General features: G+C 37.1%; 63 protein-coding genes (2 of these 63 cut by a window edge). 27 read left to right on the top strand and 36 right to left on the bottom strand.

All coding sequences use genetic code 11. The features are described from left to right. The 3 genes from gloB to AC6EIY_RS10945 form a co-directional block, all read left to right on the top strand. Positions 1-597 carry the 3' portion of a hydroxyacylglutathione hydrolase gene (gene gloB / locus AC6EIY_RS10955; RefSeq protein ID WP_498506909.1) on the top strand. The gene continues 159 nt to the left of window position 1, outside the view, so only the last 597 of its 756 coding nucleotides appear in the window; its start codon lies beyond the left edge, outside the window; it ends in the stop codon at positions 595-597. 45 nt (positions 598-642) lie between these two features. Continuing rightward, positions 643-1053: a RidA family protein gene (locus tag AC6EIY_RS10950; protein ID WP_498506908.1), complete on the top strand. Its 411-nt coding sequence runs from the start codon at positions 643-645 to the stop codon at positions 1051-1053. A gap of 86 nt (positions 1054-1139) precedes the next feature. After that, positions 1140-1370 carry a DUF3136 domain-containing protein gene (locus AC6EIY_RS10945; RefSeq protein WP_011294518.1) on the top strand — a complete coding sequence of 77 codons (231 nt, stop codon included), beginning with the start codon at positions 1140-1142 and terminating at the stop codon, positions 1368-1370. Here AC6EIY_RS10945 and AC6EIY_RS10940 read toward each other — a convergent pair. The 9 genes from AC6EIY_RS10940 to csoS1 (AC6EIY_RS10900) all read right to left on the bottom strand — a co-directional run bounded on the left by AC6EIY_RS10940 (position 1367) and on the right by csoS1 (AC6EIY_RS10900) (position 9117). Then, positions 1367-1630 carry a 4a-hydroxytetrahydrobiopterin dehydratase gene (locus AC6EIY_RS10940; RefSeq protein WP_498506907.1) on the bottom strand — a complete coding sequence of 88 codons (264 nt, stop codon included), beginning with the start codon at positions 1628-1630 and terminating at the stop codon, positions 1367-1369. The two genes, AC6EIY_RS10945 and AC6EIY_RS10940, sit on opposite strands and share 4 nt — an antisense overlap. A 75-nt stretch (positions 1631-1705) precedes the next feature. Beyond that, entirely contained in the window at positions 1706-2254 is a 549-nt protein-coding gene (csoS1, locus tag AC6EIY_RS10935) for an alpha-carboxysome major shell protein CsoS1 (RefSeq protein WP_498506906.1), read from the bottom strand. Positions 2255-2297: 43 nt separating this feature from the next. Then, on the bottom strand, positions 2298-2549 hold the full coding sequence (locus tag AC6EIY_RS10930; protein ID WP_498506905.1) for a carboxysome peptide B: 252 nt from the start codon (positions 2547-2549) through the stop codon (positions 2298-2300). Beyond that, positions 2549-2824: an alpha-carboxysome shell vertex protein CsoS4 gene (csoS4, locus tag AC6EIY_RS10925; protein WP_269609931.1), complete on the bottom strand. Its 276-nt coding sequence runs from the start codon at positions 2822-2824 to the stop codon at positions 2549-2551. Before csoS4 ends, AC6EIY_RS10930 begins: the two co-directional genes overlap by 1 nt. Beyond that, positions 2825-4384, bottom strand: a complete 1560-nt coding sequence (locus tag AC6EIY_RS10920; RefSeq protein ID WP_498506904.1) for a carboxysome shell carbonic anhydrase — start codon at positions 4382-4384, stop codon at positions 2825-2827. It abuts the gene before it with no gap. 7 nt (positions 4385-4391) lie between these two features. Further along, the gene (gene csoS2 / locus AC6EIY_RS10915; protein WP_498506903.1) at positions 4392-6779 is read right to left on the bottom strand and encodes an alpha-carboxysome scaffolding protein CsoS2; all 2388 of its coding nucleotides are present in this window, start codon (positions 6777-6779) and stop codon (positions 4392-4394) included. A 98-nt stretch (positions 6780-6877) separates the two neighbouring features. Beyond that, a complete protein-coding gene (locus tag AC6EIY_RS10910; protein WP_036906978.1) occupies positions 6878-7219 on the bottom strand; it encodes a ribulose bisphosphate carboxylase small subunit in 342 nt (113 codons plus the stop codon). Between the two features lie 100 nt (positions 7220-7319). Continuing rightward, positions 7320-8732, bottom strand: a complete 1413-nt coding sequence (locus AC6EIY_RS10905) for a form I ribulose bisphosphate carboxylase large subunit (protein WP_036906976.1) — start codon at positions 8730-8732, stop codon at positions 7320-7322. 73 nt (positions 8733-8805) lie between these two features. Further along, a complete protein-coding gene (gene csoS1 / locus AC6EIY_RS10900; RefSeq protein ID WP_011130577.1) occupies positions 8806-9117 on the bottom strand; it encodes an alpha-carboxysome major shell protein CsoS1 in 312 nt (103 codons plus the stop codon). On the opposite strand from csoS1 (AC6EIY_RS10900), the gene AC6EIY_RS10895 reads away from it, so the two are divergent. Both AC6EIY_RS10895 and AC6EIY_RS10890 read left to right on the top strand, forming a co-directional pair. Further along, entirely contained in the window at positions 9116-9313 is a 198-nt protein-coding gene (locus AC6EIY_RS10895) for a hypothetical protein (protein ID WP_498506902.1), read from the top strand. The genes csoS1 (AC6EIY_RS10900) and AC6EIY_RS10895 overlap by 2 nt on opposite strands. A gap of 161 nt (positions 9314-9474) precedes the next feature. Beyond that, entirely contained in the window at positions 9475-10062 is a 588-nt protein-coding gene (locus tag AC6EIY_RS10890) for a non-canonical purine NTP pyrophosphatase (RefSeq protein WP_498506901.1), read from the top strand. On the opposite strand, the gene AC6EIY_RS10885 is transcribed toward AC6EIY_RS10890, so the two are convergent. After that, positions 10063-10839 carry a BMC domain-containing protein gene (locus AC6EIY_RS10885; protein ID WP_498506900.1) on the bottom strand — a complete coding sequence of 259 codons (777 nt, stop codon included), beginning with the start codon at positions 10837-10839 and terminating at the stop codon, positions 10063-10065. Positions 10840-10940: 101 nt separating this feature from the next. Between AC6EIY_RS10885 and AC6EIY_RS10880 the strand changes: the two genes are divergently transcribed. Beyond that, positions 10941-11306, top strand: coding sequence for a DUF8679 domain-containing protein (locus tag AC6EIY_RS10880; RefSeq protein ID WP_498506899.1), 366 nt, complete (start codon positions 10941-10943; stop codon positions 11304-11306). Between the two features lie 11 nt (positions 11307-11317). Here the strand turns inward: AC6EIY_RS10880 and AC6EIY_RS10875 are convergent, their stop codons facing one another. Continuing rightward, positions 11318-12895 (bottom strand): ferredoxin:protochlorophyllide reductase (ATP-dependent) subunit B, encoded by a 1578-nt coding sequence (locus AC6EIY_RS10875; protein ID WP_498506898.1) that lies wholly within the window; start codon positions 12893-12895, stop codon positions 11318-11320. Between the two features lie 4 nt (positions 12896-12899). Continuing rightward, on the bottom strand, positions 12900-14156 hold the full coding sequence (locus AC6EIY_RS10870; RefSeq protein ID WP_498506897.1) for a ferredoxin:protochlorophyllide reductase (ATP-dependent) subunit N: 1257 nt from the start codon (positions 14154-14156) through the stop codon (positions 12900-12902). Between the two features lie 360 nt (positions 14157-14516). Here AC6EIY_RS10870 and bchL point away from each other — a divergent pair, with 360 nt between their 5' ends. After that, a complete protein-coding gene (bchL, locus tag AC6EIY_RS10865) occupies positions 14517-15407 on the top strand; it encodes a ferredoxin:protochlorophyllide reductase (ATP-dependent) iron-sulfur ATP-binding protein (RefSeq protein WP_498506896.1) in 891 nt (296 codons plus the stop codon). A gap of 16 nt (positions 15408-15423) precedes the next feature. Here the strand turns inward: bchL and AC6EIY_RS10860 are convergent, their stop codons facing one another. Continuing rightward, complete coding sequence (locus AC6EIY_RS10860) at positions 15424-16437, bottom strand: protochlorophyllide reductase (protein ID WP_498506895.1); 1014 nt, start codon at positions 16435-16437, stop codon at positions 15424-15426. A 69-nt stretch (positions 16438-16506) separates the two neighbouring features. Then, the gene (locus AC6EIY_RS10855) at positions 16507-16911 is read right to left on the bottom strand and encodes a hypothetical protein (protein ID WP_498506894.1); all 405 of its coding nucleotides are present in this window, start codon (positions 16909-16911) and stop codon (positions 16507-16509) included. Positions 16912-17181: 270 nt separating this feature from the next. Between AC6EIY_RS10855 and AC6EIY_RS10850 the strand changes: the two genes are divergently transcribed. After that, a complete protein-coding gene (locus AC6EIY_RS10850; RefSeq protein WP_498506893.1) occupies positions 17182-17943 on the top strand; it encodes a lipoate--protein ligase family protein in 762 nt (253 codons plus the stop codon). Here AC6EIY_RS10850 and AC6EIY_RS10845 read toward each other — a convergent pair. Next, the gene (locus tag AC6EIY_RS10845) at positions 17923-19164 is read right to left on the bottom strand and encodes a site-2 protease family protein (protein ID WP_498506892.1); all 1242 of its coding nucleotides are present in this window, start codon (positions 19162-19164) and stop codon (positions 17923-17925) included. The two genes, AC6EIY_RS10850 and AC6EIY_RS10845, sit on opposite strands and share 21 nt — an antisense overlap. Before the next feature lie 61 nt (positions 19165-19225). On the opposite strand from AC6EIY_RS10845, the gene AC6EIY_RS10840 reads away from it, so the two are divergent. Continuing rightward, positions 19226-19906 (top strand): phosphoribosylanthranilate isomerase, encoded by a 681-nt coding sequence (locus tag AC6EIY_RS10840; RefSeq protein ID WP_498506891.1) that lies wholly within the window; start codon positions 19226-19228, stop codon positions 19904-19906. A 22-nt stretch (positions 19907-19928) separates the two neighbouring features. Here AC6EIY_RS10840 and AC6EIY_RS10835 read toward each other — a convergent pair whose 3' ends face one another. The 5 genes from AC6EIY_RS10835 to AC6EIY_RS10815 form a co-directional block, all read right to left on the bottom strand. Beyond that, positions 19929-20636 carry an SDR family oxidoreductase gene (locus AC6EIY_RS10835; protein WP_498506890.1) on the bottom strand — a complete coding sequence of 236 codons (708 nt, stop codon included), beginning with the start codon at positions 20634-20636 and terminating at the stop codon, positions 19929-19931. Positions 20637-20662: 26 nt separating this feature from the next. Further along, positions 20663-21652, bottom strand: a complete 990-nt coding sequence (locus AC6EIY_RS10830; RefSeq protein WP_498506889.1) for an acetyl-CoA carboxylase carboxyltransferase subunit alpha — start codon at positions 21650-21652, stop codon at positions 20663-20665. A gap of 26 nt (positions 21653-21678) precedes the next feature. Further along, positions 21679-22719 carry a long-chain acyl-[acyl-carrier-protein] reductase gene (locus AC6EIY_RS10825; protein WP_498506888.1) on the bottom strand — a complete coding sequence of 347 codons (1041 nt, stop codon included), beginning with the start codon at positions 22717-22719 and terminating at the stop codon, positions 21679-21681. 146 nt (positions 22720-22865) lie between these two features. After that, entirely contained in the window at positions 22866-23591 is a 726-nt protein-coding gene (locus AC6EIY_RS10820) for an aldehyde oxygenase (deformylating) (protein ID WP_498506887.1), read from the bottom strand. A gap of 74 nt (positions 23592-23665) precedes the next feature. Further along, the gene (locus AC6EIY_RS10815) at positions 23666-24463 is read right to left on the bottom strand and encodes a creatininase family protein (protein ID WP_498506886.1); all 798 of its coding nucleotides are present in this window, start codon (positions 24461-24463) and stop codon (positions 23666-23668) included. Positions 24464-24565: 102 nt separating this feature from the next. On the opposite strand from AC6EIY_RS10815, the gene AC6EIY_RS10810 reads away from it, so the two are divergent. The 3 genes from AC6EIY_RS10810 (at position 24566) to pgeF (ending at position 27593) form a co-directional block, all read left to right on the top strand. Further along, the gene (locus AC6EIY_RS10810; protein WP_498508225.1) at positions 24566-25852 is read left to right on the top strand and encodes a S1 RNA-binding domain-containing protein; all 1287 of its coding nucleotides are present in this window, start codon (positions 24566-24568) and stop codon (positions 25850-25852) included. A gap of 32 nt (positions 25853-25884) precedes the next feature. Beyond that, positions 25885-26772, top strand: a complete 888-nt coding sequence (locus AC6EIY_RS10805) for a Tab2 family RNA-binding protein (RefSeq protein WP_498506885.1) — start codon at positions 25885-25887, stop codon at positions 26770-26772. Between the two features lie 62 nt (positions 26773-26834). Further along, the gene (gene pgeF / locus AC6EIY_RS10800) at positions 26835-27593 is read left to right on the top strand and encodes a peptidoglycan editing factor PgeF (RefSeq protein ID WP_498506884.1); all 759 of its coding nucleotides are present in this window, start codon (positions 26835-26837) and stop codon (positions 27591-27593) included. A gap of 29 nt (positions 27594-27622) precedes the next feature. On the opposite strand, the gene AC6EIY_RS10795 is transcribed toward pgeF, so the two are convergent. The 3 genes from AC6EIY_RS10795 to hemH all read right to left on the bottom strand — a co-directional run bounded on the left by AC6EIY_RS10795 (position 27623) and on the right by hemH (position 31071). Then, positions 27623-27970: a nuclease gene (locus AC6EIY_RS10795; RefSeq protein ID WP_498506883.1), complete on the bottom strand. Its 348-nt coding sequence runs from the start codon at positions 27968-27970 to the stop codon at positions 27623-27625. Between the two features lie 15 nt (positions 27971-27985). Beyond that, positions 27986-29749, bottom strand: coding sequence for a biosynthetic-type acetolactate synthase large subunit (ilvB, locus tag AC6EIY_RS10790; RefSeq protein ID WP_498506882.1), 1764 nt, complete (start codon positions 29747-29749; stop codon positions 27986-27988). A 146-nt stretch (positions 29750-29895) separates the two neighbouring features. Further along, entirely contained in the window at positions 29896-31071 is a 1176-nt protein-coding gene (gene hemH, locus AC6EIY_RS10785) for a ferrochelatase (protein ID WP_498506881.1), read from the bottom strand. 71 nt (positions 31072-31142) lie between these two features. On the opposite strand from hemH, the gene AC6EIY_RS10780 reads away from it, so the two are divergent. The 5 genes from AC6EIY_RS10780 to AC6EIY_RS10760 all read left to right on the top strand — a co-directional run bounded on the left by AC6EIY_RS10780 (position 31143) and on the right by AC6EIY_RS10760 (position 35629). After that, a complete protein-coding gene (locus AC6EIY_RS10780) occupies positions 31143-32303 on the top strand; it encodes a site-specific integrase (protein ID WP_498506880.1) in 1161 nt (386 codons plus the stop codon). An 80-nt stretch (positions 32304-32383) separates the two neighbouring features. Continuing rightward, on the top strand, positions 32384-33076 hold the full coding sequence (gene cobO / locus AC6EIY_RS10775; RefSeq protein WP_498506879.1) for a cob(I)yrinic acid a,c-diamide adenosyltransferase: 693 nt from the start codon (positions 32384-32386) through the stop codon (positions 33074-33076). Between the two features lie 97 nt (positions 33077-33173). Beyond that, the gene (pyrH, locus tag AC6EIY_RS10770; RefSeq protein WP_498506878.1) at positions 33174-33887 is read left to right on the top strand and encodes a UMP kinase; all 714 of its coding nucleotides are present in this window, start codon (positions 33174-33176) and stop codon (positions 33885-33887) included. 51 nt (positions 33888-33938) lie between these two features. Continuing rightward, a complete protein-coding gene (gene frr, locus AC6EIY_RS10765) occupies positions 33939-34487 on the top strand; it encodes a ribosome recycling factor (RefSeq protein WP_498506877.1) in 549 nt (182 codons plus the stop codon). Beyond that, the gene (locus tag AC6EIY_RS10760; protein WP_498506876.1) at positions 34484-35629 is read left to right on the top strand and encodes an NAD(P)/FAD-dependent oxidoreductase; all 1146 of its coding nucleotides are present in this window, start codon (positions 34484-34486) and stop codon (positions 35627-35629) included. Before frr ends, AC6EIY_RS10760 begins: the two co-directional genes overlap by 4 nt. On the opposite strand, the gene AC6EIY_RS10755 is transcribed toward AC6EIY_RS10760, so the two are convergent. The 4 genes from AC6EIY_RS10755 to AC6EIY_RS10740 all read right to left on the bottom strand — a co-directional run bounded on the left by AC6EIY_RS10755 (position 35618) and on the right by AC6EIY_RS10740 (position 40409). Further along, a complete protein-coding gene (locus AC6EIY_RS10755; RefSeq protein ID WP_498506875.1) occupies positions 35618-36616 on the bottom strand; it encodes a transaldolase in 999 nt (332 codons plus the stop codon). The two genes, AC6EIY_RS10760 and AC6EIY_RS10755, sit on opposite strands and share 12 nt — an antisense overlap. A gap of 92 nt (positions 36617-36708) precedes the next feature. Beyond that, positions 36709-38505, bottom strand: a complete 1797-nt coding sequence (locus AC6EIY_RS10750) for a peptidoglycan D,D-transpeptidase FtsI family protein (RefSeq protein WP_498506874.1) — start codon at positions 38503-38505, stop codon at positions 36709-36711. Between the two features lie 8 nt (positions 38506-38513). Then, positions 38514-38978, bottom strand: a complete 465-nt coding sequence (locus tag AC6EIY_RS10745; protein ID WP_498506873.1) for a hypothetical protein — start codon at positions 38976-38978, stop codon at positions 38514-38516. An 84-nt stretch (positions 38979-39062) separates the two neighbouring features. Further along, entirely contained in the window at positions 39063-40409 is a 1347-nt protein-coding gene (locus AC6EIY_RS10740) for a CPBP family intramembrane glutamic endopeptidase (RefSeq protein WP_498506872.1), read from the bottom strand. Between the two features lie 109 nt (positions 40410-40518). On the opposite strand from AC6EIY_RS10740, the gene AC6EIY_RS10735 reads away from it, so the two are divergent. Together AC6EIY_RS10735 and AC6EIY_RS10730 are read left to right on the top strand one after the other, a co-directional pair. Then, positions 40519-41847 (top strand): histidine phosphatase family protein, encoded by a 1329-nt coding sequence (locus AC6EIY_RS10735; protein ID WP_498506871.1) that lies wholly within the window; start codon positions 40519-40521, stop codon positions 41845-41847. Between the two features lie 3 nt (positions 41848-41850). Next, positions 41851-43125, top strand: a complete 1275-nt coding sequence (locus tag AC6EIY_RS10730; RefSeq protein WP_498506869.1) for an amidohydrolase family protein — start codon at positions 41851-41853, stop codon at positions 43123-43125. Here AC6EIY_RS10730 and lepB read toward each other — a convergent pair. From lepB to AC6EIY_RS10705, 5 genes are all read right to left on the bottom strand, one after another. Further along, entirely contained in the window at positions 43100-43792 is a 693-nt protein-coding gene (lepB, locus tag AC6EIY_RS10725; RefSeq protein ID WP_498506867.1) for a signal peptidase I, read from the bottom strand. The two genes, AC6EIY_RS10730 and lepB, sit on opposite strands and share 26 nt — an antisense overlap. An 82-nt stretch (positions 43793-43874) precedes the next feature. Continuing rightward, positions 43875-44222, bottom strand: a complete 348-nt coding sequence (locus AC6EIY_RS10720; RefSeq protein ID WP_498506866.1) for a Spx/MgsR family RNA polymerase-binding regulatory protein — start codon at positions 44220-44222, stop codon at positions 43875-43877. Between the two features lie 52 nt (positions 44223-44274). Further along, on the bottom strand, positions 44275-44802 hold the full coding sequence (locus AC6EIY_RS10715) for an inorganic diphosphatase (protein WP_498506865.1): 528 nt from the start codon (positions 44800-44802) through the stop codon (positions 44275-44277). Continuing rightward, positions 44789-45037, bottom strand: coding sequence for a hypothetical protein (locus tag AC6EIY_RS10710; RefSeq protein WP_498506864.1), 249 nt, complete (start codon positions 45035-45037; stop codon positions 44789-44791). Before AC6EIY_RS10710 ends, AC6EIY_RS10715 begins: the two co-directional genes overlap by 14 nt. A gap of 102 nt (positions 45038-45139) precedes the next feature. Next, positions 45140-45601, bottom strand: coding sequence for a DUF8631 domain-containing protein (locus AC6EIY_RS10705; RefSeq protein ID WP_498506863.1), 462 nt, complete (start codon positions 45599-45601; stop codon positions 45140-45142). A gap of 172 nt (positions 45602-45773) precedes the next feature. On the opposite strand from AC6EIY_RS10705, the gene AC6EIY_RS10700 reads away from it, so the two are divergent. The 4 genes from AC6EIY_RS10700 (at position 45774) to AC6EIY_RS10685 (ending at position 50503) form a co-directional block, all read left to right on the top strand. After that, positions 45774-47564 (top strand): proline--tRNA ligase, encoded by a 1791-nt coding sequence (locus AC6EIY_RS10700; RefSeq protein WP_498506862.1) that lies wholly within the window; start codon positions 45774-45776, stop codon positions 47562-47564. A gap of 46 nt (positions 47565-47610) precedes the next feature. Then, positions 47611-48045: a photosystem II protein Psb27 gene (psb27, locus tag AC6EIY_RS10695; protein ID WP_498506861.1), complete on the top strand. Its 435-nt coding sequence runs from the start codon at positions 47611-47613 to the stop codon at positions 48043-48045. A 95-nt stretch (positions 48046-48140) separates the two neighbouring features. After that, entirely contained in the window at positions 48141-49454 is a 1314-nt protein-coding gene (locus AC6EIY_RS10690) for an adenylosuccinate synthase (RefSeq protein ID WP_498506860.1), read from the top strand. A 41-nt stretch (positions 49455-49495) separates the two neighbouring features. Then, on the top strand, positions 49496-50503 hold the full coding sequence (locus tag AC6EIY_RS10685; RefSeq protein ID WP_498506859.1) for an adenosine kinase: 1008 nt from the start codon (positions 49496-49498) through the stop codon (positions 50501-50503). Positions 50504-50514: 11 nt separating this feature from the next. Here the strand turns inward: AC6EIY_RS10685 and cutA are convergent, their stop codons facing one another. After that, positions 50515-50838, bottom strand: a complete 324-nt coding sequence (gene cutA / locus AC6EIY_RS10680) for a divalent-cation tolerance protein CutA (protein ID WP_498506858.1) — start codon at positions 50836-50838, stop codon at positions 50515-50517. Between the two features lie 16 nt (positions 50839-50854). Next, the gene (locus AC6EIY_RS10675) at positions 50855-51667 is read right to left on the bottom strand and encodes a precorrin-6A/cobalt-precorrin-6A reductase (protein WP_498506857.1); all 813 of its coding nucleotides are present in this window, start codon (positions 51665-51667) and stop codon (positions 50855-50857) included. A 29-nt stretch (positions 51668-51696) separates the two neighbouring features. On the opposite strand from AC6EIY_RS10675, the gene AC6EIY_RS10670 reads away from it, so the two are divergent. Then, a complete protein-coding gene (locus AC6EIY_RS10670; RefSeq protein WP_498506856.1) occupies positions 51697-52131 on the top strand; it encodes a single-stranded DNA-binding protein in 435 nt (144 codons plus the stop codon). 4 nt (positions 52132-52135) lie between these two features. Here the strand turns inward: AC6EIY_RS10670 and AC6EIY_RS10665 are convergent, their stop codons facing one another. Then, on the bottom strand, positions 52136-52327 hold the full coding sequence (locus AC6EIY_RS10665; RefSeq protein WP_498506855.1) for a DUF8666 family protein: 192 nt from the start codon (positions 52325-52327) through the stop codon (positions 52136-52138). A 53-nt stretch (positions 52328-52380) separates the two neighbouring features. On the opposite strand from AC6EIY_RS10665, the gene AC6EIY_RS10660 reads away from it, so the two are divergent. Genes AC6EIY_RS10660 through AC6EIY_RS10650 form a run of 3 tightly spaced genes read left to right on the top strand, consistent with a single transcriptional unit; the run spans position 52381 to position 54943 of the window. Then, positions 52381-52944, top strand: coding sequence for a DUF2854 domain-containing protein (locus AC6EIY_RS10660; protein WP_498462344.1), 564 nt, complete (start codon positions 52381-52383; stop codon positions 52942-52944). Further along, positions 52937-53851, top strand: coding sequence for an acetylglutamate kinase (gene argB, locus AC6EIY_RS10655; protein WP_498506854.1), 915 nt, complete (start codon positions 52937-52939; stop codon positions 53849-53851). Before AC6EIY_RS10660 ends, argB begins: the two co-directional genes overlap by 8 nt. After that, entirely contained in the window at positions 53852-54943 is a 1092-nt protein-coding gene (locus AC6EIY_RS10650; protein ID WP_498506853.1) for a DUF3153 domain-containing protein, read from the top strand. 14 nt (positions 54944-54957) lie between these two features. Here AC6EIY_RS10650 and priA read toward each other — a convergent pair whose 3' ends face one another. After that, positions 54958-56069 carry the 3' end of a replication restart helicase PriA gene (gene priA, locus AC6EIY_RS10645; protein WP_498506852.1) on the bottom strand. Its footprint extends 1132 nt past the window's final position, so only the last 1112 of its 2244 coding nucleotides appear in the window; its start codon lies beyond the right edge, outside the window — the gene reads right to left on this strand; its stop codon occupies positions 54958-54960.

Below are 56069 nucleotides of genomic sequence, written 5' to 3'. Positions count from 1 at the left end.
GCTATCCTTCAAACGCATCATCACGATGACCATATAGGTGGAACACAAAAGCTAATCAAAAGATGGCCGAATGCAAAGGTAATTGCATCAAAAAAAGAACTTACAAGAATACCTTTTCAAACATTTTCAGTAGATGATAATGATATTTTTAATTTAATGGATGGTGAAATTCAAATCATAGAAGTGCATGGTCATACGAACAACCATATTGCTTTTTATGTATCAAAAGAAAATGCTAAATATAATATATTATTCCCTGGAGACACCATTTTTGGTGGTGGTTGTGGTCGCCTTCTAGAAGGAACGCCGTCTCAAATGTTTGAAAGTTTATATAAACTTAATTCTTTACCAGAAAACACAAAAATATACTCAGCTCATGAATATACAGAAAACAACTTAAAATGGGCATTAGCCTTAGATTCAAAAAATATTTCTATTAAAGAAAGATTAGAGCTTGTTCAGAATAAGCTTCGAAATGGAATACCTAGTCTCCCATCAACAATCTCAGAAGAAAGAAAAACAAATTTATTCTTAAGAGCGCAAAATGTCGAAGAATTTACAAAACTCAGAATGCACAAAGATAGTTGGAAATGTTAAATTCTAATTTAACTATCAAATCTCTTAACAAAAGCCTATACATTTATGAAAAGTTCAGATATGGAGGCAATCGAAACAGATTTCGCACCTAAACCAGTTGGCCCCTATAACCAAGCTGTATTAGTAGAAAACTGGTTGTATTGCTCAGGACAAATTGCTTTAGACCCCTCAACTGGGGCAATGCTAGGCAATGGGAACATAGAGGAGGAAACAAGGCAAGTTTTAAAAAATTTAATGGCAGTAGTTGAAGCTGCTGGTGGAAAAAATTCAAATGTAATAAGAACAACCATTTATTTAACTGATATAAACGACTTCGCAAAAGTAAATGCGATTTATGCAGAAACCTTTGGGGGAGCAGCGACGAGCCCAGCGAGAGCATGCGTGGAAGTATCAAATCTTCCAAAGGGAGGAAAAATTGAAATAGATTGCGTTGCCTGGCTAGGAAACAAGAAATAAAAACTACTTTGTGACTTAACAGAACATTGCCACTTTGCTAAGTGGCCCCATGATTGTCTAAATTAATAATTGATTCGCAATAGACAATGTCCACTGCCAAGTTGACTATTGGCGAACTAGAAGCAGGATACCCTTTGTACTGCAAAGCACTTAGGAGGCTCTTGCAACAAGGACGTACCGCTGATCAAATTCAAAGAACAGTTTGCTGGAGCCATCTAGAGACTCTCAATCGCTGTTTACCAGGGAGATATAAAACTCCCTCTTATCTAATGGCATTGATCAAAAGAGACCTAGAACAACCAAAAGAAGAAGATTAATTTTTTTGCTGTTTATTTAAAAAATCTATTTTTCGTGCGAAATCATAATCATCTTTTGAAATTTCTTCTTTCTCATTATTTTCTACAGGCCTGATAGTGATGTTTGCATAAGTCTTCCCGAAACTTATGTCAGGAAAGCGATTTACCTTCTCGCAAAAATCACCTAGCTCATCGAGAAAATCTCTGTTTTTTTCATAAGATTGGAATTCAAACCTTTTTTCTAGACACTCTGGTCTTTTCTTTTTCCTCCACCCTTCCATAAAAAAAACATTTCTTTTATAAAAACTACTACATCCTGAATTGATTGAAGAAATAATTCATAAACAAAAAATTACTTAACTTCTTCTTTTAGCACCGCTCCCTTTCAAAGCCGGCTCAACTTCGACATGTGGACGGGCAATGATATGTGCTGCAACCAAGCCATCCCCAACACGCTCACATGCATCAGCACCTGCTCTCACGGAAGCATTCACAGCACCAGTTTCACCACGAACCATTACTGTTACATATCCTCCACCTACGAGTTCCTTAACGATCAAATTAACTTCGGCAGCCTTAGTCATTGCATCTGCTGCTTCTATTGCGGGTACAAGTCCACGAGTCTCTATCATTCCTAATGCAATCCCTGATTTTGAATAACTTTTAAAACCTTTATTTTTTCCACTTGGAGTTTTAGTTGAACCAGAACCTCCAGAGCCATTAAATCTATTTTTAGCTATAGGAATACTTTTAGTATTAGATACTTTTTCAGTCGAAGAGGACTTTATATTGGAAGTAGTTTTTAATTTAGTGCTTGAATTCAAGGGAGTAATATCTACAACCTGAACTTTAGGTTTAATGCTTTTATTACCACTTTTTGGTCGTCGATTTGAAGAGTTAGTCATAATTTAGGAATTTTTAAAATTAAGCTTTATTGAATAGTGAAAACTAATCATCAGGCGACCAATTATCAATAATCCCACCAATAGTTAAATCAGTTTGAACATTTGGATCTGGGCATCCCCACCTTGCTGCGGTTCCTGTTGCGGTAAAGACCCAATTACCTTCTCGCGCACCGACAGGGTCAACAGCCACAAGTCTTTTACCCTTGTTATTAGACAATACTCTTAAATGCATATGTCCTAAACCTTCCACTCTCTGTGTACATACCAACCGTCCCATAACTTGCATGATCTCCATTATTTTGCTCCTCCTGGAATCTGTTGTTGTGTCTCTGGATCCCAATGATCAATAATCCCAACAATAGTTAAATCACTTGGATAAGACTTACTTCCAGCAGCTTCGCGAGCGGCAGAACTTCCTACACATATAACCCAATCATCTGGTTTACATCCAACAGCATCAACAGCAACTTTTTTTGAGCTGCCGTCCAATACAACCTGTAAATGCTTATGTTCAAAGCCTGGAATGCGATTGGTTGAGACAAGTGGTTTGAGAACTTTACAAATGAGCATTTAGTGAGCCTCCTGAGTGACTGGATCGAGGGAAGAACCTACAACTTCTGCAGGAGCCTTTTTGTCTCGATCTCGAATAGTAAGAAATGTGTGAAGTGATCCATCATCTATTAAATCTCGATAACGAGACTTAATAGCCTCATTAATTCTATGACAATCAGATAACGCCCTATTTCTTGCATGAGGGACACTACCTGAGTAATCAAAGCGAATGACAATAGGGATTGGTAAACTCCTCGAGATATTGAGACCTGTAAAAATTTTCACTCCGACATCTAAGTCAGGAGCTCCTTGCTCAACAGTCTCCAAATGAGCAAAATAAGTAAGGTTTCTTAAATGAACTTCTTTAAAACCAATACCTACACCAATAAACCTCTCAGCATGACCAGCATCTTTATAACTTCCATCATGAAAGTTTTTTACATAATCAATTTGAGAAATATTATTTGAAATGAGTTTAGTGATAAACATAACCATATTTGGATCAGTTTCTCCAGGACAAACACTTTTGATATTTTCTTGAATTTTTATAAGAGCATCCTCAGCATTAAGAAATTGAGTCTCTTTGTAGATTTCATTTGCACAAACCCATGATTTCAAATCAACTTCATTAGTTGTTGAAGGAGTATGAACTCTTATCGCATCTGTATCTGTGTCAATACCAATTAAAAGCAAATCAACAGATGCACCACAGCAAAAACTATTTTCGACTGCTTCCCTAAAATCTAATAATCTCTGTAAGCCTTCTGATGCCGCCAACTCATCATTACTACCATGAGCAGCACATCCTTGGTGCGTAGGATCAACAGAACTAAAATGATAGATTACTGACTTTAAATATCTTGTTGGCTCAGTTGCAGAGTTAGGAGTTGACTCTCTATATCTACTATGTTCAGTTTTAATCCAACGATTAACTGTTTTTTCAATATCGAATAGTGCACCGGCATGAGAACGCCTCCTAACAGAGCTAAAAGGTATACGTAAAGCGTAAGAAATAGCATGAGCTAATCGGCCATCGGCACAAGGAGTTATATCTAAAAGATGAAAGCCACATTGATAAAGAAAAGATTGAAAAGATTTGGCATATTTACTATCTTCAGATCCCTCTATTGGATCTGAATTGAAAAATTCATTACTAGTTAATTGATGTGATTGAAAAACACACCATGCAAACAAGGCACTTATGTCAACACTTCCAACCCACGCCTTCTCAAGTATGTGCAGTGGTAGTTCATAACCTAATTCAGAACGACATAAATTTTGAGCTCTTTCTACAAAATTTAAATCATTTTGAAGACTAGAGACTTTTTTTAAAAAGGGAACAATATTGTCAAATCGACCTTTAACCTTTTTTTCGTATTGATTTAACTTCTGATTTTCTTGAGAATTAGTTAATGGATGATCAGTGGAAAAAGAGCTAATTGTTTTTATTTCATCAGAGAAAGAATTAGTAGTCTTAATTACTTTAGAATTAAAGCTCTGATTCTCTAGGTCGACAAATCTCTTCATAGGAGCTGTAGGCCCACGAAGAGATTTCTTGGCCAAATGACGATAGGCCATCGACTATTTAACCTCTTGCTCCACCAGAGAAAGTAACCAGTTGGCCTTCTCTTGTATTCCCACTAGAGCCAGTGATTAGGAAATCTGGTTCAGGAACCTCTTGGTTTCTCTTTAATTCAGATGCTTTCATTGCACTCATTGGTCCTGGACGTGAAGGATTTCTACGCTTAGCAGAGGCACCCTCCGTTCCAGTGACATGTTCTCCTCTGGCCCAATCATCACCAGTTATATTCAATCCTGCAGATTGTCCTTCTCCTGTTATTTGAGAGGTTGGGCGTTGCTTAGCTTCCTCATTAACTATTTTGTCAACTTTATTTCTTTGAGAATTTGATGGTTTTCTATCAAAGCGAAATTGTTCAGTTCCTGTCACTTTATTTGCAGCCATATCAAATGGACCAGTGATTCTTGAGCTGTCTTCGTAGCTCGTACCTGTCACACCTGAATTAATTTCATTTTGAATATGAGCCTGTCTAGCTGGAGATTTCACGCTGAAACTTGTCCATGCAGCTGCTTTCTCAGGTTTTTCTTCATGAGCATAACCTTCAGGAATATTTGAAACACCACAATTATCTCTTAATTGATCTCCTCCTACATAAGGAGTTCCAGTTAAAGGTTCACAAGCACCCTTATGAGCTCCTGTCATCTTGCCACCTATGCCAGGTTGCTGGCCAGTCAATCTTGCAGCAGGAGTGCCAAGTTTCCTAGGGGTTCTAGCCTCAATCTCAGATGACGAGGTATTATCACACCATTGATTTGCTTGATCTAATCCTGCATAAGGGGTACCTGTTACGGCTTTACAAGTACCAGGTTCATCTCCTGTTACGAGTGGTGATCTGCCAGTCATAGTTCCACTAACTGATTGAGTTTTATTAGTAATACTCAATCCAACTTTTGCTGGATCAGGAGCGGGCTTGGTTCCACAAAAAGCATTAAATTGTCCAGCACCTACATACTCATCTCCTGTCACGTTCTTGCAACTACCAGCCTCATTACCAGTAACATTCTCTCTTCTAGATACGTCAGTACCAGTTACACCATTCCCACGAATTGTTGTTAGTGACCCAACCTTTTCTGCTGGTCTACCTGAAGGGAGTGGATCAGCACCTAAATACTGGTCACCAGTTAGATCTTTATTTGATCCAGCCTCATTCCCTGTAACCAAAGCGGATCTACCAGTCATAGTTCCACTTACTTTTTTACCCTCCAAAGTTTGGCTATAACCAATCTTTGAAGGAGAAGGATTAACACCTCCGCAATAGGCATTTGATTGATCAGCTGAAATATATTCAGTGCCAGTTAGGTTCTTACAAGTACCAGGCTCATCTCCAGTAACTTTTTCTGATCTGCCCACCTCATTACCAGTAACTAAATTTCCATGAGTAGTACTTGTAACGCCTACTTTTGCTGGCTGACTTATGGAAGTATTTGAACCATTGCAGAAAGAATCAATAACTTCTGAACCCAAGTACTGAGTACCTGTTATTGAACGACAGGTACTTGCTTCATTTCCTGTAGTTTTTAGAGATCTATTTGCTTGAGTTCCGGTAACAAGTTGGCCAGTAGACGTTTCACTCATTCCCACTTTCCAATGAGCATCAGGTGCACTAGCATTTTGCTTGGCACCATTTTTATTTGGACCACAAGGACGTGTTACTGATGTACGAGTTTTTCCAGTAGCTCCTGTTTTACTTTTTAATTCTCTAACACGTTGAGCTATTTCTTTAGTGGTCAAATCTGGATTACCTTGACGAGCTACTGAAGCAGCTGTAGTTGGCTGCTTTCCAGCAGATTTACCGTGTTTTGATAATGCTTCTCTTCGAGCTAGCACATAAGCTCTACTTGAATTTGTTATTGCTTTTCTTTTAACAGTTGAGCGATGATCAGACTTTCTTTTATTTAATGTCAAACTGATTTCAGGCTTTGACGTTGTATTACTAGTCTCCTCTAAAGCTTTTTGCTCACATTCTGGGCAACAATGTTCAGCCTTTTTTGCGTCATTAGAAGGAGCATTTAGAACCTTTTTTCTCTCAACATCAACTCGGGTAATATCTTTTGTATGATCAGCAGACTTGCCTCTACGAGATAATGCCTCTCGTCTAGCAATAACAAGTTTTCGACTAGACTGAGCTACTGAACTTTTATATGACCTTGCAACTGTTGAACTTCCAGAAGCACCTGATTGATAACTACTAGTGCTTAACTGAGAAAAGGAATTATTTGAATTAGTCAAAGTTTTTTTAGGCTTAACAAAAGCCGCATCAGTTCTTGTAGCCCTCGCATCGCTTGAGGAACGAACTCTATTAGGTGTTGAGCCTTTAATAGAGGCATTTTTACCACCTTGACTTAATGCCTGTCGGCGATCAAGAACCAATTGTCTACTTGTTTGTTTTGCCATATCAATCCAATGGAGAGATCGTAAAAAATAATTTTTAATTCTCTGAGGAATTATTAGCCCCGAAAGCTTTCAGGGCTAAATTTATCAAAGCCTTAAATCTAGCGGCCTTGGAAAACTACAAAGCAAGTACCTTGGCTTTGTGTGTATGCGTCATATCCAACGATACGAACATGGTGGTCAGGATATGCTCTATGACAAGCTTCTAACTCACTTACTACAAGATTCAAATCCTTTTCACCGAAGAAAGGTAATTTCCAATAAGACCAATAGGTCTGCATTGAACCACTTGGATGAACATGCTCAATAACTGGGCTCCAACCCTGAGCAATGATATAAGCGATTTGATCGTAAATTTCGTCCTGGGTCATCGGCGGTAAGAAGCCGAATGTTTCCAGGGTGGCGACTGTCTGATAGTCACCTACTGTGCTCTGGAAAGGCATGGTGAACTTAGGTTAGTGAATGAATGAAAGTCGACTGAGTCATCGACTAGTGAATTTAAGAAAATTAGAGGTGACTTTTAAAAACCACCTCTATATCTTTTTACTGAACGTCGAGTTTATCGACTGTATCGAATTCGAACTTAATCTCCTTCCATGTCTCAAGAGCAATTGCTAGCTCAGGGCTATGCTTCGCAGCTTCAAGAAGGATATCGCGACTTTCTTTTTCGATTTCTCTACCTGCATTACGTGCTTTAACACATGCTTCTAGAGCTACACGGTTCGCAGCCGCACCAGCAGCTGATCCCCATGGGTGACCATGAGTACCACCACCAAACTGGAGACATGAGTCATCTCCAAAGATTGCAAGCAATGCTGGCATATGCCAAACATGGATACCACCAGATGCCACAGCAAATACACCAGGCATAGAACCCCAATCTTGATCGAAGAAGTTACCGCGAGAACGGTCTTCAGGGACAAAGGATTCACGAAGGTTATCGATATAACCAAGAGTTGTTTGACGATCTCCTTCTAGTTTTCCAACAACTGTTCCTGTATGGAGTTGGTCTCCGCCTGATAGGCGTAAACACTTGGCAAGAACTCTAAAGTGAATACCGTGTTGAGGATGACGGTCAATAACCGCATGCATAGCACGGTGGATATGAAGAAGCATGCCGTTCTTACGACACCAGTTAGCTAGACCTGTATTAGCGGTAAAACCACCAGTAATGTAGTCATGCATGATGATGGGCATATCGAGTTCTTTAGCAAACTCAGCCCGCTCATACATCTCCTCAGGAGTAGTCGCAGTACAGTTAAGGTAATGACCTTTAACTTCACCTGTTTCCTGTTGGGCTAGCTTTACTGCTTCAGCCACAAATTCAAAACGCTCTCTCCAACGCTGGAATGGCTGAGAATTAATATTCTCATCATCTTTAGTTAGATCAAGACCGCCTCTAAGACATTCGTATACAACGCGACCGTAGTTTTTACCCGAAAGACCAAGCTTAGGCTTAATAGTACAACCAAGTAATGGACGACCGTACTTATTAAGACGATCACGTTCAACTACGATTCCACTAGGAGGTCCGCCACAGGTTTTGATAAATGCCATCGGGAAGCGGATATCTTCAAGACGAAGATGTCGCAAGGCTTTAAAACCAAAGACGTTTCCAACAAGTGATGTTAAAACGTTAGTTATAGATCCTTCTTCAAAGAGATCTAACGGATAAGCAATAAATGCATAGAAGGCATCCTTGTCTCCAGGGACATCTTCGATGCGGTAACAGCGGCCTTTGTAGAACTCAAGATCTACTAATAATTCAGACCAAACTGTTGACCATGTACCTGTGGATGATTCAGCCGCAACAGCTGCTGCAACCTCTTCCTTTGGTACACCTTCCTGACCTGTGCATTTAAAACATGCAAGTAGATCAGTATCTAGGGGGACGTAGTCAGGAGTGAAGTAAGTATCTCTATACTCCTTAACTCCAGCATCATACTTTTTAGCCATTGATAGCTCCTGTTAATTAGTTTAGAAGGTTGAAAATTTGAAAAGTCCTCTCCTCTTCGGACTTAGTCAAAAATCAGTCCTTCTGACCCAAGAAGTTACCGTTACCCAGAGCTGGCTCAACTTCACGATGAGGACGAGCAATGATGTGTGCTGCAACTAGTCCGTCACCTACACGCTCACAAGCGTCTGCGCCTGCACGAACTGCAGCGTTCACAGCACCAGTTTCACCACGAACTAAAACTGTTACGTAACCACCACCAACAAACTCACGACCAATCAAGCGCACTTCTGCTGCCTTGGTCATCGCGTCAGCAGCTTCAATAGCTGGTACTAATCCGCGTGTCTCGATCATGCCGAGAGCAATACCCATTGTTTCGCTAGCCATGTCCTATTTCAGTAAAGGGATGGAATGTTCAGGAGGGACAATGGCCCGCCAAAGAGCAATTAGTCAAGGGGATTTTCTAATAGCTCTGATTACAGTTTCTAGTTTCAAGTATAAGCTGAGCTTATCACCCTTGCTACGACAGTTGAGTATCGCTGTTCGATCAATGGTTAGGACATTCTCATATTGCATTGCGTAAACTTGTCCATGTAGTTATTTTTACCCACGAGACAGCTTCCTGGCTATGTCAGGGTTGGAATGTTCGCCCAAAAACTGTCTCAAAATCATCTAAAAAATCCAACTACTATTGTTTTTAACTTCTTCCTGTAAGACTATATAGATCTAGTTAAATTATTCGATTTGGAAAAGCCACTAATAACAATAGCTAGTGGTAATCCAAAGAAGGTTGCCGAGATTGAGGCAATGCTTGGGCCACTCCCAATTGAAGTCAAAAAGCAACCTAGCTCTCTAAATGTTGAAGAGACAGGAAAAACATACCTGGACAATGCAATATTGAAAGCAAAAGCAGCGGCAGAATTAACTAACAGTTGGACCATTGCGGATGATTCTGGACTTGAAATTGATTCTCTGGGTAATGCTCCCGGTATTTTTTCTGCGCGACTTGCAGAAACAAATGAAAAAAAGATAGAGAAGATTCTTTCTGCTCTTGGTGACAGTCCTTACAGAAGTGCAAAAGTATGCAGCGTAATGGTGCTTTGCACAAACACTGGAGAAATTATCAAAAATACGATAGGGATTTGTTGGGGTGAAATTTTAAAAAAGCCTGCTTATCCAAATGGTGAATTTGAATCATTATTTTGGGTCCGTGAAACTAATTGCACTTATGGAGAATTAAATAATGCCCAATTATCAAAACATGGAAGTAGAGGTAAAGCAGCTAGAGAATTAGCTCCTTACCTTTTGAAAGCCATGGGAATTAAAAGATAATTAATTTCTATTTATGTAATCAATAGCTCTCATCGCCGCAGCAGCAGCCTCTTCAACATCGCCTTCTTTTCCCGCCAAAGTCAGCCTTCCAAAAGCACCAACTCCTTTCACGTCAACGATTGTGATGTTTGATGACTTCTCTGCCTCGTTTGCAGCCATCAAAACATATCCCGCTGGTTCAGTCTCAAGGATGAACATACTCATGCCAGATTGAATCATTGAGCCACGTCTATTTTGGCGATTGATCAAAACAGCATGATCAGGAGTAATAGATCGAATAACTTCAGTCCAAGTAACTTGAGGATTAGTTCTCCTATCAATTGTGCTTCCTATGGCATCTAAAACGACATCGCCAGAATGCAGTACTGTACTTTGATCTCGGTGATAAAGGGCAAGAGATCCAAAGGCCCTCTCAACGATCATTTGGCCTAATCGCACGTTGCTGGCTTTTAGTGCGATATCTGTAACCCTGTGCACAGCCATTCCAGGAGAAACCTCCATCCAAAGGCAAGCATCACCAGGTATGGGTAAGAATCCTGAACTTGCAGTTCCCATATAAGCCGCAAGTTGAGGTTGCAAAGAATCTAGGAAAACATATGTTCTTAATTCAATTTGTTTTACATGACTTGCTTGTCTAGCAACTAACGATTTTTCCGAATCAGTTGTTATTACTCGCTTTGGATCGTCAGAAAGATATTCATTTACTTCTGCACCAGTAACTCTCTGGCTGCCACCTAGTCGCCTTTCATTATTTTCAAATGTGGCGAATCTTGTCATGGGCGGGATATTACCTCAAAGATTGCCTTTTTAGCTAGCAATTTAGACTTGCATGCTGAATTTAAGCCGATAAATTCAATATATATAGATCTGATTGAAGCATGACTGCACCTCAGCCAAACGATTCAAAAAATAATAACTCAAATACTGAAATCAATCCAGAGCAAGCACTTGGCTTAGTCTCATTGGGTCTTATGCAAAAATTGTCTGATAAAGGTATTGACAACTTGAATTGGTTAAAAGAAGACGAAAAATGTGATACCTATGAACTGCGTCAAAGACTTGAACTAACTTCTTTAGCTATAGAGACAGGAGCTCCACTTAGCACGACAGAAGTATCAAAACTTTTAGGCGTTAGGCCAGGCTCCTCAAGAGTTGAGAGAGGTGGTCTCATTGCTAAAAAGATATCAAGAAATGTTTGGAGATTAATTAAATCAAGCCAAGAAAGTTCTCATTGGCGTAATTAGAAGTGCCAAATTTAGGCTTTATAATGAGCCTTAGCGTCGTAAAGAGTTTCTTCATTGATTTCTCTGCATCCTGCTTGGCGGGCATAATTTTCAGTATTTCTTCTTACTTTACCTCTTACAAAAAATGGTATTTTAGAAAGCTCCCTTTCACCTTCATGAGTCCATATAGGATCTGAACTTGTATTTGTTGAATCATTCGAAATTGTAGTTTTAACTCCTTGATTAATATTTTCAGTTCCTTTTCCACCTAAATGACCTAAATGACTTTGATGACCGTCTACGAATTCAAAGTCATGCTTAAACATTCCAATTAAATGTTCTTCAAGTCCCATCATTAGAGGATGGACCCAGTCGTCAAAAATGACATTAGCTCCCTCCCATCCCATTTGAGGACTATATCTGGCAGGTACATCCTGAACATGCATCGGTGTGCTAATTACTGCACATGGTATGCCAAGTCTTTTTGCACTGTGTCTCTCCATTTGTGTACCAAGAACCAATTCCGGAGACGTTTCTTTTATCGCCTCTTCTACTTCTAAATAGTCATTTGTTATTAATGCCTCTAAGCCAAGAGCCTTAGCAGCCGGACGAACTTTCCTAGCCATCTCACGGCTATAAGTTCCTAGACCAACAACTTTAAAACCAAGCTCCTCATTAGCAATTCTTGCTGCAGCAAGAGCATGAGTTCCGTCTCCAAAAATAAAAACTCTTTTCCCTGTTAAGTAATTAGAATCCACTGAATTCGAATACCAAGTTAGTTTCGAATTATTAGCTTCGTTTACTGATTCTGGGATTTCCATTCCTAAAATTTCGTGTAATTCTCTAAGAAAATCCTGAGTAGCCCCAACGCCAAGAGGGACTGTTGTGGTAAAAGGCATATTTAAATTTCTTTCAAGCCAAATACAAGTTGATTCCGCTATCTCTGGATAAAGGCAAACATTCACATCTGCATCTGGTATTCGAATTATATCTGCAGGTGAAGCTCCCAATGGCGCCACAACATTGACATCTATACCGTGCTGACCAAGAAGTTTTTGTATTTCCAAAATGTCATCACGACATCTAAAGCCAAGTAAAGTTGGACCAAGAAGATTTACTCTCGGTCTTCTTTTTTCCTCCTGCCAAGCTTTTTTTGATTCTTCCGATTTGTCTTTGAGTAAATTTCTTACTATTTGATAAAAAGTCTCAGAGCCACCCCAGTTTTCCTTTTTGCTATAGGCAGGCAACTCTAGGCTGACAATTGGGATGTCAAACCCCATACCTTTAGCAAGTGAACCAGGCTGATCTTGAATTAACTCAGCTGTACAGCTTTCTCCAACTAAAAGAGCCTCTGGATTAAACCTATCGACAGCTTCTTTTATATGTCCTTTTACAAGTTCAGCTGTATCACCTCCTAAATCTCTAGCTTGAAAAGTTGTATATGTGACAGGTGGCCTACTACCACGACGTTCAATCATCGTGAACAGAAGATCAGCGTAGGTATCTCCTTGAGGAGCGTGTAAAACATAATGTAATTTTTTCATCGACGTGGCAATTCTCATCGCACCAATATGAGGAGGGCCTTCGTATGTCCAGAGAGTTAATTCCATTAAATTAATTTGATGTAAGTGTTTTAGGATTTAAAATGTCATGCCTGCGAAGTGGCCTTGAGAACAATTCTGCTAGATCAGAAGCTTGATCAATCCCGTGAATTGGACTAAAAACCATTTCAATTGACCATTTAGTTGATATCCCTTCTGCTTCGAGTGGATTAGCAAGCCCCATTCCACAAACAACTAGATCTGGCGAACTATCTCTTACTCTGTCTAATTGCCTCTCAACATGCTGTCCCTCAACAATACGACAATCGGGTGGTAGCAATTCTATTTCTGATTTCATTAAATCTCTATTTAAGTAAGGCGTTCCTATTTCAACAATCTCCATTCCACACTCGTTACTTAGAAATCTGGCGAGAGGTATTTCTAACTGAGATTCGGGCAAAAGGAACAGTTTCTTTCCAGAAAGTTTCTCTACATGGGGGATCAACGCTTGCTTTGCCCTAGATATCAATGGATTTAATATTGCATCAACTAGAGATTTCTCTATTCCAAATGAATTCGCAGCCGCCTGAATCCATAACGTACTTCCCGTGACACCTAATGGAAAGGGAGCTTCAATTATTTCAGCACCTTTATTTTTTAACTCTCTTGCCGTATCAGTTAAATATGGCTGCGTAAGAAGAACTTTAGTCTCCGGGCCAATTGAAGGCAATTCAGTTGACTGTCTGGGTGGAAAACTTCCTACATTATCTATACCAAGTCGATTAAAAATACTTGTAAGCCGATCCTCTACAGCATTCGCAAGAGTACCTACTAAAAGCAATTTCTTTTGATTACTCTTCGGCATTAATGGGATTAATGCTTTTAAAGCTCCATCTTCGCCTTGAGTGAAAGTTGTTTCAATTCCACTACCCGAATAATTCAATACTGTTACTTGACCCTTAAATTCAATATTCAGGTTTTCGGCAACTCGTGAAAGATCTATTTTTATTACTTCGCTTGGGCATGAACCAACCAGAAAAAGAGTTTTTATTTCCGGTCGTCTTGCTAAAAGATTTTTAACTACTCTGTTCAACTCGTCATGAGCATCAGCTAATCCTGCCAAATCTCTTTCTTCCAAAATGGCTGTGCCAAAACGCGGCTCAGCAAAAATCATCACACCAGCTGCACTTTGAATCAAATGGGCACAGGTTCTAGAACCCACAACCAGAAAGAAAGCATCAGGCATTCTCCTGTGGAGCCAAACAATAGATGTTAGGCCGCAAAAAACCTCTCTTGGACCAGATTCCTTAAGGAGCGTTGCACCGCTCATAGAAATAAATTTAATACATGTATATATTCAAATTGCATCCAAAAAGGGTAAACCGTCAACAAACACTTAATCTCTTTCGCATTTAGTTACTTTTTAGTTACCTAATGTCTGGCTACGGTGACTTTTGTGCTCCCAACAGTTAGCAGTCCTCAGTATCCACAACACATTTGAAAGGCAATTACTTATCCAAAACGCAAGCCAAAGGCATGAGTAGAAATACGCATACATACTGTCCAATATGTATATGTTTTCATTTGAAGATATATATTTAATGCCAAATGTATCGAATTCGCTAAACATTTCCTAAAGAGATATTTGACTGCGAGAATATAAACAAGGACTTTCGAAAGAAAAAGATTAATGACTTCGACAATAGCTCGTAAGGAGGACGGTGAAGGTAGCGTTCAGGTAAAACAAGATCCAAAAGCGCAAATCCAAGAAGGAGCTCTTGTTATTGCTGTATATGGCAAAGGAGGTATTGGCAAATCAACTACTTCTTCGAATTTATCAGCTGCATTTTCAAAACTTGGAAAGAAAGTACTTCAAATCGGTTGTGATCCAAAGCATGACAGTACTTTTACCCTTACGCACAAGATGGTGCCTACCGTCATAGATATTCTTGAAGAAGTAGATTTTCATAGTGAAGAGCTTAGACCTGAAGACTTTATGTTTAAAGGTTTCAATGGTGTCATGTGCGTTGAGAGTGGTGGGCCTCCAGCCGGAACAGGCTGTGGTGGCTATGTCACTGGTCAAACAGTCAAACTTCTAAAAGAGCACCATCTTTTAGAAGATACTGATGTGGTTATATTCGATGTTCTTGGCGACGTTGTATGTGGTGGTTTCGCTGCTCCATTACAACATGCAAATTATTGTCTAATTGTTACCGCAAATGATTTTGATTCAATTTTCGCAATGAATCGCATCGTCGCAGCAATAAATGCCAAAGCCAAAAATTACAAAGTTCGCTTAGGAGGTGTAATAGCCAACCGTTCTGCTGAATTAGATCAGATAGAAAAATTCAATGAAAAAACAGGCCTTAAGACCATGGCTCATTTTCGTAACGTAGACGCGATACGCAGATCAAGACTTAAAAAGTGCACAATTTTTGAGATGGATCCAGAAGAGGATGGCGTAGTGGAAGTACAAAATGAATATCTTTCGTTAGCCCAGAAAATGATAGATAACGTTGAGCCATTAGAGGCAGAACCTTTAAAGGACCGTGAAATATTTGATCTACTTGGATTTGACTAAATAAATAGTTAAAGGGCTATTTCAGACCAACTAAATGCATAGACAATTCCCAAACTTTTCTAGAGGTCACTGGATCTGTCACTCTATCGGACAACTCTTGTGAAAATTGTTGTCTGTCCTTACGTTGTCTATTGCCCCAGCTCCAATGGACACCTGAAATAGCAAATTGAGGGTCTGCAACGACTTGAGCTACTCTGTCACCAGCAAGCGCTTCACTGACATAACCTCCAGTTATTAATTTCTGAAACCATGGGAACAACCACTGAAACAGTTTAGGAGTGTTTCTAAATAATCTTGTATTAGCGACACATCCTGGATATAGAGAACTAAAAAGAATTGGAGAAGAGTTAAATCGCCTATGTAATTCTTGAGTCGTAATCATATTGCATAACTTACTGTCTTTGTAGGCTTTCCCTGGTTTAAAACGTTTACCACTAGCCATTGATATTGGTTCGCAAAAACCCTCTTCAAAACCAGATAGATTTCCTAAATCAGCAGGAGCTGGTATTGGTATTTTCCCGCCTAACTCTTTATTGTTAGCAGTTACTGTCCCTAAAATAACTACTCTAGATGATTCCACACCCCAAGATCTTCCCTTCCAGACCGGTCTTGACGACTTACTAAGATTTTCCAAAAGTAACTGAATCAATAAAAAATGCCCAAAATGATTTGTTGCCATTGATATTTCATATCCCTGTGGTGATCTCAATGGTTTTTTTAAACGAGGCAGATACACCGCAGCATTACAAACCAAAGCATCCAATGGTTTGTCCAAATCCTCTAGAAGACTTTTAGCCCCATTGCGAACGCTATCCAAGTCACCAAGATCAATTTGTATATGTTTCAGTTGTCTTGGACTATTAATAGGTAAACCAATAGCTGAGGCTGAAGCTTCAGCTCTCAAAGAAGATCTATTTGCAGTAACAACTCTCCACCCCCTCTCTACCAAAGACTTTGTTGCATACAAACCAACACCTGAGGTTGTACCAGTAATTAAGACAGTTCCTGGTGCCGCTTGTACTTGAGCCATCTTCTTTAGTAAAAACTATTTTTAATCAATTTTCAAATACAAATCTAAACCTAAGAGTCGCAAAGTTAATCATCGCCAGATAACTCTGACACTATTTGGAGTAATCCACTGATCTTGCTCCTTTAAAAAACTTTGTTCTCCACCATTTATAAACATTTCATCAAAACGTAGTCTTAACTTTTGAAGTTTTTTTGATTCTCTTTCTAATAGATATGACAACTCCAAATTCCTATTTACACGTTGATGAGATGCAAGTCCTAAGTTCACGAGACTTGTTGAAAATACAATCAATAGACCAAGCTTCAAAATTAATCCCACATAGCTATATAAAAGCTCTCGCCTAATTTCTTCTTTCTGAAATTCAGCAACTTGAGTAAGAGCATCGATTTTTTTATTTACAGAAGGATTCCTCTTAATAATTTTCTTTGATCGCTTACTTCTGAATGTTTCTTCAATACGTTGAGGTTGTCCCAAAATTAAACGAAAGTCTCACATGTTTTCATGGTAACTTAATTATTAATAGAATCAATTCTTTTACTACTTTCAATGCTTTATAAATTCAAAAAAAAATAAATAAATAAAGGAGAGTATAAAGAAACTAATATTTTTAAGAAATGAAATAAATCTTTAACATCATACTTTGACTAAAAATATAATCAAATAGCTTTTAATATCCTAAGATTAAGTTTATAATGTTTTAGCTTCTACTTGAAAAGTTTTCATAACAAATAACTAAAAAGCCAAATGAATAATCGAGAAGAAGTTCTTTATTTAAGTCCTCTTGAATTAAGTGGACCAGAACAAATGGCAATTGATCTCTTCTTATTAGAGAAATCATTTACTGACCAAAAATTCAATATGGCAATTCGTTTTTACACCTGGGATGGGGACTGGTTGTCGATTGGTAAAAATCAAAAGGAACTACCACAAGGTTGGCTTAAACTTATAAAAAATGAAGAGTTGAAAATCGTAAGAAGGCCTAGCGGAGGGAATGCTGTTCTTCATAGCAGAGGGCTGACTTATGCACTCATATGGAAATATCCACCAAGGAACAAAAAAGAATCATACCTAAAGATAACTCAATGGTTAAAATGTGGTCTAAAAAAAGCTGGAGTGGATCTATCTTTAGGGACTGATCCTGTGCATATATCTAATAGTAATTGTTTTTCAACTTCAACATTAGCTGACTTGATTGATAAAGATAAAAACAAGCATATTGGAAGTGCACAATACTGGAGAAAGGGACACTTGCTTCAACATGGAGAAATATTAATGGAACCGTCAAAACAATTATGGAAGAAAGTTTTCAATACTGATCCACCAAAGATAAAAAATGAAATCAAAGACAAAAGCAAGGTTATAAATATTTTAAAAAAGTCATTCAGCAAAATATGGCCTGGTTTAGAAATGTCTAATTACAAATTAGATAAAAAAGACAAAGAAATAATAAAACGTTTATCTATAAAAAAAATTCAACAAGATCAATCATTTTTGACTATCCTCTAGATCACTCGAAGCCATTGAATTTGCTATTTGAGAAAGATTCAATCCTATTGGATAAATATTTTCTTGTCTTGCGACTTTAATTAATTGATCTGGAAGATTTAATCCAATTTTTTTTAGTACTGCTTTACCTATATCTACTCTATCAAGTGTTCCTAAAGGGAGGCCAGCACTTGAAAGAACAAGTAATCTTGCGTCTGTTGTTTTTTCAATTTTTATTATTGCTTGCCATAAAGATTCATTTTCACTAATCGATGGCAATTCATCTATTGGCAATGAAAACTCATAAAGAAACTTTTTATCCCAATTTTGCACAACAATATCTTTCAAGATTTTTTCATGCACATAACCAACCCATCTACCTTCTCTGCACAAAAGAATCCAATCTTGATTAGAGCCATTATTTTTATTGAATGAATTAGATTCAGATAAAATTTTAACTGACAAATTATCCTCTAGGACCCTGTATGAGCGACTGCATACTTGATTGACATTCAATTCAGATAATATCTTTTGTATTTTTATAATTTGGCTCTGTGACTTGGCTGAAGTAAAGATAAATAAACCAATAATAAAAAAGCAAAATGCAACATAAAAGCTACCACTAAGCAAACTAAAAATGCCTACAAAGATAGCAAGAAAAGAAATCAATCTTGCAGAGGCTATTGCAACTTTAATACCTTTTCTTTTACTCCCAGTAAAATACCAAATTAAAGATTTTAATATTACACCACCATCAAGAGGGATTATAGGAAGCAAGTTAAACATCCCTATTAAAAGGTTAAGATTCCCAACCTGCTTAAATAAGTTCGAAAAAACAAGATTGGATACTGATAAATTATTACTTAATAAAATCATTAAAAAGGCTAAAAAAAGACTAACTATTGGTCCTGAAATTGCAATTTTCAAACTTCCTTTCGAAGTTTTACATTCTTTTTCTAGGTTTGCCATTCCCCCAAGAAAAAAAAGTGTTATGTCTCTAACTTTTAGACCTTCTCCAATTGCCACAAAAGAATGAGCCAATTCATGCAATAAAACAGATATGAACAAAAGAATCGACGTAAAAACACCTATCAGCCAGCCATCAAAAATAGATGCTTGACCATCCAACATTGTCTCAAACTGCTCTCTTGCTGACAAAGTAAAATATAAGAATACCAAGAACCAACTAGGATGGATCCTTAAGGGGATGCCCTTGATTTTCATAACTTCCCAACTATCCAAGCTTAAATTCCTCCAAATCTCAATAAATCTATTTCAATCAATCCTAATAAATGTTCTGAAAATGATCAGAAAATCTCCTTCGATAAAATCAACAGCAATAAAAATTTGTGGGATAACAAATACTAGGCAAGCTAAATCCATAGCTCAACTCAAAATAAATGCTATTGGGGTTATTGGCGTAAAAAATTCCCCTCGTTTTGTAGCAGAAGAAGAATGTATAAAAATTTTTAATGAAGTAGAAAAGGTTTCTTCAGAAATTGAGAAAGTATTAGTTATCGCAAATGAAAATTTAGAAACAATAACACGTATAATTAACAGATCAATTCCACCATCAGTTATCCAACTACATGGGGAAGAATCAGTTGATTATTGTCGTGAATTAAAGAATAAATTTTCAACAATTAAATTATGGAAAGCCTTCAGATTAAAATCTATTAATGATTTAAATACTATAAGTGAATACGAGAAAAATGTTGATGCTATCCTCTTAGATGCATGGGATGAAAAGTCACTTGGCGGAACGGGTAATAGAGTCCCAATAGATTTACTGGTTAACAAAACTTTTAAAGCTCCTTGGATATTAGCTGGTGGGATATCAGCCGAGATAATTCCTGAAATTTTTTCTAAACTTAGGCCTGATGGGGTTGACGCCTCAAGTCGATTAGAAATATCTCCAGGAATTAAAGACCTGCATAAAGTTGAATCTCTTGTTCGTGAAATAAGAGAACAAAACAATAAATGAGTTTTACTTTGATTTGACTAATTTAGAATGCTCCTGCGGAGGGCATAAGTGTTATGTCCTCAATAATTTGATTAATTGGCTGATTAGCAAGATGCAAAAGCTGAGATGCCACTTGATCAACTGAGAGCATAGAATCTCTATCAAATTGCATCCCGACGCCATCAGCATCCCAAAGAGATGAATTTACTGATCCAAGTGTGAGTGTGCATGCTCGTATTAAATTACTACGTTCTTCTTCTGCTAAGCATTTAGTAAAACTTGCTAATGCTGCTTTGGAAACACAATATGCTCCCCATTGCGGGAAAACATTTCTAGCAGCATGGCTACTAACGTTGATAACTAATCCTCCTTTCTTTCTCATTAAAGGAACCACTTCAGAGCAAACCTGAAAGATACTGGTTAGGTTCATTTGCATGATCCATTCCCATTTCTCAAGTGGCATAGATAAAAGATCTCCAGTCCAAGCAACTCCTGCATTATTAATTAATACTGAGGGAATCAATCCACTATTCATCAATTCAGATATCCCATTAGAGATATTTTTGGAATTACTAAGATCTATTGATTTGTAGAAAACCTTGATTTTTTTATTATCAATTTCTGCAACAAGTTTTTCGAGATCATCTTTTGATCTGGCTAAAAGTAGTAAATCCCATCCAGAATTAGCAAAAGCTTTAGCTGTTGCTCTTCCAATTCCTCTAGAAGCGCCGGTAATTAATACTGTTGACAAGAAAGTTAGAAGCAAACATTAAAACTTTAAACTGAAATTTCACTTTCTATGGACTGAGATTCCAAATATTTTCCCATTTTCCTAAATTTGGAATATCTATTGTCTCTCAATTCATCAGGGGATAAAGCTAATAATTCAGATAAATGCTTCTCAAGTGCATTTTTTAAGGTTTCTCCAGCCTGAAGCGGTGCCCAATTATTCCCACCAGAAGGCTCTTTTAGAACCTCATCAACAATTCCTAACTTCATAAGATCAGGACCAGTAATTTTTAATGCTGATGCTGCTTCAGGAGCCTTACCCGCATCTCTCCATAAAATCGAAGCACAAGCTTCGGGGCTTGCAACTGTATAAACACTATGTTCAAACATAAGCAACCTGTCTGCAACACCAATACCAAGAGCCCCACCAGAGCCACCTTCTCCAATAACAGTTGCAATTATAGGAACTTTAAGTCTAAACATTTCTCGCAGATTTACTGCGATTGCCTCTCCCTGGCCTTGTTCTTCTGCGATGAGTCCTGCATAAGCTCCAGGAGTATCTATAAAACAGATTATTGGCAGATTAAATCGATCCGCATGATCCATAAGCCTTAAAGCCTTTCTATAGCCTCCAGGCTTTGCCATGCCAAAGTTTCTTGCAACATTCTCTTTTGTATCTCTACCTTTTTGTTGTCCAATGAGAAGAACAGACTTTTCACCGATTCGAGCCAAGCCTCCTATGAGAGCTTGATCATCAGTTCCGTTTCGGTCTCCATGTAATTCAACCCAGTCCTCGCAAAACATCTGGATGTAATCAAGTGTGCTAGGCCTTTGAGGATGCCTAGCAACTTGAATCTTTTGAGCTGGTGTGAGTGCATTAAATATTTCATCTCTCCTTCTTGCAGCAAGAGTCTCTAATTGCAGAAGTTGTTGGCTTACATCAACCTCTGAATCCCTTGCTAATTCTCTGATTTGATCAATTTGATTCTCTAATTCAACAAGAGGTTTTTCAAATTCGAGAAGAAAACGTCTAGCCATAAAAACATAACCAGCTATTCAAATATTCAGACGGTTAAAGTCTGAATATTTTTTTTCAATCCAACAGCAGAAAATCCGTGCCTCTCAGAAGCTTGACCAATAAAATCCATCTTTTCAAGAGTGATATTGTTCCTACCCCAACTGAAATTTGTATGACAATTCTCAAATTCAAGAATCATTGCTTCAGCAAAACAAGCAAACATTTCCCTTTTAGGATTTTCCATCTCAGCCAATTCCATCATACTCCAACCAATATCTTTAAAGAATTGAACTATTCCGCCTTTTAAAACGTGTATACCAGGTCCTGAAAACTTCTCACCTAAATTTTTAGGGTATCCTCCATCAATCATCAAGCAGGGTCGTTTGATTTTGGATGGGTCGATTTCTAAGGTTTTGGGCATACTTGCGACCCAAATCACAATATCTGCCTCAGGTAAAGCCTCATCAAGGCTAAGAATCCTCCCTCCACCAAGTTGAGACTGAAGTTCAGTCAAAGGTTTTTGCTGTCTAGCTACTAATAGAAGTTCTGATACACCCGTTCGACTTGTAAGCCACCTACAAACAGCACTCCCAATATCACCAGTAGCTCCAACAACAGCAACTTTAGATTTACTTACATCAATTCCTATTCGAGGTGCATTTTGCTCTAACTGCTTACAAATAATCCAAGCAGTATGAGTATTACCAGTTGTAAATCTTTGCCAATCAAGTTTGGTATTTCTAACTTGTTGATTTTGAAGCAAATTAAAATTCTCAAAAATTATTGATGTAAATCCACCAAGAGCTGTAATACTTATCCCTTTTTTTTGAGCCAACTCCATCGCATTTAAAACTTTTCTTCTTGCAGTTTTGAAGCGACTTAGCATCTCAGGGACAAAGCATGAGTCGATGTAAGCTCCCTCGATTGTCTTGCCGATTGCACTTACAATTTTCACATGCTCAACCAACTGAGGAGGAGCAGTACACCAGACGTCTAAATCCCCTTCAGCAATATGGTCATAGCCTAAATCCAATGCCTTTCTCTTGGCATCTTCAAAACTTGTTGAATGTCCGATTAGCCCAAACATTTGGTAGAAAGCAAGTTCAAAATTTAAACAAAATATTTATCCAAGATTGAAGATTAGACCACGAAGGTCAAAAAAAAAGAATTCCTCAAGAACTTTAAGTTCCTGAGGAAGCAATAGAAGATAAATAAATGTAAATTTTAAATAACCTAAATCACCGCTGCTAGAGCCATTCTAGCAATTTCTCTATTGTCTAAGCCTATTTCCAAAAGGGAATCTTGGTAAGCAATCATAAATTCTTCCATTAACTCCTCTTTATCCATATGAAGCACTTCAGCATCATTTGAAACTTCATCAAGCATTGATTTGATTAGAGGCAAATTTACTTTATTAGCCTTCATTAGATCTTTCTTAACAGAATCAAGATTGGCCTTTAACCACTCTTGGCCATAATTCAAATGTAAATATTCATCTTGAACAACACCTTCTGTGATTCTTTTAGCAAAAGGGTCTGCTACGCCAATGTAAACGTTGTAAGCAGAGATTGCGAAAGATTCAATTAAAATACATTGAATCAAAAGGCACGTTGTAGTGTCACCAGAAGCAAAAGCTTCTAGGAAATTATTATGAAGTCTTGAGAAGAATTTTTTAGCAAAAGGCATATCCGGCTTTACGGAAAGATTCCTTCCACAGGCACAAAAACCGTGCATATGTTTTTTTTCCATCTTTCCAAGTCTTACAAGCTCATCAGCATGCTCTGGAATTAACTTGGCTAAATCACAAAAATTTGCGTAAGCTTCCTCTTCACCCTCAATAACAATTGCATTAATCCTGCTATATGCATCTTTGTATGATTCTGAGGCAAAATCTGGAAGAGCGTCAGAACTCATCTCTTGTTTTTCTACGGTTAGATTGTTGGATGCAAGAGCTTGCATAGATCTATTGGAAATTTATCAATCTGAGTGATCTTACAGAATTAAAAGCAAAATGGTAGTTCAGTTATTACATCTTAACTGCTAGAAACAGGTCTTTCAGACATAACTGGGGGCCATTCACTGTCCAAAAGGCTTATAAACATTGACTTCCAATGATCTATTAGTGCATTTTCCAAAGCGGCACCCAATTCAACATTTGAGGAACTTGCATCACCAATAACACCAGAAGAACTCAAATCTTTTGTAAGCCATGCGCATGGAGAGGCACCTTCAAGGCTCCATCCTTTTGGAGTAGAAATAATCTCTTCACTAGAAATCTTTTTATCTAAATAAGAATCATTTTGAACCAAATCTTTGGCCATATGCAACATAAGACTTGTTTCTGCGGTAGCTGCATGAAGTCCTTCCTCAACCTCTTTATCAGTCAAAAGATTTTCCAACCCAGGAACTCCACTCCACAAAAAGCAAGGCAAAACAGCTAATGAGGGGCATTGAATTCTTAATTGTCTTGAAACAGCTTGTAGTAATCCTATTTGTCCACCATGGGCATTTAAGAAAACTAATCTTTTGAACCCCATATTAGCTATTTGCTGACCTACATCAGTAACCAGTGAAAGCAAGACATTTGCAGATAGGGACAAAGTTCCTGGAAAGTCCTGATGCTCAGGAGAAAAACCAATTGATTGGGATGGCATCATCCAAATCGGCATACTTTTTGGCAACCCTTCAAGTGTCTTAATTAAAATGTTTTCAGCAAAAAAAGTATCAGTAATCAAAGGTAAATGTGGCCCATGTTGTTCACATGCGCCAAAAGGCCAAACCAATGTAGATCCCTTAGCAGAAGCGGCTTTAGAGGCCTCAGGCCAGGTCAAATGTTCAAATCGACGGGTTTGAAAAATGATAGAAATCTCCTAATAATTAAAAAACAACTTAACCTTGGCTGTAAGAATGTTTCACTTATTACCAAGGGTATTATGGCCGGGTCAGATCCTCAGCCTAAAAAAGCTACTCCACCAAGGCCGGCAATAAATGCACCCCGCAAACCATTGCAGGTTGTTCACATCAGTCGAAAGACTGAGGAAGAAATCACTAATAAAGACTCATCTAATCAAGAGATCTCTGAACAATCTAAAGACAAAAGCTTTGATGTAAAAGTTGTAACCGAAAAAGATATTTCTCAGTTAAAGAAAGCTCCTGAACAGAAGAACTTAACTAAGGAAAACTCTAGCGAAATTTCCCAACCGAGGTCAATGGAAGATCTTCTGAGATCGAAAAATAACCCTGACTATAAAAAAAATATTGAAGCTTTTGATGATCAAAATATTTTTGAACAAAAGAGTAGAACGGTTGATGAATTTGATTTTGATGAAGACGAATTTTTAGCAGCCTTAGAAGAAAATCAACCAATCGGCACAACTGGAGAAATTGCAAAAGGTTCAGTTATTGCAATTGAAAGCGATGGTATATACGTAGACATAGGTGGAAAAGCTCCTGGGTTCATGCCTAAAAATGAATGCGGTCTAGGGGTAATTACAAATTTAAAAGAACGTTTCCCAAAAGGGTTACAAGTCGAAGTTCTTGTTACTAGAGAACAAAATGCAGATGGGATGGTAACAGTTAGTTGTAGGGCATTAGAACTAAGAAAAAGCTGGGAAAAAGTTCAAAAACTTGCAAAAGAAGGAAAAGTTGTTCGAGTTAAAATAAATGGTTATAACCGTGGGGGTGTTACATGCGACTTCGAAGGTTTAAGAGGCTTTATTCCAAGATCTCAACTTGAAGACGGAGAGAATCATCAATCTCTAGTTTCAAAGACACTCAACACAGCTTTTTTAGAGGTAAATCCAGAGAGAAGAAAACTTGTTCTCTCCGAGAAGAAAGCTGCAATTGCTTCAAGATTTTCTGAATTAGAAATTGGACAATTAATTGAGGGTAAAATCTTAACCATAAAACCCTATGGTTTTTTTGTTGATTTGAAGGGAGTCAGTGGATTATTGCATCATTCAATGGTAACCAATGGAAGCATGAGAAGCCTTGGAGAAGTTTTTCAAACAGGTGAGACTATCAAAGCTTTAATAACTGATTTAGATCCTTCACGGGGACGAATTGGATTAAACACAGCCCTTTTGGAGGGTCCTCCAGGAGAACTTATTACTGATAAAGCAAAAATAATGGAAGAAGCGGATGAGCGAGCAGTGAAAGCTCGCAATAGCTTAAATAAAGAAAAAGTTGATCCTCAAAAGGAAGAGAAAGGCATCAACTAACCCTCTTAAATTTACATTGAAGAAAAAAAATTGTGATTGCTTCAAAAAAATCTGATTTGAAAAAAGCAGACTGGGAAATAGACTTTTATTCCCGCCCAATAGTTGATGAAAATGGAAAAAAAAGATGGGAATTATTAATCACATCTACAAATAACTTCAAAGCCACGAAAACTTTTAAATGGGAAAAGATATGTCCAGCATCCAATGTTAATTCTATTTGGTTAAAAGATGCTTTAGACGAAGCTATTGATACAGCTTATTCACAAGGTTGGGAGAAACCGTCCGTTATTCGTTGTTGGCGATCCTCTATGAAAACAATGATCAAACGTGCAGCAGATCAAATAGATATTGAACTTATTTCTAGCAGAAGAACATATTCATTATTGGAGTGGCTTATTGACAGAGAAAGGAATTTTTATCCCCAGCAAAAAGGCTATATCGGCGTCAATCTTTCTCCTCCTTCAAAACCAATTGCAAACCAGGCTATTCCTTTACCAGAAGAGGTAAGAGGTGACTCTTGGAGCTTTGCTTCCCTATCTCTAGATACACTTAGAGAAGCCGATGAATGGAAAATAGAGTTTTCCAATTTAATCCCTATAAAAGATTCAATTAATCAAAATATTTCTATTCCAGGTATTAGGCTTTTTAGTTCAAAAAGATCCTTAGCACTTGCAGCTTGGCTTGGGGGACTTGAGCCAGCAAAGCTTTTAATCGAAGGGACTCAAATAATCTTAGAAGCAGGGCAAGCTGATAGATGGTTGGTAACTGATGTAGAAGAAGAAGCAAAAAAGGCTATTGAAAATAATTTTCTAAATACAAAAATAGACGCCGATGGACTTCAATTTATTTCAGTTCAAAAAAGTCCTGAAGAAAATACCCTAGATGGTTTTTGGATGCTAAAAGATATTGGAGAAATTTAACAGCTATATCGAACAAAACTATTAAAATAGATTAGTCGCCCTTAAGAGATAATCATACAAAAATGATTTTATCTAACTATAAGAATGTTGATTTTTTTCAATCTGAACTATTAAGAGAGTATGATTTCATACATGCATTTTTTACTAAAAGACCTAGCAATAATGAGCCAGTGAAATTACAAGAGCAACTAAATATTAATTCTAAGATTAATTATCTGAAGCAAATACATTGTAGCAAAGTGATTCAAGTTAATAATACATTAAATTTAAAAAATAAAGTTGCTGATTGTTTAATAACAAAAGCAAAAAATCAAAGTTTATGGATATATACAGCAGATTGCATACCTATACTTATCGCTGATGTAAAGACAAGGAATATCGCAGCCTGTCATTGCGGATTAAAAGGTCTTGAAAAGAAAATTATCTCAAAAACATTAAAAAGTTTAGAAAAAATAGGATCTCATAAAAACAACTTAATTATTGCACTCGGGCCTTCCATTAACGGGGAAAAGTATCAAGTAAATAAAAAAGATGTTAAAGATTTAATTACTCAAATCGCAGGTGAAAATTTTACGGCGAAAAATTCATGCATAAACGCAATCAAAGGAAAAGAAATGATTCCCTTATTCAAAAAAGACTCTAACCCTAATAAAATACGTTTTGACATAAAAGCTGCTGCTATCTCACAATTATACAATGAAGGTATTAAACAATATCAAATCAATTCAAATAGAATTTGCACATACTCAAATCCAAATCTATTTAATTCTTACAGAAGAGAAAAAACTAATTCAAGACAATGGAGCTGCATATATTCATGATCATAAATATATAGAGTTTTATAATTAACTTAGCATTTATTTGTTGCTAATCCTTCTTTTATATATTTGTCCGCTATGTCAATATTGCTATCAAAAGGAATAACTTTAGCCACCAAGACACCATCGACTGAGCCTTTAGGTTTTAAATTTACTTTTGTATGTCTTGGCAGCTGTTTTTTGAGCCAATTAACTGATTTTTCTTCTAAATCAGGGTTGATTTCCGTGCATGCTAATTTCACAGTATAGGTACGATTATGATCACCGATCAGCAACACATTCGAACTAGTAACTTGCAAAATTTCGGCCGCATCAACTTCCGAATAAAAACAAAAAAATGAAATTAGCAATATTAAAATCTTTGTAAAAAATTTATTCATAAAAAGTTTTTACAATTATTTTTTCATCTCAGGGATACCAACCATTTGAGCATTACTTTTCCCAGGTGGCACCATCGGATAACAATTTTCACCTTTTCGTACATTTACGTTAACAAGAACTGGTCCTTCACTAGCCAAGGCTTCTTGAAGCTTAGGTATTAGCTGGTCTCTCTCAGAAATTACAATCCCCTCAATACCAAAAGCCTTAGATAGAAAAATAAAGTCAGGTTCCCCAACGGACATATTAGATGCTGAATATCGTTCATCATAAAAACTTTCTTGCCATTGCCTAACCATTCCTTGCCAATGATTATTGATAATAATTACTTTTATGTTCAACTTATATTGAGCAATAGTTCCAAGCTCCTGGATGTTCATGAGGATACTTGCATCACCGGCGATACAAATTACTTGCTCCTTAGGTAAAGCAACTTTGACTCCCATTGCAGCGGGCATCCCAAAACCCATTGTCCCAAGTCCAGCACTGCTAATCCATTGTCTTGGTCCATTTAACAAGTATTGAGCTGCCCACATCTGATGTTGTCCAACATCAGTTGTAATGAAAGCATCTTGCGCCAACTCTCTTAAAGCAATTAATACTTCCTGTGGATAAATTTCCCCTTCTTTAGGGGGAATTATCAAAGGAAAATTATTTTTCCAGTTATTAATTTTGTTCAGCCAGTTAGAGGTTCTTGGGTTTATTTTTCTTTGGTTACTGAGATCTAATAATTTAACAAGACTAATTCCTACATCTCCTAATACGGAAACTTCAACTAATCTATTTTTATTTATTTCAGCAGGATCAATCTCAAAGTGAATTACTTTTGCCTTTGGAGCAAACGTATCTAATTTACCTGTAACTCTGTCATCAAATCTTGCTCCAATCGCAATCAACAAATCACATTCAGTCACAGCGAAGTTGGCATAAGCTGTTCCATGCATACCAAGCATCCCAACTGATAAAGACTCACGTTCATCAAACGCGCCTTTCCCCATCAAAGTTGTGGTTACGGGTATTTGAAATCTATTAGCAATAGCAGCGAGAGTTTCATGTGCTCCCGAAGAAATAACACCCCCTCCAACATAAAGGAGTGGTTGCTCAGCATTTTCAATCAAATCCAGGGCTGCACTTATGGCTTTATGTTCTGGGGCGAATGGTAGTTCAAAGCCTGGTGGCTTTATCGAACCTGGCTCAACAGGGAGATAATTAAACATCTCTTGTCCAACATCTTTTGGTATGTCAATCAAAACAGGTCCCGGTCTACCCGATGAGGCAATAAGAAAAGCTTGAGCCACAACTCTTGCGATTTCAGATGGATTTCTTACTACCCAAGAATGTTTAACAATTGGAAGTGTTATCCCAAAAATATCTGTTTCTTGAAAAGCATCAGTACCTATTGCAGGTCTAGGTACTTGTCCTGTTATCACAACAAGAGGTACAGAATCCATCTGAGCGGTGGCTATTCCTGTTACTAGATTTGTGGCTCCAGGACCGGATGTACCAAAACAAACGCCTACTTTGCCAGTTGCCCTAGCAAAACCATCTGCAGCATGAGTTCCACCTTGCTCATGTCGAACAAGAATATGTTTTAACCACCCCTCTTGCTCTGCTTTGAAAACCGCATCATATATTGGAAGTATTGCTCCGCCTGGATAACCAAAAATAGTATCTACTCCATGCCTACGAAGAGAATCCATCAAGGCATCAGCACCTGAGATCTCATTTTGAGTTTGTGATCCTGAATCCCCTATTTGATTGGGCGCAGAAGTCAGGGTCACGGCAAAAGAAAATCTAAACTAACAATAAATCTTAGTGTGAATAATTTCAATTAATCTAAATCAAGCAAAGATTTAATTAAATTCTCTAAGTTGTAATAGGAAGTTTACTTATCAAACAAATCAATACAAATAATTATTTTAATTCTTTAAAGCAAACCTATTTGATGTAAAGGTCCACCACCAATTATTAATTCCACCAAAAAACACAGAAAAACAATCATTGCGACTCTTCCATTCCAGACTTCAGAGCTGTTATTCCAACCCCACTGCCATTTCTCCTGAGGATAAAGTTTTACTCTCTCTGGCAATTTTGATGCTTCCTCTAAACTTATCCCCGCTCCGTTTAAGCAAGAAGAAACCAGGTCAGCCAATCCTTCAATAAACAAAGGATATATATCAAGTGCTGGAACTCTTTTAAAATTAACAATTCCATTCTTCTCAGCAATTTCTTTGTACTCAATATCAATCTCCTGGAGGGTTTCAATATGCTCACTCACAAAACTTATTGGGACCACAACAAGTTCCTTAATTCCAGATTTGCCAAGTTTTTCTAATACTTCTTCAGTATATGGTTTTAGCCACTCTTCTGGCCCAACTCTGCTTTGATAAGCAAGTGAGAATGAATTGCTATGTCCAAGTAAGTTTTCAAGCTTATCAATAATCAAAAGTGAACAGTTTTGTATTTGATCTTGATAGGGATCGCCGGCCTCTTCTACATAGCTTTTTGGGACACCATGTGCAGTAAAAAAAACGTGGGCCCCTTGGGGTAAATCACAAGCCAAGATTTCTTTCTTTATTAATTCAGCCATTGAGGAAACATAGGCTGGATGATCAAACCAGCTACGAATACAACGAATTGATAATTCCGCGAACTCAGAGTCACCATCTTTTAACCTTTTCAATTCTCTAAAACTTGATCCACTTGTACTTATCGAAAAATGTGGATAAAGAGGTAGAACAACAACTTCGCTAACACCATCAGCCTTCATATCCGCTACGGCTGACTCAGTAAATGGATGCCAATACCTCATCGCAACGTATGTTGTAGCGTCTATTCCAATATTTCTAAGATAGCTCTGTAGTTCTCGTGCTTGCTGCTCGGTAATACGACGTAAAGGGGATCCGCCTCCTATCGATCTATAAGCCTCTTGTGATTTACTGCTTCTTAATAAGCTTATAAGCCACGCTAGGGGTTTTTGGAAAGCACGAACTGGTAAACGAATTATCTCTGGATCAGAGAATAAATTATACAAAAATGGTCCAACGTCCTTAATCCTCTCAGGACCTCCAAGATTTAATAAGAGGACACCAACCCGAGCCATTTCAGAAAAAACTCCTTATAAAAGGTTATATAAACCCTTACAAAAGTAAAGCTAGCTAAATTTACAGGATCATGGACGAGAATCAAAAGTTACTAGATATCAACCAAGACCTTGAATCAAAGGGAATCAATCTGAGAATTGAGAAAAGGGGTAAAGTTTTAAACATTCGAGGTTCTTTGCCAGATAAGAAATCTCATAATCTTTCCAAAATACAAAGAATAAGTCTTAAACTTCCACACAACATTAATGGTCTAGAAGAAGCTAGAAAAGCTATCGAGTTGATTGATTTTCAACTCAAAAAAAATCAATTTTCCTGGTCTAATTGGATTAAAGAAAAAAACATCACAACAACAAAGACAAATAAATCTGTGGTAAGCAATGAAATAGAAAACTTTAAAAGGCAATTTTTTTCTGACACATCCAGGAGCAAATCACCAGCTGGAATGATTAGCACCTGGCAGTCTGCTTACAAACCATATTTGAACAGATTAATTGGTGAAAGTAATAAATATACTTTAAAATTAAACGAGGATCTACTCCTGAAAATCCTTTTAAGTTACAAAAAAAACTCAAGGAGCAGACAACAATGTGGAATTGCTTTAGGCGCTTTAGCTAGATATCTTAAATTGGAGCTTCCAGAGAACTGGAAACAACTTCAAAGTGGTTATGGAATACACGAGTCTAATTTCAGAGATTTACCAAGTGACGAAGAAATTATTGATAGTTTTAAATTAATCCCAAATCCAAAATGGAGATTTGTTTTTGGGCTAATGGCAACCTATGGGCTTAGAAATCATGAAGTCTTTTTTAGTGACTTATCTTGTTTAAAAAAAAATGGAGATCAAATACTTCGTGTTTTTCCAAACACAAAAACAGGAGAGCATCAAGTTTGGCCCTTTCATCCTGAATGGGTTGATTTATTTGAGCTAGATAACACAATTGATACTTCAGATTTACTCCCAGATATCCAAACGGATCTCAAGGTGACAACTCTTCAACATATCGGACGTAGAGTATCTGAACAATTTAAAAGATATAAAATATCATTTACCCCCTATGATTTAAGACATGCATGGGCAGTCAGAACAATCTTAATAGGCCTACCAAATACCGTAGCTGCAAAAATGATGGGGCACTCAGTTTCAATACATACAAAAACCTATCATCATTGGATAACAAGAAGAGACCAACAAATTGCTGTTGATAGTGCTCTTTCAAAAGTTAAGTTTTAAAAAGAAGAATAATTAATATTTATAGCCATAGCATTTTTAGAAATTATTCTTTTATTAACTTATATAATTTAAGACAAGGGATGAAAAATAAGATTTCCGAAGAAGATTTAAAACTTAACAGCCTAGACAAGAGTGCAGAAAAAATAGGAATGGGAGGAAATTTAATCCCAAATATGACCGAAGAAAAATATAGAGAAAGGATGCAAAAGAGGAAAGAAATTCAAACACACAGATTACAAGAAAGGAATAAAGAAAAAGGTCTAATAATAATCAATACCGGACAAGGCAAAGGCAAAACTACTGCTGCCCTTGGGATGGGATTAAGAACTATTGGTCATAACCACAAAGTTGCAATCATTCAATTCATCAAGGGTGGGTGGGAACCAGGTGAGACGTTAGCTTTGAAAATATTTGGGGACAAGTTAAAATTTCATGCCCTTGGAGAAGGGTTCACATGGGAAACACAAGATAGAAATAAAGATATAAATTTAGTTAAATCAAGCTGGAAAAAGGCTGTTTCTTATATTAAAGACCCAAATTATAAACTTATAATCTTAGACGAGATTATCGTTGCAATAAAACTTGGATACATAGATGAAGATGAAATTATAAATGGCATAAATTTACGCCCCGAACTTACACATGTAGTCTTGACTGGGAGAGGCGCTTCAGAAAAATTAATCCATTCAGCTGATCTTGTGACAGAAATGAAATTAATCCACCATCCTTTTAGAGAGCAGGGAATAAAAGCACAAGAAGGGATCGAATATTAGTTTATAGTCTTGGAAAAATTTCCATCGCAAGGGATCCAATACAGACATAAAGACGTTCTCCCAAGACTTGCTACTGTCAGTTTGTTATGAACTTTTAATGACATACTCTAGAGCACTTATAAAACTCAGTGGTGAAGCTCTTATGGGAGAAAAACCTTATGGAATTGATCCTGAAATTGTTCAATCTATTGCCAAGGATGTTTCAAAAGTAGTTGAAAATGGAACGCAAATTGCAATTGTGGTTGGCGGTGGAAATATTTTTAGGGGTCTAAAAGGATCCGCTGCAGGGATGGATAGAGCCACTGCTGACTATGTAGGAATGCTTGCAACCGTAATGAATGCAATCACACTTCAAGATGGATTAGAAAGAGCTGGAGTACCCACCAGGGTTCAATCTGCTATTGACATGCAACAGATTGCTGAACCATACATAAGAAGAAGAGCAATAAGACATTTAGAGAAAGGAAGGGTAGTAGTTTTTGGAGGTGGGTGCGGTAATCCATTTTTTACAACTGATACCACTGCTGCTCTCAGGGCCGCTGAAATCAACGCAGAAGTTGTTTTCAAAGCCACGAAAGTTGATGGGGTTTACGATCGAGATCCAAAGAAATTCTCTGATGCTGTCAAATATGACAATCTCACCTTTCAAGATGTATTAACCAACGAAATAGGAGTAATGGATAGCACCGCTATTGCTCTATGCAAAGATAATAAAATCCCAATAGTTGTTTTTAATATTTTTCAACCTGGGAACATTGCTAAGGCTATTTCTGGCGAACAAATTGGATCAAGAATATCTAATTCAAGTTAAAACTAAATTTGTAGACCTTATTCAATAATCAATTCGCAATAAATTATCTAAATGTCAAACCAAGAGCTAAAAACCACAATGAGCAAATCTGTTGAAGCAGCTCAAAGAAATTTCAATACCATCAGGACGGGAAGAGCAAATACATCTTTATTAGATAGAATATCAGTCGAATACTATGGAGCAGATACTCCACTAAAATCACTAGCAACAATAAGTACTCCTGACTCTCAAACGATAGCAATTCAACCGTTCGACTTAGGCTCATTGGCTTCCATTGAAAAAGCCATTGCTACAAGTGATCTAGGTTTTACTCCAAACAATGATGGCAAAATAATTCGTATCAATGTTCCACCTTTAACTGAAGAGCGTAGAAAAGAATTTTGCAAACTCGCATCTAAATATGCAGAGGAAGGAAAAGTCGCACTAAGGAATATACGCCGTGACGCAATAGAGAGAGTCAAAAAATCTGAAAAGGATGGTGATCTTTCCGAAGATCAAAGTAGAGATGAACAAGAAACAATTCAGAAAGAGACTGATAATTTTATTAAAGATATTGAAAAAAAACTTTCAGAAAAAGAAGCTGAGATTTTAAAAGTTTGACACTTTTAGATGTTGCCATTATTGGAGGAGGGGCATCAGGCACTACTACAGCATTTCATCTTGCTAGTAAAGGGAAAAAAGTATGTATTCTTGAAAAAAACAATTCCTCTCCAGAGAGAATCTGTGGGGGTGGAATGTCTGCTGCAGTGCAAAATTGGTTTCCGTTTGAACTTTTACCAATAGTTGATGAAGTCATAACAAATGTAGAGTTTAGTTGGTGTAATACCGACAAAGTGGTCGCTGAACTATCAGGCTCTTCTCCTTTTTGGATAGTTAAACGTGAAAAACTTGATGCATTCTTGTTAGATCAAGCACTGTTTTCAGGTTGTAATTTATTGACTACTTTTAAAGTAGTCGATCTAAAAAAAGTTTCTAATATTTGGCAAATTACCGCTCTTGATGGGAGACAAATAGAAGCAAGAGCAGTTGTTATTGCTGATGGTTCTGAATCACCATGGCCTAAAACTTTTAATTTAGGTCCAAATCAACAAAAGTTCGCCTCCACTTTCTCAGGAAGAATTAAAAGGAGGGGAAACTTAGGAAATGAAACTGCTAGATTTGAATTTGGCCTAGTAAAAAATGGCTTTGCATGGGCATTTCCATTAAAAAATGAAGTAAATATTGGTATGGGAACTTTTCTAGATAATACGACTTCAATTCAAGTTGATGAAATACTTCAATCATTTCTGCCTGATTTGGGCTTAGACCCAACTGAAATACTCGGTCATAAAAAAAAATTAAGGATATGGAGTAGCCACAGTAAATTAAACGGGGAAGGAATTCTTCTGGTTGGTGATGCCGCCTCATTATGTGATCCCTTTTTGGCAGAAGGATTAAGGCCCGCTTTAATGAGTGGATTTGAAGCTGCAAAAAACCTTATCTATTGGTTAGATGGAGAAGTCAATTGTTTAGATTCATACACTAAATCAATGCAGGCAAAATGGGGGAATTCTATGGCTTGGGGTAAAAGAATTTCTCAAGTTTTTTATCGTTTTCCAAAAGTTGGATATCAATTAGGCGTAAAAAGACCTACTGCTCCAAAAAGGATTGCACAAATTCTTTCAGGTGAGATGAATTATGAAGACATCGCAAAAAGAGTAATCAAGAGATTACTCTTTCAAAATTCAAGCTCAAAGAGTTAGTGCAATTCCTCTTTCAATCAACTCAAGTCTTTCATTCAATTGATTTTCTAATTTATCAATTGCTTGGCTGAAACCGCTAATTCCTTCATTTAGTTTTTCCGTAGCCATTTTATCTCCGGCCATCATTAGTTCAAAAGAAGTCTGATCTAAATGAATCGTCTCATCAATCACCAAAGGTTTTTGTGCGTTTAACTTGATTGGCAAGTCCGAATATGTTTCATTAAGTTCCTGAAGCAATTTAGGGGAAATCGTTAACAAATCACATCCTGCAAGCTCAGTTATTTCCTCTATATTCCTAAAACTTGCTCCCATGACTTCTGTCTCATAACCATTTGACTTGAAATAATTAAATATTTTAGTAACAGAAACGACGCCTGGATCCTCATTTGCTGGATAAGAATCTCTTCCTGTAGCTGATTTATACCAATCTAAAATCCTGCCAACAAAGGGTGAAATAAGCGTTACACCTGCCTCAGCACAAGCAACTGCTTGATAAAAATTAAACAACAAAGTTAGGTTACAATGAATATTCTCTTTTTCTAGTACCTCAGCAGCTTTTATTCCCTCCCAAGTAGAAGCTATTTTGATTAAGACCCGATCGTTAGTAATGCCATCTTGGTTGTATTTAGCAATTATTTTCCTCGCTTTTGCAATTGTGGCATCAGTATCAAAGCTAAGTCTTGCATCAACCTCTGTTGAAACTCGGCCAGGAATTAATTTCAGTATCTCTTTGCCAAATACAACACATAGTTCATCCAAAGCTTCTTTGACAACATTAGCTCTTGAGGCAGTAGCTCCTAGCATTTCTCTTGAAGTTACTAGCGCTTTGTCAATCAAACTTTGATAAGCAGGTATTTGTGCCGCCGCCAGAATTAAAGAAGGATTTGTTGTAGCGTCTTTAGGGTGAAATTTTTTAATCGCTTCAAGATCACCCGTATCAGCCACTACTACAGTCATCGAAGACAACTGATTAAGAAGGGATTCCATAATAAAAAACGTCTTGCATAGGAAATAGACTAGCTATATTTTTTGTGGATTTCACCCTTTAATTTGCACTTTCGGGAAAATTTAGCCATCTCTTAGCTTTTGATAGCTAAATATTCTTTTTTAGAAATACTTGGTGGGATTTTTTCTATAACAAGCAAAGTCTCAATAATTTTTTTTGCCACAGGTAAGGCCACAGTTGATCCATAGGCATTTGGCTTTTTGGGTTCATCAATAACTGCTAAAACGACATAGCGGGGATCATCGATAGGGAGACTTGCAACAAAACTGCAAATTTTTGAACTATAATTCAGTCCATCCTGCGATTTTTGTGCCGTTCCTGTTTTTCCTCCAATTCGATAACCAGGAACATTTACCTCTATACCACTTTCATCGTAAAAAGACACAACAGTTTCCATCCATCCAAGAACAGTCTTTGTAACTTCAGGAGATAAAACTTGCTTAGATACAGACGGAGTATTGAAATACGACTCATAATCACCTTTCAGTCCTTTAGTGATGTGAGGTGTAACAAGTTTGCCTCCATTAGCAATCAAAGCATGTAATTGAGCTAGTTTCAAAGGTGTAATAGAAAAACCTTGGCCAAAGGAAGCTACTGCAGGTTCTATAGGGTGATTTACAAAAATCTGGTTTGATTTTATTTGGCCACCTACTGCACCCGGAAGATCAGTTTCTGGGATTTCATCTATCCCAAGTCGCCTTAACCATTGCCAGTAATTATTTGCATTCAATTTATTCATAATCTTAACCATAGCGACATTGCTTGAGACTTGTAACACCTCAGGATAAGTAAGTATTCCATTAGGCTTTCGATTCCAATTCGAGAGAGGCCATCCTCCAACCGTAATTAGACCATCATCATTTACTTCTCCATTGGGAGTTATAACTCCCTCCTCCAATGCCAATGCTAAGTTGATGGGCTTAAAGGTAGACCCAGGTTCAAATAATTCTTGTACAGACCACTCTTTAAAAAGAGATGGCGAATAGTCCCAATACTTATTGGGATCATAAGTTGGGGTTGAAGCCAATGCTAAAAGTTCTCCCGTATTAATATCCATTACGATTACTACGCCTTTTTTTGCATTCCACTCCTTTACTTGCTTACTTATTTCTTTAACTGCTACTTCTTGGAGCCTTACATCTAAGGTTAACTGGAGATTCAATTGGTCCTCATCAAATACGCCACGCTGAACACCTATGGGCAAAGGTGTACCATCAGCTCCTCTCCTGATTACACTAGCTTTTTCAAGACGTTTAAGATCTCTATCTAAACTTAATTCGAGTCCAGCCTGAGGCCTTCTATCTAAATCCAAAAAACCAACTACATTCGCAAAAAGTGATCCATGAGGATAAAGCCTTTGAGGATAAACCTCCAAATCGATACCACTTATTCCAAGTTTCTTAATTGCATTAGCCTGCTCTTGTGTTATCCCCTCTGCTAGTTTTACCCCTGAAGAATAATTTCCTAATTTATTTAAAATCTCATCAACACTTTTGGATAGTGGAATAGACAGAAGTTTTGCTACTTCAACTGGCTCACGAACTGTTCCATATGAATCACCAGGAAGATTAAAATATCTGGGATGAGCCCAAATCTTAAAACGTTTTTCATCTATTGCGACAAGCTTTCCATTCCTATCAAAAATAGATCGACGTGTTCCTAGAGGGTTCTTTTGTTCCGTTTGAACTTCGCGTGCTAGTGATCTTAATTGATCAGACTGAAATAGTTGAAGCCAACCTACTCTTAAAAAAAGGCCGCCAAGTCCGAAGCATAACAAAGCAAATACAATCTTAAACCTTGACTGAGAGAGAGGCGAAAGAGTTTTCGCTTTAAAGGTCTTTCGCTTTTTTCTAGAATTAATTTTTCTCATCGAAATTATTAATAACCTGACTTCATTTGGAAAGCAGATATTTTTGCTAATAACCTAGTTTTTAATGTTTTATCGAATGATTTCTTGGCTTTTTCTGTTTTTGGTTTTTCTACATATATAAGATCTTCTGCTTTAGTCGGGACTAAATCTCTAGACACCTTTTGATTTTTTAATAGGTAACCTTCAATAATTGAAGTTGATTCCAATATCCTTCGGTTCAAGTCTCTGGTTTTCTCAAGTTTGGTAAAAGACTTAGTCCATAAATATTGAGAATGCAGAGCTACTGATGACATTATCGCCACTATTGTGAGTATTCCTATTAATGCACCATCTAAAGCGATATGAAGAGCAGCTTGAAATGGAAATTTTCTTTGAACCTGCTTAGATGAAAAAACACTGTTTAAAAATCCTTTGGGCAACTTCTTTTTTTGAAATTGTCCTACTTTTTGTTTACATAGAGTACGACTAACCAAATCAAATTTCGAAAGTATCCCAAGTCAAACACTTCGATCAAGCAACTGCAAGAGCTTGAATAATGATATTTTATTTATTTAATCTCAATCTACTAATAATAAGCTAATAAAAGTGACTCCATTCCAAAGAGAATGCATAAGAGCACAAGGGAACAACCTTCCCGAACTCAATCTCATTAAACCTAGACCAATTCCTAAAACAAATAAAGGAGGTAATTCTCCCACACTTAAATGAGCTAAGGCAAAGATCAAGGCACTCAACAAAACACCGCTGATTTTGCCAACTTTTGATACCAATACAGGCAGAAGAATACCTCTAAAAACTAATTCTTCAAAAACAGGAGCCAAAACAACCGTTGTAATCAAAAGTAAAAACAATGGAAAAAATTCATCACTGCTTAAAACAAGTTCCAACAAAGGATTACTGCCACCTTGGTCACCTATAATCTCATTCATTAGCCACCCAATAAATAGCACTAAAGGCATAATCATTAACCATCCACTTATAGATTTAAAAAGTCCTTCTTTAATAGGTTTGATCTTCCATTGCAACCATCCTCCATCTATTCCCGAGGGTTCTAGACCCATTAATTGATATCGAATAATAAATAAAGGACCTATAGTCATTGAACAGTAACCAATAAATACTTTTAAAGATTGTTTTAATGGAGAGGATAAATTATTAAACAATAAATCAGTTACTGGTATTACCAGTGCAGGAAAAACAACTTCACCTATCACAACGAAACCACCAGAAATAAGTAGAATCATATCTAGGACTGATAGAGGTGGAGCTATAATTTCTGGCCAGGGAGTATTTTTATTTCTTAAGAAAATAAAAGCATACCTAATTAGTAATATACTCCCTACAAAGGAAGCAAAAAATGGTAATAATTGCGAAGTCAAAAGTCTTATAGCAGCAATTGAGTTATATCTTTTATCAATACATTTTTCATCCGAGAATCCGAGATTAGAGCATGAAATTTGATAAAGTAAAGGGTCTAATTTAATCTCATTAATATCAGGAAATTTATTAACTTCTTTTCCTTCTTGTATATCCAATGTATAGTTTCGAACTGTTTCAAAGTTTTTATCCTTAAAGTTTTTCTTCAGGATAAATTTTTGCTCATCCTCAGACTCTTCCAGCACTGCCAATAACAGCCTCTGCCTATCCTCAAGTTGTTCCAAAGGAATCTCTCGAAGAGCTTGATATAGTTTTTCTTGAGGTTCTGATCCTAAAAATACATTTTGTATTGTTTCAGGTATGGATGAAGAAGCTGAAACTGCCATCTCAGTTTGCATCAATGAAATCTTTGGAGCGACGGAGGGTCGCTCAAAGCTTTCTTGCAAACCTTGCCGCCATATCAAAATAGTTAAAAGTAATGAAAATAGAGCTATTGCCCATTTCCACCAAGTTTTAGCTTGTCTCATAAAATCAATTTGTGACGACTGAGATGGAGAAAGACTTCTATCTTTACTAAAAGAACATTAGATTGCCCTCATGGCTAATACCATAATTATTTAGAAGACACTTTATTTAATGACATTGCGTCTAATTTTTGTCCGTCATGGATTGAGTAGTTTTAACAAGGAAGGGCGTATTCAAGGAAGAAACGACCTTTCAAAATTAACTAAAGAAGGTCAATTACAAGCAGAGGCTGCTGGGAAAACAATTTCCTCTATTCCAATAGATGCAATTTATAGTTCCCCTTTGCAAAGAGCTTCAGAAACCACAAAGATCATTATCGAACAACATCAAAGAGACCTTCAAGCAATTTATACGGACGAACTATTAGAGGTTGACCTTGGGCCTTGGAGCGGTTTAACAAAAAATGAAATAAAAAACGAGTTTCCACAAGAGCTTTCTGTTTGGCAAAAAGACCCAAAAGAACTAACCATTAATAAAGGCGACGGTACAAATTTTCAGCCAATTAAAGAACTCTTATATCAAGCTGAACATTTTTTAAAATACTTATTTAATACCTATTCAGGCTCTAATAAAACTATTTTGATAGTTGCCCATAATGCAATTCTCAGGTGCTTAATACTGAAATTACTTAATGAACCATCAAAAGGTTTTAGAAGATTGAAGTTAGATAATACCTCAATCTCTATTTGTAATATTACTTTTAATAATTGGGAAGATAGACAAGTCCAAATTCAATGTCTCAATAATATCGCTCATCTATACCCTAATATACCCAAAAAAGGTAGAAAAAAAAGAATTATTTTAGTCAGGCATGGTGAAACAGATTGGAATAAACAGGGAAGATTCCAAGGACAAATTGATATTCCCTTAAATCAAAATGGGAAATTTCAAGCCAAGGCCGCTAGCGAATTTTTAAAAAATAATACTATACAAAAAGCTTTTAGTAGTTCGCTATCAAGGCCAAAAGAAACAGCACAGATAATTCTAAATGAACATCCCGGAGTCGAAATTTCTCTCAAAGATAGCCTCAAAGAGATCAGTCACGGTGAATGGGAAGGGAAATTGGAGTCTGAGATCAGGTCCGACTGGCCAGATCTTCTTAAAAAATGGAAAACCTCTCCTGAAAAAGTTCAAATGCCAGATGGAGAAAACATAACCGAAGTCTCAATCAGATCAATTAGTGGTTGGAATGAGATCTGCAAAGATCTAAAAAACGAAGAAACTGCATTAGTTGTGGCTCATGATGCAGTAAACAAAACCATTCTTTGTCATCTTTTAGGATTAATGCCATCAAAAATTTGGATGATAAAACAAGGTAATGGTGGCATTACAGTCATTGATCTCTCAGAGGAGGAAGGCCAACCAGCTCAAATAACCTGCCTAAATATCACTTCACATTTGGGTGGGATTATCGACTCAACCGCTGCCGGAGCACTGTAATTTATGACTAGTAGTTATTTCTTTGAAAATATTCAAATCCTTGAGCAGGCTGGATCATCTTTAAAAAGAGAGCCTGTTTTAATCAAAGACGGTGTGATTAAAGCATTCGGCAAAAAGGCTCTTCAAAAAGCAAAACTTTTAGGCATCAAGCCTCGGCGAGCCAAAAATATGCTTTTAGCTCCTTGTCTTGTTGATCCTCATTCGTTTTTGGAATCTCCTTTTAATGGTAAAGAAGAAAATATCTATACACTTATAGAAAAAGCAACATTTTCTGGTTATGGCCAGTTAGGTATCCTCCCTAGAGGTGATTTATGGAGAGATCATATTGAGTCGATCATTTCTTTAAAGACTATCAAAAGTGATGTTTTAATACACTTATGGGGAGGCTTTAGTCTGAGCGGTAAGGGAGTTAACTTTTCAAAACATTCCGAGATACTACAAAATGGAGCCATTGGGTTAAGTGATGACGATTTCATGCCTCCTGTAGAGCTTCTTAAGCAAGGTTTTTCAATTGGAGAGATGAAAAAATCCCCTGTGCTTCTTGCACCAAGAGACAAATCACTTCAAGCAGGAGGAATATCTAGACAAAGTGTACATACTCTTAGAGCAGGCTGGCCTATTGATCCTTCTGAAAGCGAAACCATACCTCTAGTCCAATTACTTGAACTTCATAAGCAATATCCTGAAATTTCACTAAGGCTAATGAACATTTCAACAGCTGAGGGCGTTGCAATACTTAAGAATGCACCCTCAAGGCCAATGGCAACTATTTTTTGGTGGCATTTAGTCAATGACAACTCAAGTCTTTCTCCTTTTGATATTGGATGGAGTGTAACGCCTTCGTTAGGATCCCCCATAGATAGAGCCTCACTCATAGAGGGTTTAGAGGAAAATGTTTTAGCAGCAATATCTGTTCATTCCACTCCCACAGATGACGCCGAGACCAAGCTACCTGCAAACAAAAGGAAAAAAGGGATCAGTTGCCATAACCTTGTTCTACCCTTGCTTTGGGATCAATTAGTTAGAAAGTCAGGATGGAAAGTGGAGAAATTATGGGAGAAAATTAGCTTTGGGCCCTCTAAATTCTTGAACCAAGCTGAGGAAAAATTGAGTTTAAATAGTAACCGTTGGTTATTATTTGACCCAGACAGAGAATGGTACCAATCTCATGAAGAAAAAATTTTAACTACATCAACTAACCAGCCGCTAAAAGACAAAAAAATATTAGGGAAAGTTATAGATTGTGGGCTTATTAATCAAGCTTTCCAAAACGACTAATAGGCCAAAACCGCCAGGTTGCTTTTCCAATTATTTCTGTCTGGGGTAAGAACCCCCCTGCTGGCCAAAAACGACTATCCCAACTATTAGCTCTGTTATCGCCCAAAACAAAAACATGTCCCTTGGGAACAGTTGTAGCTATGGAGCGACATAGATTAAATTTGGGTTTGCTTGGGCAGAAGGATTCAACATATGGTTCGTTGATTGATCTACTGTTCAAAACAATTTCTCCCTTAGCATTAATCAATAGACGATCTCCTCCTACAGCAACTACCCTTTTGATATATGCATCACAAGCACGATCAGAGATAGTGGGTATCCAGGAAATCAATGGGAATGTCCTTAATGAGCATTGAAATTTAGAAGGAAGTTGTTTTTTTCTATTAGATATCAATATCTCATCAAAGGAATATGGTGAGTTGAAAACTACAATTTCTCCTCGGGAAGGAGACCGTTTGCGAAAAGAAAATTTTTCAATAATTAGTCGATCATTCACTTTCAATCCTGGCAGCATCGAACCCGAGGGTATGTATCTAGCTTCTGCTATAAAATGACGAATACCTACATATAAAAGAACAGTTAAAGAGATAGGTCCCCAAGTATCAAAAAAGGCGTACCACCAACAATTTTTAGTTTCCTTACTGGAGTCTGAATTGTTATGTTGCACTTGTTTCTCAAAAATAAATATATGGTTTACTTTATTTGTAAAGACTACTTATTTTCAGTCAATATAGATCATCATGTGAATTTCAAAGTAATTTTTCAGCCCACTTTTCTTCTTTGAATCCTACTAAAAAGCATTTGCTGGACTTATACAAAAAAGGTCTCTTTATTAATCTAGGTTCCATACAAAGCTGATCAAACAACTCATTATCAGTCATTTTTTTGACAACATCCGAACCAATAGAGCGATACATAACCCCACTTGTATTTAAAAGGTATTTTCTATCACCATATAGTTCACTTGCTGAGATAAGCATTTCCTTAGACGGGGGAGATTTTAAAAGATCAATTAACTCAAAGGCAATTTCATTGCTATTAAGCCACTTAATCGCTCTGCGACATGTTGAGCATGAGGAATAACTAAATAATTTCAAGTTTTAAAGGCGTATTAAAAATTATTTTATCAAGATAGTAAGTCTAGAATAGTTATTTACGTGTCATATCAGATTGATGTGCTTCTATGCAGCTGTTTAATAATTCATCAACAGCATCGTAGTCTCTCCATCCGTCTATTACGATTACCCTTCCTTCTAAACTCTTGTAAGTTCTAAAAAACTCAGCCACATCCTCCAATTGGTTCTGAGCTATTTGCTTGATAGTGTTAATCTCTCTTTGTCTTGGATCTGCAGTAGGTACACATAAAAGTTTGCCATCGTAGGCCCCTGAATCATGCATATCAAGAACCCCTATAGGTCTTGCCTTTATCAAACAACCTGCAAAAGTTGGTTCTTCCATAACGACCATTGCATCAAGGGGTGCTCCATCCTCAGCAAGAGTATTTGGAATAAATCCATAATCAAATGGATATCTCACTGAAGAGTGCAAAACTCTATCAAGAGCCATAATGCCAGCAGAGCTGAAATATTCGTATTTATTTCTACTGCCAGCAGGAATCTCGACAACAAGATTTACTAATCCAGGCGAGGGTGATGGAGGCAGATCACTCAAGTCCATTTTGATTTATTGAGGTCGGAAAGCTTTCCGTTGTTTCTGGTCTTTCACTAATAACAGCAAGTAATGGGATTCCAAGCATTACAAATACTATTGCTAAACCAATTAAAGAAGTTGAGGTGCTATTAAAACTATAAGGATCTTCATCATTAGAAGATAATTGATCTGTTTCTTTATTAAGCAATGGAGGATCTAGCTCAGAAGATTGCTTATCAATTAAATGTGGTTCTAAATCCATTTAAAATTAAAAATAGATAAACCATCATTAGTCGAATGTGAGAAAACCAATTTAAAAAAAAAATTTTAAATTATATAGATATTATCCCACATCTAAGAATAATTAAGCAGCCTTTCTATCAGTATCCTGTAAATGATTCGTAATAGCATGATTATTATCAGATTGTCCACCAAGTTTATTTCTTATCAATCTCAACTCTTCAAGTATTGCATTTAAAGTATTTTGAGTTTCAGATGATGGCGAATTAAATATTTCTACAGTTACTTCTTTAATTCTGAGTATGTCTTTTGCAAATCTAGCAACTTCATTTGGGTGAAAAAGCAATTGATCTTTTTGATCACTTCTAAATTCAGTATTTAGCTTTTTAGGATTAAATGGAGGGTTTAGATTTCTATTGTCAGTATTTGTATATCTATAGACAGAAGCTCTAGACCTATTTAATGTTTTCTGGACTTCATCAATAGTCAATAATGAATCACTTGGGTTAGAAGCTGTATTAAATCCTTTACCTAAAGACTCCTCTGATCTTCCATTTGTTCCTGAATTTACTGACCCGTTAAACATTGCGAAAGAAAGCTTCTAAAAAACATGAGAGGAAGTTAGCAGAGGAATCAAATTAACACCATGTACATTTGGACACTTTAAAAAAACAACATGATTCCCGCACAATTAATATTGATATTCTTACGGCCATCGCTCAAAGTACTAGTCTCATAAAGATTTAATTTTTAGGCTTATGCGCGTCTCCCGCCTAATGCTGAACACTCTCAGAGACGTCCCTGCAGAAGCCGATATAATCTCACATCAGTTATTGATAAGAGGCGGTTTCATTAAACGCTTGGCTGGAGGTATTTATACTTACATGCCATTGCTTTGGAGAGTTATAAAAAAAATAAACTTCATTGTTGAAGAAGAGTTATCGGCAAAAGGTTGCCTTCAAGCTCTTCTCCCTCAACTTCAGCCATCGGATCTATGGAAAAAAAGCGGAAGGTGGAAATCATATACAGAAGGAGAAGGCATTATGTTTAGCCTGAAAGATAGACAAGGCAAAGAATTTGGACTGGGACCAACTCATGAGGAAGTAATTACTCAAATAATTTCTCAAACTATTCACTCCTACAAACAATTACCAATCAATATCTTCCAGATTCAAACAAAATTTAGAGATGAAATAAGGCCAAGATTTGGATTAATGAGAAGTAGAGAATTCATTATGAAGGATGCTTATTCCTTTCATGAAAATGAGGGTAATCTTCAATCAACTTTTTCTGAAATGAAAAACGCCTATCAAAATATATTTACTAAATGTGGTCTAGATTTTGTTTGTGTCGATGCCGATAGTGGGGCTATCGGAGGTGCCGCATCTCAAGAATTCATGGTTACGGCAGAATCTGGAGAAGACTTAATTTTGATAAGTTCTGATGGTAAATATGGGGCCAATCAAGAAAAAGCTGTATCCATTATCGAAAAAGGAGAGTTACTAGAACTAAACAAACCATCTATAATTAAGACCCCTAATCAAAAAACCATAGAGGAATTGTGTAAGCATAACAATTTCCACCCAAGTCAAATTATAAAAGTATTATTTTATCTAGCGACATGTGATGACGAAAAACAATATCCAGTGCTAGTTAGTATTAGGGGGGATCAAGAAGTAAATGATATTAAGCTTCTAAACGAAATATCTCAAAACCTAAAACAAAATGTACTAGATATTAAAATCATTTCTAATGAAGATATACAAAAGCAAAGTATAACTAATATTCCATTCGGATTTATAGGACCTGATCTCAGTAATAAGTTATTATCTAAAGCAGAAACTTGGGAAAGAAAATTTATAAGAATTTCTGACAATTCCATAAAAGATCTTAAAAGTTTTATATGTGGAAATAATATCAAAGACGAACATAAAATATTTTATAACTGGGATTTAATTAATACTCAACAGCAGATATGTGACATAAGAAAAGCCAAACCAGGAGACATGTGTATCCATGATAAAACACAAACATTAAAAGAATGTAGAGGTATAGAAATAGGTCATATATTTCAATTAGGAACAAAGTATTCAAAATCTTTAAATGCTACTTTCACCAACGATGAAGGCATAGAAGAACACTTTTGGATGGGGTGCTATGGAATTGGTATATCCAGGCTAGCTCAAGCTGCAGTAGAGCAAAATCACGATGATTCAGGTGTTATTTGGCCAATATCAATTGCCCCATTTGAAGTAATTATAGTTATTGCCAACATGAAAAATACCGAACAAACATGCTTAGCAGAAGAGATCTATCAAAAATTAATAAAAAATCGAGTTGATGCTTTACTTGACGATAGGGACGAGAGAGCTGGAATAAAGTTTAAAGACGCAGACCTTATTGGCATCCCATGGAGAATTGTTGTTGGTAGAGAAGCCAGTTCTGGACTAGTCGAGTTACATAACAGAAGAACTAAAACTACAGAGTCATTAGATTTAAATACGGTTTTAAAAAAACTTTCTGAAGAATTAAATACTAAAAAACTATAAATTCAGCCCAAAGGACTCTAGAGTCTTAGCTAACTGCAAAAAAAAAATGATTTCTGCCTTTCATCACCTCTCCATCAGGTTGGTGAGGGCAGCTTTGGCTATCTGCCTTGGCTTCTGCCTCATACTCTTCCAATTCGCCTCAGAAGTAAATGCAGCTAAAACACTTATGACTGGCGATTTTGCTAAAGACACTCTTTCAGTCTCTTCTGTTCTCAAGGAGACAATAACTTTACCTAAAGAAGATAAAGGCCTGTCAGAGGAAGAAAAAGAAGCTGTTTTTCTAATAAGCGATTACATTTCAAGATATAGGAATCGGTCTCAAGTAAATACGTCCACAACTTTCACAACAATGCAAACTGCCTTAAATGCTTTATCAGGTCATTACAAAACTTTCGCAAACAGACCAGTACCTGAAAAGCTCAAAGAAAGATTGAATAAAGAGCTTTCTAAAGCAGAGAAATTGGTACTTAGAGAAGATTAAAGATAATCTTTAATTCATTTCTTTGACTCAGGGTAGGGCTATCTGCAAATGTTATCTATTCTTAAGTAAATCGGTTTCGAGCCGAATTTTCTTCCTTGGCAAATGTTGTAGTCATAGGCGCGCAATGGGGTGATGAAGGTAAAGGCAAAATCACCGATTTGCTCAGTCGCTCCGCAGATGTAGTTGTTCGCTATCAAGGTGGTGTTAATGCCGGTCATACAATTGTTGTAGAGGACAAAGTCCTTAAATTGCATTTAATACCCTCCGGGATTTTGTATCAAGATACGATTTGTCTTATTGGATCGGGAACAGTTGTTGATCCAAAAGTGATGATTAAAGAAATAAAAATGCTTAAAGATAACGACATTAATATCTCAGGGCTAAAACTAGCCTCAACAGCTCATGTAACGATGCCTTATCATCGTCTTCTAGACAAGGCGATGGAGCAAACAAGAGGTCTCCAAAAAATTGGTACTACTGGAAGGGGAATTGGGCCAACTTATGCAGACAAATCACAAAGGAATGGGATCAGAATTATTGATCTTCTTAGCAGAGAAAAACTTCAAGAAAGATTAAAGGTCCCGTTAGCAGAAAAAAATGGACTCCTACAAAAGATTTACGGAATTGAGCCATTGATCATTGATGAAATAGTTGAAGAATATCTTGATTACGGGAAACAGCTAGAAAAACATATTGTTGACTGCAATAGAACAATTCATCAAGCAGCAAGAAAGAAGAAAAACATCTTATTCGAGGGAGCTCAAGGAACTCTTCTAGATCTTGATCATGGGACCTACCCTTATGTAACTTCCTCCAATCCCGTATCAGGAGGCGCCTGCATTGGTGCAGGAGTGGGTCCTACTCTCATAGACAGAGTTATTGGCGTGGCCAAAGCATATACAACCAGGGTTGGAGAGGGGCCCTTCCCAACCGAATTGCAAGGAAGTATTAATGATCAGCTTTGTGATAGAGGTGGTGAATTTGGAACAACCACCGGACGGAGGAGAAGATGTGGCTGGTTTGATGGGGTGATTGGTAAATATGCAGTTGAGGTAAATGGATTGGATTGCCTTGCTATTACTAAATTAGACGTTTTAGATGAACTTGATGAAATTCATGTATGTGTCGCTTATGAATTAGATGGCACAAGAATTGATTATTTCCCAAGTAGTGTTGAAGATTTTGAAAAATGCACTCCCATTTTTAAAAAGCTTTCTGGCTGGAAAAGTTCTACGGAGAATTGCCGTAGCCTAGAAGACCTACCTCCTGCTGCAATGAGTTACTTGCGGTTCCTGGCTGAACTAATGGAAGTCCCCATAGCAATAGTTTCGCTAGGAGCTAATAGAGATCAAACAATTGTTATTGAGGACCCTATTCACGGACCAAAAAGAGCTCTTTTAAATTCTTAAGGAGCGAGCAATGATGCACTTATGTTTTTCAAATTTACTTGATGACCAATAAGACAAACAATCCTTCTCTTGACATTGTAGGCATTGGCAATGCAATCGTAGACGTATTAACAACTACAGACGATTCTCTCCTTGAAAGACTGTCTCTCAAGAAAGGATCAATGACCTTGATTGATGAAAATAAAGCTAAAGAACTTTATGAAATTACTACTAATAGGATTCAGAGATCAGGAGGCTCTGTTGCAAATTCATTAGCATGCATAGCCGAATTAGGGGGGAGGGCAGCCTTCATTGGAAGGGTCAAAAATGACAACCTAGGTGAAATCTTTACGGAGGAGATATCAAAAACTGGGACCATTTTCAAAACACCCACATCATCCGTTGGTCCGTCTACTGCAAGGTGCATTATTTTCATCACTCCCGATGCTCAGAGAACCATGTGCACCTATCTTGGCGCATCAGTTTTATTAGAACCTAATGATCTGGATCTCTCAGCAGTCAAGAAGGCAAAAATACTATATTTAGAGGGGTACTTATGGGACAACTCAGCCGCCAAAAGCGCGTTTATCAAAGCTGCAGAAATAGCTAAAAATTCAGGTCGAAAAGTTGCCTTATCCCTTTCTGATTCATTTTGTGTAATTAGACACCGCGAAAGTTTTGTGAAACTAGTGGCAGACTATGTAGATATTTTATTTGCCAATGAAGATGAAATAACAACTTTATATAAAACATCTTCTTTAAATGCAGCCATTGAAAAATTGAAAACCGAATGTGACCTTGCGGCAATCACAATTGGGGAAAAAGGATCAATTTTAATTTCAAATGGCAAAGAAAGAAATATAAATCCTTTCATTTTTGGGAAGGCTATTGATACCACAGGTGCAGGAGATCTTTATGCTGGAGGCTTTTTGAAAGGTCTTGCAGATGGTCAAGAGCCAGAAATATCTGCAAAAATTGGATCTATTTGCGCAGGACACATAGTTACACAATTAGGATCTCGATCAAATACTAATCTTTTACAATTGGTCAGTTCAAATCTGGAAAAATAAACATTTAAAACTCAAATAGAATTTACCCAATTATGAAATTTCTTATTGGCTGAAACAGGGAAATAAATTATTTCTGGTACATCGTAACTGTGGTAATCAGTGATCTTACCAATAACTCTATTTATATTTTCCTCTCTACACTTAATCAATAATTGTACCTCTTTTACCTGAACAATATCACCTTTCCACCAAAAATGTGATTCGATATTTTTAAAAGTTACACAAGGTATTAATTTCTCGCTCAAGAGTAAATTAGATATTTTAGAAGCATTTTTTTTATCTGCCTCAGTAGTTATAATTAAATAAATTTTTTGATTAAACTCAGACAAAGACATAATCTTTTAATTCCTATTAATCCATATTAATAGATTTTAATCTTTTAATTAATTTTTCATAACTATCTATTGAATTAATATTTTTAAATTTGCAAGGTCTTTCCAAAAGCCAAAGATCAATGCTCATACTTGAACAAATTTGGTGCCATAAGATTTCATTTTTCCCTCCTGATTGCCTGCAAACGACTCCATCAATGTTCCATTTCCTAATAAGTGCTTTTTCAATTTTCCCATCACTAGAGACTGAAGGGTTTAATACTGCAAAATTTTCTTCTGGAATTGATGAAGACAAAGTCATTTTTATACTTTCTGGATTAGCTAAAACTCTTGCATAAACATCAGCTCCTGAATTCCTTACAACAGTTAGTGCTTCTTTGAGATGTCTTACACCTACAGCGAGCAAAATAGATTTATTAGTTAGTTCATAATTCCCCAAATCAGTAAATTTTTTTATTAAAAATGCATTTGAAATATTATCAATAGTCCTTTCATACCTTATGAAAGGTTGACCTAGCTCCCTACAAACTTTTGAGATTGCCCCTGTAATGTTTATAGCGAACGGATGAGTCAAATCAATGACACAATCAAATCCACTGTCATTAACTCTTGCCTTAAATATGACATCCTGGATCTCTTCCTCAGTAGTCAAGGCCCCAACCAATATTTCCTCTAAGTTTAATTTTTCATAGGGAATTGAGGCTCTATCTGAAACAACGCTCACAGTAATTTTCCAGCCTTCTTTCAATAAAGACTTCGCAAAAATATGACCTTCGACTGTTCCTGTTAACAACCAAAGATGAGGCTGGCATTTTTCCCTTATATCAATCAAGATAAACGACGATAGCTAAAGAAAAAAGAATGAACCATTGCATGCTTGAGGTCCTGGTGAAAAAAGCCCCAACAGTTCGTTTTACCCAAGACAACAAAACTCCGCTAGCTGAATTAGAAGTTGAATTTGACAGTCTCCGTGCTGACGACCCTGCCTGCGCACTAAAAGTGGTTGGCTGGGGAAAATTAGCAGAAGAACTTCAAAATTCAGTTCAAGTCAATTCTAGATTAGTAATCGAAGGACGCCTAAGAATGAATACTGTTCCTCGACCAGATGGAACTAAAGAGAAGCGAGCTGAGTTTACCCTTTCAAGAATTCACCCTTTTTCTTCTAGTCCAAATGTTTCAGCACCTTCTAACACTCAACAAAACCTAAAAAGCGATTCCGCAAATTCTTCAAATAACGAAGGGGTTAAATGGGACAGTTCGCCATTAGTACCAGATACTGATGACATTCCATTTTGAAAAATCAACAATTTTCTTCAATGTATTCTGTAGCCCTAGTTAAAAGCTGACCTAATTCTCTCTCCAAAGCAGCCAAGTCAGGTCTAAATTCAGACCATGCACCTCTATCTAATTGTTCAAGGATCCACGCTCTATCCTTATTTAATTTCTCAACAAGTTCGATTAACTCAGAAAATTGTTTTTGGTGTGAGGCCATGAGACTGTCTCCTGAAAACCCATCTGCCCCAGATTTTAGCCAAAATTACACTCATGAATAAACTTCTTTCACCGGCAAGCCTCATCACCATAGGAGGAGCATCCCTTTCTCTAATTGGACTAACAGCCTATTTCACTGATGCAACAAATCTCAGTGTACCAACTTTCTTTTATGGAGTACCTATATTCCTTATAGGTATATCATTGAAAACTACGGAAGTTCCGCCTGCCCTAAGAGTAGTTCCTGCATCTAAGTTTGCATCAGAGAGAGATAAAGCTCCTGAAGAACTAGGCAAACTAGTTAAAGATGTGACCAGATGGCGCTACGGTCAATCTTGCCAGCTTGAAGCATCTCTCAGAGTATTAAAGCTTTGGGATATAGACACTCCGCCCCAGCTTAAAGAAGTAGAAGAATTGGTTAAAGATGGTAATTATGGAATACGAATGAGATTTGAAATGGCTGCTGTATCTTTAGAAAGATGGAATGCTCAAAAAGAGCGTCTAGGAAGATTCTTTGCTAAAGGTTTGCGCGCTGAACTATTTTGCCCAACACCCGGTGAATTAGATTTAACCCTACTTCCGCAAAAACAAGAAGAAAATCCACAAGAAAATGAATAAAGAAGAGCAACAAGCTGAATCCATCAAGAATTCCAATAAAACTTTTTCGGACAAAGATTCAATAAGTGTCTCTGTCTTAAGCGAGGCGCTTCCTTATATTCAGCGTTTTGAAAATAAAAAAATCGTAGTCAAATATGGTGGCTCAGCCATGACAGATAAAACTCTTCAGAATGCAGTTTTTAGAGATCTAGCTCTTCTTTCGTCTGTTGGCGTACAAATAGTAGTCATTCACGGGGGAGGGCCAGAAATAAACCAATGGTTAGAAAAATTAGGAATAAAGCCTGTTTTCCATGACGGTTTGCGAATTACTGATACCAAGACCATGGATGTGGTAGAAATGGTTCTTGCTGGAAGAGTAAATAAGCAGATAGTAGGCGGAATCAACAATCACGGAAGCTTAGCTGTTGGGCTATGTGGAATAGATGGTGGACTTGTTGAAGCAAGAACGCTTGGAGGTGGAAGTCATGGTCTTGTGGGAGAAGTTGCGAAAGTAAATATTAAGATACTGAGCCCTCTTCTTGAAGAAGGTTACATCCCAGTTATTTCTAGTGTTGCTAACTCTCCTGATGGTAGATCACACAATATCAATGCTGATACCGTTTCTGGAGAACTTGCGGCAGCACTTGGTGCAGAAAAATTAATCCTTCTAACAGATACTCCTGGCATCTTAATGAATGAAAATGATCCTTCCTCCTTAATAGAAAAGATACGTCTATCGGAAGCCAGAGAATTAATAGATAGAGGGATAGTAAAAGCAGGTATGAAACCAAAAGTTGAATGTTGTATTCGTTCTCTCGCCCAAGGGGTAAAGGCTGCTCATATCATTGACGGAAGAACTCCTCACGCACTTCTATTAGAACTTTTCACTGATGCAGGTATTGGAACAATGGTTACGGGTAGAGGTTAAATGCCAGATATAGCTTCAGCCATAAAATCTGCTGAAGCGGCCCTTGATAAAGGTGACTATGGTTTTTGTATAAAAATAGTTAATCCTCTACTCCTAGAATGCAAAGCAGAGACAGCCATAGGAGGACAGCTTAGACTAATTATAGTTACTGCCTACATGGGTAAGGGTGATGAACAAAAAGCAATCAATGTTTGCCAAACATTGATCAATAATAAACAAGAAAGTGTCCGTCAACAAGCCAAACAGCTTTTATCAATACTCGAAGCCCCACAATTACCAAGGCCTTCAAACTGGTCGGTAGAAATACCAAAGATAGAGATGGAGCCATCTCTAAAATCTTCATTTAAAAGAGCGAAAAAGAAGAAAGAGAGAATTTACCATCCTCCAACTGGTCCAACTAAAAGTTTAGACTTTGGATTTTCAATAACAGCTTTATTAATTATTTTATTATTAACTTTTCTCCTTAGTGGTTGCGTTAACATGTCAACCAACTTAAGTATTACTGGTCCTGATCGACTAAAGTTTTCACTTGATATAGATAGCAATTCTGGTAAATTAATTCCATGGCAGAATGAATTTGAAGATAATCTTACGAAAGAAAATAGCATTTTAAGACTCCAGACCAAGGAGGGAACACAGCATTTTCAATCACCAACTATTCGTTTTGAAGAAGCAAATAAATTACTTCAACAAATAGCTTCAGTAGCTGCGAAAACTAGCGGGTTCAATATAAATAAACCTGAAATAATCACAAACAACAAAAACTGGTTAATTGGCACAAGGCAAAATTTCAAAATTTATTTTGATTTAAAAGAAATCCCCAAAATCCCTGGATTAAAAATAAACATAATCATTCACGATGTTGGTAATAAAAATAATTTCAGGACCATGCCTCTTGAACCCAATTTTAAAGAAGGCTCAGCATTCTTACCTCTTGAGATTGGGGAGATTAACCAACTTGAAATTTCAAATTGGGAATGGAACCAAATTTCAATTGGGATTATCGTGATAATTGCTTTAACTTTGCTGAGCTTATCCCTTCAAAGATTCCGCCTCCAAATGGGTTTCGGTTTCCCGGAACTACCACCTTAATCAAGATAAAAAACTCATAATTGTATCGGATCAGGATCAATAGAAAGATTTACTCCTTTTGGTAAATCTTTCCATAATTCAGGACCATAGGTAAGTGGGATCTCACTTGATTGAGGACCGTACAAAAGAAGTTGCCAACGGCTTTTACCTGCAACTCTCTCAACCAATGAAGGTGCTGGACCGACCAATTGCCAACCTTTTTGACGACAAGCATGATTGATTTTTGATAAGACATGAAATGCTCCTTTTGATGTCAACTCTGAAGATTCGCCAGAGAACCTTAACAAGCAGGCCCGACTATATGGAACCATCGCAGCTTCTCTTCTAGTCTTTTCTTCTTTCTTCAAGAATTCTTCGTACCTTCCGTCAATCAAGTGACGAATAACAGGATGTTCAGGACAATAAGTTTGCACTACAACCTTCCCAGGCTTCTCACCACGTCCAGCACGACCAGCCAATTGCATAAAAAGCTGAAGAGTTTCTTCAGTAGCCATTAAATCAGGGCGATACAATAAACCATCTGCCGCGAGTACGACGGCAAGAGTTACTTTTGGTAAATCCATCCCCTTAGACAACATCTGAGTGCCAACCAAGATATCAGCGTCACCATTAGCGAATCTTTCTAGCAATAATCTATGGCCATCACGGCCTCTAGTTGTATCCCTATCAAACCTTAGTAGACTTATACCCTCAAATTCTCTTTCTAGATAATCCATAACTCTTTGTGTCCCGGTACCAAACGGTTTAAAAGCATTTGAGCCACATTCTCCACATTTATCACTAATACTCGAACGAAAGTCACACCAATGACAACGTAGCCATTCATATCCATCTTTCGAACGATGCACAGTTAGCGCAACATCACAATGAGGACATTGAACGACCTCTCCACAACTACGGCAACTTAGGAAACTACTATATCCACGTCTAGGGACTAAAATGATGGCTTGATTGCCGCCCTCTTTTATCATCAAAAGCTGTTGTTTTAGATATCTACTAATCAAACTTCGATTTCCAATAGCTAATTCCTCCCGCATATCTACGACACTGACAGTTGGTACTTTACGATTCAAAATCCGTTGGTTTAATTTCGCAACAACCACATTGCCATTAGGTTTTATATTTT

This window comes from Prochlorococcus sp. MIT2304 (assembly GCF_059772405.1).
This window is presented reverse-complemented; position numbering and strand designations above follow the sequence as displayed.

What these genes read in the sequence shown, in the direction of transcription:
- AC6EIY_RS10950 (WP_498506908.1), top strand. Translation starts at nt 643, where the DNA reads ATGAAAAGTTCAGATATGGAGGCAATCGAAACAGATTTCGCACCTAAA.
- AC6EIY_RS10945 (WP_011294518.1), top strand. Translation starts at nt 1,140, where the DNA reads ATGTCCACTGCCAAGTTGACTATTGGCGAACTAGAAGCAGGATACCCT.
- AC6EIY_RS10940 (WP_498506907.1), bottom strand. Translation starts at nt 1,630, where the DNA reads ATGGAAGGGTGGAGGAAAAAGAAAAGACCAGAGTGTCTAGAAAAAAGG.
- csoS1 (WP_498506906.1), bottom strand. Translation starts at nt 2,254, where the DNA reads ATGACTAACTCTTCAAATCGACGACCAAAAAGTGGTAATAAAAGCATT.
- AC6EIY_RS10930 (WP_498506905.1), bottom strand. Translation starts at nt 2,549, where the DNA reads ATGGAGATCATGCAAGTTATGGGACGGTTGGTATGTACACAGAGAGTG.
- csoS4 (WP_269609931.1), bottom strand. Translation starts at nt 2,824, where the DNA reads ATGCTCATTTGTAAAGTTCTCAAACCACTTGTCTCAACCAATCGCATT.
- AC6EIY_RS10920 (WP_498506904.1), bottom strand. Translation starts at nt 4,384, where the DNA reads ATGGCCTATCGTCATTTGGCCAAGAAATCTCTTCGTGGGCCTACAGCT.
- csoS2 (WP_498506903.1), bottom strand. Translation starts at nt 6,779, where the DNA reads ATGGCAAAACAAACAAGTAGACAATTGGTTCTTGATCGCCGACAGGCA.
- AC6EIY_RS10910 (WP_036906978.1), bottom strand. Translation starts at nt 7,219, where the DNA reads ATGCCTTTCCAGAGCACAGTAGGTGACTATCAGACAGTCGCCACCCTG.
- AC6EIY_RS10905 (WP_036906976.1), bottom strand. Translation starts at nt 8,732, where the DNA reads ATGGCTAAAAAGTATGATGCTGGAGTTAAGGAGTATAGAGATACTTAC.
- AC6EIY_RS10895 (WP_498506902.1), top strand. Translation starts at nt 9,116, where the DNA reads ATGTCCTATTTCAGTAAAGGGATGGAATGTTCAGGAGGGACAATGGCC.
- csoS1 (WP_011130577.1), bottom strand. Translation starts at nt 9,117, where the DNA reads ATGGCTAGCGAAACAATGGGTATTGCTCTCGGCATGATCGAGACACGC.
- AC6EIY_RS10885 (WP_498506900.1), bottom strand. Translation starts at nt 10,839, where the DNA reads ATGACAAGATTCGCCACATTTGAAAATAATGAAAGGCGACTAGGTGGC.
- AC6EIY_RS10880 (WP_498506899.1), top strand. Translation starts at nt 10,941, where the DNA reads ATGACTGCACCTCAGCCAAACGATTCAAAAAATAATAACTCAAATACT.
- AC6EIY_RS10875 (WP_498506898.1), bottom strand. Translation starts at nt 12,895, where the DNA reads ATGGAATTAACTCTCTGGACATACGAAGGCCCTCCTCATATTGGTGCG.
- AC6EIY_RS10870 (WP_498506897.1), bottom strand. Translation starts at nt 14,156, where the DNA reads ATGAGCGGTGCAACGCTCCTTAAGGAATCTGGTCCAAGAGAGGTTTTT.
- bchL (WP_498506896.1), top strand. Translation starts at nt 14,517, where the DNA reads ATGACTTCGACAATAGCTCGTAAGGAGGACGGTGAAGGTAGCGTTCAG.
- AC6EIY_RS10860 (WP_498506895.1), bottom strand. Translation starts at nt 16,437, where the DNA reads ATGGCTCAAGTACAAGCGGCACCAGGAACTGTCTTAATTACTGGTACA.
- AC6EIY_RS10850 (WP_498506893.1), top strand. Translation starts at nt 17,182, where the DNA reads ATGAATAATCGAGAAGAAGTTCTTTATTTAAGTCCTCTTGAATTAAGT.
- AC6EIY_RS10840 (WP_498506891.1), top strand. Translation starts at nt 19,226, where the DNA reads ATGATCAGAAAATCTCCTTCGATAAAATCAACAGCAATAAAAATTTGT.
- AC6EIY_RS10830 (WP_498506889.1), bottom strand. Translation starts at nt 21,652, where the DNA reads ATGGCTAGACGTTTTCTTCTCGAATTTGAAAAACCTCTTGTTGAATTA.
- AC6EIY_RS10825 (WP_498506888.1), bottom strand. Translation starts at nt 22,719, where the DNA reads ATGTTTGGGCTAATCGGACATTCAACAAGTTTTGAAGATGCCAAGAGA.
- AC6EIY_RS10820 (WP_498506887.1), bottom strand. Translation starts at nt 23,591, where the DNA reads ATGCAAGCTCTTGCATCCAACAATCTAACCGTAGAAAAACAAGAGATG.
- AC6EIY_RS10810 (WP_498508225.1), top strand. Translation starts at nt 24,566, where the DNA reads ATGGCCGGGTCAGATCCTCAGCCTAAAAAAGCTACTCCACCAAGGCCG.
- pgeF (WP_498506884.1), top strand. Translation starts at nt 26,835, where the DNA reads ATGATTTTATCTAACTATAAGAATGTTGATTTTTTTCAATCTGAACTA.
- AC6EIY_RS10795 (WP_498506883.1), bottom strand. Translation starts at nt 27,970, where the DNA reads ATGAATAAATTTTTTACAAAGATTTTAATATTGCTAATTTCATTTTTT.
- hemH (WP_498506881.1), bottom strand. Translation starts at nt 31,071, where the DNA reads ATGGCTCGGGTTGGTGTCCTCTTATTAAATCTTGGAGGTCCTGAGAGG.
- AC6EIY_RS10780 (WP_498506880.1), top strand. Translation starts at nt 31,143, where the DNA reads ATGGACGAGAATCAAAAGTTACTAGATATCAACCAAGACCTTGAATCA.
- cobO (WP_498506879.1), top strand. Translation starts at nt 32,384, where the DNA reads ATGAAAAATAAGATTTCCGAAGAAGATTTAAAACTTAACAGCCTAGAC.
- pyrH (WP_498506878.1), top strand. Translation starts at nt 33,174, where the DNA reads ATGACATACTCTAGAGCACTTATAAAACTCAGTGGTGAAGCTCTTATG.
- frr (WP_498506877.1), top strand. Translation starts at nt 33,939, where the DNA reads ATGTCAAACCAAGAGCTAAAAACCACAATGAGCAAATCTGTTGAAGCA.
- AC6EIY_RS10755 (WP_498506875.1), bottom strand. Translation starts at nt 36,616, where the DNA reads ATGGAATCCCTTCTTAATCAGTTGTCTTCGATGACTGTAGTAGTGGCT.
- AC6EIY_RS10750 (WP_498506874.1), bottom strand. Translation starts at nt 38,505, where the DNA reads ATGAGAAAAATTAATTCTAGAAAAAAGCGAAAGACCTTTAAAGCGAAA.
- AC6EIY_RS10740 (WP_498506872.1), bottom strand. Translation starts at nt 40,409, where the DNA reads ATGAGACAAGCTAAAACTTGGTGGAAATGGGCAATAGCTCTATTTTCA.
- AC6EIY_RS10735 (WP_498506871.1), top strand. Translation starts at nt 40,519, where the DNA reads ATGACATTGCGTCTAATTTTTGTCCGTCATGGATTGAGTAGTTTTAAC.
- AC6EIY_RS10730 (WP_498506869.1), top strand. Translation starts at nt 41,851, where the DNA reads ATGACTAGTAGTTATTTCTTTGAAAATATTCAAATCCTTGAGCAGGCT.
- AC6EIY_RS10715 (WP_498506865.1), bottom strand. Translation starts at nt 44,802, where the DNA reads ATGGACTTGAGTGATCTGCCTCCATCACCCTCGCCTGGATTAGTAAAT.
- AC6EIY_RS10710 (WP_498506864.1), bottom strand. Translation starts at nt 45,037, where the DNA reads ATGGATTTAGAACCACATTTAATTGATAAGCAATCTTCTGAGCTAGAT.
- AC6EIY_RS10705 (WP_498506863.1), bottom strand. Translation starts at nt 45,601, where the DNA reads ATGTTTAACGGGTCAGTAAATTCAGGAACAAATGGAAGATCAGAGGAG.
- AC6EIY_RS10700 (WP_498506862.1), top strand. Translation starts at nt 45,774, where the DNA reads ATGCGCGTCTCCCGCCTAATGCTGAACACTCTCAGAGACGTCCCTGCA.
- psb27 (WP_498506861.1), top strand. Translation starts at nt 47,611, where the DNA reads ATGATTTCTGCCTTTCATCACCTCTCCATCAGGTTGGTGAGGGCAGCT.
- AC6EIY_RS10685 (WP_498506859.1), top strand. Translation starts at nt 49,496, where the DNA reads ATGACCAATAAGACAAACAATCCTTCTCTTGACATTGTAGGCATTGGC.
- cutA (WP_498506858.1), bottom strand. Translation starts at nt 50,838, where the DNA reads ATGTCTTTGTCTGAGTTTAATCAAAAAATTTATTTAATTATAACTACT.
- AC6EIY_RS10670 (WP_498506856.1), top strand. Translation starts at nt 51,697, where the DNA reads ATGAACCATTGCATGCTTGAGGTCCTGGTGAAAAAAGCCCCAACAGTT.
- AC6EIY_RS10665 (WP_498506855.1), bottom strand. Translation starts at nt 52,327, where the DNA reads ATGGCCTCACACCAAAAACAATTTTCTGAGTTAATCGAACTTGTTGAG.
- AC6EIY_RS10660 (WP_498462344.1), top strand. Translation starts at nt 52,381, where the DNA reads ATGAATAAACTTCTTTCACCGGCAAGCCTCATCACCATAGGAGGAGCA.
- argB (WP_498506854.1), top strand. Translation starts at nt 52,937, where the DNA reads ATGAATAAAGAAGAGCAACAAGCTGAATCCATCAAGAATTCCAATAAA.
- AC6EIY_RS10650 (WP_498506853.1), top strand. Translation starts at nt 53,852, where the DNA reads ATGCCAGATATAGCTTCAGCCATAAAATCTGCTGAAGCGGCCCTTGAT.